This window comes from Nocardia sp. CY41 (genome assembly GCF_009829325.1).
Lineage (GTDB): Bacteria > Actinomycetota > Actinomycetes > Mycobacteriales > Mycobacteriaceae > Nocardia.
In genome coordinates this window covers 114,804-171,038 of sequence record NZ_VUOS01000023.1, presented here as the reverse complement: position 1 = coordinate 171,038, position 56,235 = coordinate 114,804, and the positions used below count along the sequence as shown (strand labels likewise).

At 68.9% G+C, this 56,235-nt stretch carries 54 protein-coding genes and 1 pseudogene (1 of these 55 cut by a window edge); 30 read left to right on the top strand and 25 right to left on the bottom strand.

Going from position 1 to position 56,235, the window contains the following annotated elements; genetic code table 11:
- Positions 1–253: 253 nt before the first annotated feature.
- Positions 254–901: a hypothetical protein gene (locus GVY64_RS25695; RefSeq protein WP_159846455.1), complete on the bottom strand. Its 648-nt coding sequence runs from the start codon at positions 899–901 to the stop codon at positions 254–256.
- 231 nt (positions 902–1,132) lie between these two features.
- On the opposite strand from GVY64_RS25695, the gene GVY64_RS25690 reads away from it, so the two are divergent.
- From GVY64_RS25690 to GVY64_RS25655, 8 genes and pseudogenes are all read left to right on the top strand, one after another.
- Positions 1,133–1,939, top strand: a complete 807-nt coding sequence (locus GVY64_RS25690) for an LLM class flavin-dependent oxidoreductase (protein ID WP_159846452.1) — start codon at positions 1,133–1,135, stop codon at positions 1,937–1,939.
- Between the two features lie 24 nt (positions 1,940–1,963).
- Positions 1,964–2,491, top strand: a complete 528-nt coding sequence (locus GVY64_RS25685) for a nuclear transport factor 2 family protein (protein ID WP_236567170.1) — start codon at positions 1,964–1,966, stop codon at positions 2,489–2,491.
- Between the two features lie 173 nt (positions 2,492–2,664).
- On the top strand, positions 2,665–2,871 hold the full coding sequence (locus GVY64_RS25680; RefSeq protein ID WP_159846449.1) for a DUF397 domain-containing protein: 207 nt from the start codon (positions 2,665–2,667) through the stop codon (positions 2,869–2,871).
- A 366-nt stretch (positions 2,872–3,237) separates the two neighbouring features.
- Positions 3,238–3,768, top strand: a complete 531-nt coding sequence (locus tag GVY64_RS25675; RefSeq protein WP_159846446.1) for a lipoprotein LpqH — start codon at positions 3,238–3,240, stop codon at positions 3,766–3,768.
- A 99-nt stretch (positions 3,769–3,867) separates the two neighbouring features.
- The gene (locus GVY64_RS25670) at positions 3,868–4,668 is read left to right on the top strand and encodes a hypothetical protein (RefSeq protein WP_159846443.1); all 801 of its coding nucleotides are present in this window, start codon (positions 3,868–3,870) and stop codon (positions 4,666–4,668) included.
- Between the two features lie 233 nt (positions 4,669–4,901).
- Positions 4,902–6,965, top strand: coding sequence for a PhoX family protein (locus GVY64_RS25665; RefSeq protein ID WP_159846440.1), 2,064 nt, complete (start codon positions 4,902–4,904; stop codon positions 6,963–6,965).
- A 132-nt stretch (positions 6,966–7,097) separates the two neighbouring features.
- A pseudogene (locus GVY64_RS25660) lies at positions 7,098–7,377 on the top strand (IS256 family transposase); the annotation flags it as partial.
- 55 nt (positions 7,378–7,432) lie between these two features.
- Positions 7,433–7,993: an Imm21 family immunity protein gene (locus GVY64_RS25655; RefSeq protein WP_159846437.1), complete on the top strand. Its 561-nt coding sequence runs from the start codon at positions 7,433–7,435 to the stop codon at positions 7,991–7,993.
- Positions 7,994–8,012: 19 nt separating this feature from the next.
- On the opposite strand, the gene GVY64_RS25650 is transcribed toward GVY64_RS25655, so the two are convergent.
- Positions 8,013–8,753: a glycoside hydrolase family 25 protein gene (locus GVY64_RS25650; protein WP_159846434.1), complete on the bottom strand. Its 741-nt coding sequence runs from the start codon at positions 8,751–8,753 to the stop codon at positions 8,013–8,015.
- A gap of 66 nt (positions 8,754–8,819) precedes the next feature.
- Positions 8,820–10,157 carry a glucosylglycerate hydrolase gene (gene ggh / locus GVY64_RS25645; RefSeq protein ID WP_159846431.1) on the bottom strand — a complete coding sequence of 446 codons (1,338 nt, stop codon included), beginning with the start codon at positions 10,155–10,157 and terminating at the stop codon, positions 8,820–8,822.
- Positions 10,158–10,385: 228 nt separating this feature from the next.
- On the opposite strand from ggh, the gene GVY64_RS25640 reads away from it, so the two are divergent.
- Entirely contained in the window at positions 10,386–11,075 is a 690-nt protein-coding gene (locus GVY64_RS25640; protein ID WP_159846428.1) for an SDR family oxidoreductase, read from the top strand.
- A gap of 255 nt (positions 11,076–11,330) precedes the next feature.
- Here the strand turns inward: GVY64_RS25640 and leuS are convergent, their stop codons facing one another.
- Complete coding sequence (leuS, locus tag GVY64_RS25635; RefSeq protein WP_159846425.1) at positions 11,331–14,177, bottom strand: leucine--tRNA ligase; 2,847 nt, start codon at positions 14,175–14,177, stop codon at positions 11,331–11,333.
- 166 nt (positions 14,178–14,343) lie between these two features.
- On the opposite strand from leuS, the gene GVY64_RS25630 reads away from it, so the two are divergent.
- Entirely contained in the window at positions 14,344–14,751 is a 408-nt protein-coding gene (locus GVY64_RS25630) for an SdpI family protein (RefSeq protein ID WP_159846422.1), read from the top strand.
- Positions 14,752–14,851: 100 nt separating this feature from the next.
- Here the strand turns inward: GVY64_RS25630 and GVY64_RS25625 are convergent, their stop codons facing one another.
- From GVY64_RS25625 to GVY64_RS25605, 5 genes are read right to left on the bottom strand one after another with little or no spacing between them, the layout of a single operon-like run.
- Positions 14,852–15,235: a hypothetical protein gene (locus GVY64_RS25625; RefSeq protein WP_159846419.1), complete on the bottom strand. Its 384-nt coding sequence runs from the start codon at positions 15,233–15,235 to the stop codon at positions 14,852–14,854.
- A gap of 48 nt (positions 15,236–15,283) precedes the next feature.
- Entirely contained in the window at positions 15,284–16,321 is a 1,038-nt protein-coding gene (locus GVY64_RS25620) for an aminotransferase class I/II-fold pyridoxal phosphate-dependent enzyme (RefSeq protein ID WP_159846416.1), read from the bottom strand.
- Positions 16,318–17,352 carry a 3-oxoacyl-ACP synthase III family protein gene (locus GVY64_RS25615; RefSeq protein ID WP_159846413.1) on the bottom strand — a complete coding sequence of 345 codons (1,035 nt, stop codon included), beginning with the start codon at positions 17,350–17,352 and terminating at the stop codon, positions 16,318–16,320. Before GVY64_RS25615 ends, GVY64_RS25620 begins: the two co-directional genes overlap by 4 nt.
- Position 17,353: 1 nt before the next feature.
- The gene (locus GVY64_RS25610) at positions 17,354–18,013 is read right to left on the bottom strand and encodes an SRPBCC family protein (RefSeq protein WP_159846410.1); all 660 of its coding nucleotides are present in this window, start codon (positions 18,011–18,013) and stop codon (positions 17,354–17,356) included.
- Between the two features lie 33 nt (positions 18,014–18,046).
- Positions 18,047–19,726: a thiamine pyrophosphate-binding protein gene (locus GVY64_RS25605; RefSeq protein ID WP_159846407.1), complete on the bottom strand. Its 1,680-nt coding sequence runs from the start codon at positions 19,724–19,726 to the stop codon at positions 18,047–18,049.
- 136 nt (positions 19,727–19,862) lie between these two features.
- Here GVY64_RS25605 and GVY64_RS25600 point away from each other — a divergent pair, with 136 nt between their 5' ends.
- The 3 genes from GVY64_RS25600 to GVY64_RS25590 all read left to right on the top strand — a co-directional run bounded on the left by GVY64_RS25600 (position 19,863) and on the right by GVY64_RS25590 (position 22,230).
- Complete coding sequence (locus GVY64_RS25600; protein WP_159846404.1) at positions 19,863–20,393, top strand: EXLDI protein; 531 nt, start codon at positions 19,863–19,865, stop codon at positions 20,391–20,393.
- 101 nt (positions 20,394–20,494) lie between these two features.
- Positions 20,495–21,466 (top strand): ATP-binding cassette domain-containing protein, encoded by a 972-nt coding sequence (locus tag GVY64_RS25595; RefSeq protein ID WP_159846401.1) that lies wholly within the window; start codon positions 20,495–20,497, stop codon positions 21,464–21,466.
- The gene (locus tag GVY64_RS25590; RefSeq protein WP_159846398.1) at positions 21,463–22,230 is read left to right on the top strand and encodes an ABC transporter permease; all 768 of its coding nucleotides are present in this window, start codon (positions 21,463–21,465) and stop codon (positions 22,228–22,230) included. The genes GVY64_RS25595 and GVY64_RS25590 overlap by 4 nt, the downstream gene beginning before the upstream one ends.
- A gap of 58 nt (positions 22,231–22,288) precedes the next feature.
- Here GVY64_RS25590 and GVY64_RS25585 read toward each other — a convergent pair whose 3' ends face one another.
- From GVY64_RS25585 to GVY64_RS25575, 3 genes are all read right to left on the bottom strand, one after another.
- Positions 22,289–23,035 (bottom strand): anti-sigma factor family protein, encoded by a 747-nt coding sequence (locus GVY64_RS25585; protein WP_159846395.1) that lies wholly within the window; start codon positions 23,033–23,035, stop codon positions 22,289–22,291.
- The gene (locus GVY64_RS25580) at positions 23,032–23,568 is read right to left on the bottom strand and encodes a sigma-70 family RNA polymerase sigma factor (RefSeq protein WP_159846392.1); all 537 of its coding nucleotides are present in this window, start codon (positions 23,566–23,568) and stop codon (positions 23,032–23,034) included. Before GVY64_RS25580 ends, GVY64_RS25585 begins: the two co-directional genes overlap by 4 nt.
- A gap of 132 nt (positions 23,569–23,700) precedes the next feature.
- Positions 23,701–24,345, bottom strand: coding sequence for a YqgE/AlgH family protein (locus GVY64_RS25575; RefSeq protein ID WP_159846389.1), 645 nt, complete (start codon positions 24,343–24,345; stop codon positions 23,701–23,703).
- A gap of 125 nt (positions 24,346–24,470) precedes the next feature.
- On the opposite strand from GVY64_RS25575, the gene GVY64_RS25570 reads away from it, so the two are divergent.
- Entirely contained in the window at positions 24,471–25,232 is a 762-nt protein-coding gene (locus GVY64_RS25570) for a lysophospholipid acyltransferase family protein (protein WP_159846386.1), read from the top strand.
- Between the two features lie 4 nt (positions 25,233–25,236).
- On the opposite strand, the gene GVY64_RS25565 is transcribed toward GVY64_RS25570, so the two are convergent.
- On the bottom strand, positions 25,237–25,548 hold the full coding sequence (locus tag GVY64_RS25565; RefSeq protein ID WP_159846383.1) for a GNAT family N-acetyltransferase: 312 nt from the start codon (positions 25,546–25,548) through the stop codon (positions 25,237–25,239).
- Positions 25,549–25,705: 157 nt separating this feature from the next.
- Between GVY64_RS25565 and GVY64_RS25560 the strand changes: the two genes are divergently transcribed.
- Together GVY64_RS25560 and GVY64_RS25555 are read left to right on the top strand one after the other, a co-directional pair.
- The gene (locus GVY64_RS25560; RefSeq protein ID WP_159846380.1) at positions 25,706–27,295 is read left to right on the top strand and encodes an alpha/beta hydrolase; all 1,590 of its coding nucleotides are present in this window, start codon (positions 25,706–25,708) and stop codon (positions 27,293–27,295) included.
- A 169-nt stretch (positions 27,296–27,464) separates the two neighbouring features.
- Positions 27,465–28,583, top strand: a complete 1,119-nt coding sequence (locus GVY64_RS25555) for a glycerate kinase (RefSeq protein ID WP_201298145.1) — start codon at positions 27,465–27,467, stop codon at positions 28,581–28,583.
- Here GVY64_RS25555 and GVY64_RS25550 read toward each other — a convergent pair.
- Positions 28,580–28,930 carry a winged helix-turn-helix transcriptional regulator gene (locus tag GVY64_RS25550; RefSeq protein WP_442939629.1) on the bottom strand — a complete coding sequence of 117 codons (351 nt, stop codon included), beginning with the start codon at positions 28,928–28,930 and terminating at the stop codon, positions 28,580–28,582. The two genes, GVY64_RS25555 and GVY64_RS25550, sit on opposite strands and share 4 nt — an antisense overlap.
- 144 nt (positions 28,931–29,074) lie before the next feature.
- Between GVY64_RS25550 and GVY64_RS25545 the strand changes: the two genes are divergently transcribed.
- The 3 genes from GVY64_RS25545 (at position 29,075) to GVY64_RS25535 (ending at position 31,516) form a co-directional block, all read left to right on the top strand.
- The gene (locus GVY64_RS25545) at positions 29,075–29,950 is read left to right on the top strand and encodes an NAD(P)-dependent oxidoreductase (RefSeq protein WP_159846377.1); all 876 of its coding nucleotides are present in this window, start codon (positions 29,075–29,077) and stop codon (positions 29,948–29,950) included.
- Positions 29,951–30,111: 161 nt separating this feature from the next.
- Complete coding sequence (locus GVY64_RS25540; protein ID WP_159846374.1) at positions 30,112–30,900, top strand: ArsR/SmtB family transcription factor; 789 nt, start codon at positions 30,112–30,114, stop codon at positions 30,898–30,900.
- A 169-nt stretch (positions 30,901–31,069) separates the two neighbouring features.
- Positions 31,070–31,516, top strand: coding sequence for a nitroreductase family deazaflavin-dependent oxidoreductase (locus GVY64_RS25535; RefSeq protein WP_159846371.1), 447 nt, complete (start codon positions 31,070–31,072; stop codon positions 31,514–31,516).
- Here GVY64_RS25535 and aroQ read toward each other — a convergent pair.
- Together aroQ and GVY64_RS25525 are read right to left on the bottom strand one after the other, a co-directional pair.
- Entirely contained in the window at positions 31,513–31,962 is a 450-nt protein-coding gene (gene aroQ / locus GVY64_RS25530) for a type II 3-dehydroquinate dehydratase (protein ID WP_159846368.1), read from the bottom strand. The two genes, GVY64_RS25535 and aroQ, sit on opposite strands and share 4 nt — an antisense overlap.
- Before the next feature lie 38 nt (positions 31,963–32,000).
- Positions 32,001–32,594, bottom strand: a complete 594-nt coding sequence (locus tag GVY64_RS25525; RefSeq protein WP_159846366.1) for a hypothetical protein — start codon at positions 32,592–32,594, stop codon at positions 32,001–32,003.
- A gap of 420 nt (positions 32,595–33,014) precedes the next feature.
- On the opposite strand from GVY64_RS25525, the gene GVY64_RS25520 reads away from it, so the two are divergent.
- Positions 33,015–34,652, top strand: a complete 1,638-nt coding sequence (locus GVY64_RS25520) for an NTF2-like N-terminal transpeptidase domain-containing protein (protein WP_159846363.1) — start codon at positions 33,015–33,017, stop codon at positions 34,650–34,652.
- On the opposite strand, the gene GVY64_RS25515 is transcribed toward GVY64_RS25520, so the two are convergent.
- From GVY64_RS25515 to GVY64_RS25505, 3 genes are read right to left on the bottom strand one after another with little or no spacing between them, the layout of a single operon-like run.
- Entirely contained in the window at positions 34,623–35,021 is a 399-nt protein-coding gene (locus GVY64_RS25515) for a DUF3054 domain-containing protein (protein ID WP_159846360.1), read from the bottom strand. The two genes, GVY64_RS25520 and GVY64_RS25515, sit on opposite strands and share 30 nt — an antisense overlap.
- Before the next feature lie 38 nt (positions 35,022–35,059).
- Positions 35,060–36,148, bottom strand: a complete 1,089-nt coding sequence (locus GVY64_RS25510; protein WP_159846357.1) for a lysylphosphatidylglycerol synthase transmembrane domain-containing protein — start codon at positions 36,146–36,148, stop codon at positions 35,060–35,062.
- Between the two features lie 4 nt (positions 36,149–36,152).
- Positions 36,153–37,673: an adenylate/guanylate cyclase domain-containing protein gene (locus GVY64_RS25505; protein WP_201298149.1), complete on the bottom strand. Its 1,521-nt coding sequence runs from the start codon at positions 37,671–37,673 to the stop codon at positions 36,153–36,155.
- A 143-nt stretch (positions 37,674–37,816) separates the two neighbouring features.
- On the opposite strand from GVY64_RS25505, the gene GVY64_RS25500 reads away from it, so the two are divergent.
- The 4 genes from GVY64_RS25500 to GVY64_RS25485 all read left to right on the top strand — a co-directional run bounded on the left by GVY64_RS25500 (position 37,817) and on the right by GVY64_RS25485 (position 41,691).
- Positions 37,817–39,097: an AI-2E family transporter gene (locus GVY64_RS25500; protein ID WP_442939628.1), complete on the top strand. Its 1,281-nt coding sequence runs from the start codon at positions 37,817–37,819 to the stop codon at positions 39,095–39,097.
- Positions 39,057–40,250 carry a MacS family sensor histidine kinase gene (gene macS, locus GVY64_RS25495; RefSeq protein WP_159846351.1) on the top strand — a complete coding sequence of 398 codons (1,194 nt, stop codon included), beginning with the start codon at positions 39,057–39,059 and terminating at the stop codon, positions 40,248–40,250. Before GVY64_RS25500 ends, macS begins: the two co-directional genes overlap by 41 nt.
- A 19-nt stretch (positions 40,251–40,269) precedes the next feature.
- A complete protein-coding gene (locus GVY64_RS25490; protein WP_159846348.1) occupies positions 40,270–40,935 on the top strand; it encodes a response regulator in 666 nt (221 codons plus the stop codon).
- Between the two features lie 120 nt (positions 40,936–41,055).
- Positions 41,056–41,691 carry a DUF1707 SHOCT-like domain-containing protein gene (locus GVY64_RS25485; protein WP_159846566.1) on the top strand — a complete coding sequence of 212 codons (636 nt, stop codon included), beginning with the start codon at positions 41,056–41,058 and terminating at the stop codon, positions 41,689–41,691.
- A gap of 9 nt (positions 41,692–41,700) precedes the next feature.
- Here GVY64_RS25485 and GVY64_RS25480 read toward each other — a convergent pair whose 3' ends face one another.
- Positions 41,701–42,813: an alkene reductase gene (locus tag GVY64_RS25480; protein ID WP_159846345.1), complete on the bottom strand. Its 1,113-nt coding sequence runs from the start codon at positions 42,811–42,813 to the stop codon at positions 41,701–41,703.
- 65 nt (positions 42,814–42,878) lie between these two features.
- Here GVY64_RS25480 and GVY64_RS25475 point away from each other — a divergent pair, with 65 nt between their 5' ends.
- Entirely contained in the window at positions 42,879–43,247 is a 369-nt protein-coding gene (locus GVY64_RS25475; protein WP_159846342.1) for a MerR family transcriptional regulator, read from the top strand.
- Here GVY64_RS25475 and GVY64_RS25470 read toward each other — a convergent pair.
- Positions 43,244–44,434, bottom strand: coding sequence for a helix-turn-helix domain-containing protein (locus GVY64_RS25470; RefSeq protein ID WP_159846340.1), 1,191 nt, complete (start codon positions 44,432–44,434; stop codon positions 43,244–43,246). The genes GVY64_RS25475 and GVY64_RS25470 overlap by 4 nt on opposite strands.
- Before the next feature lie 372 nt (positions 44,435–44,806).
- On the opposite strand from GVY64_RS25470, the gene GVY64_RS25465 reads away from it, so the two are divergent.
- Together GVY64_RS25465 and GVY64_RS25460 are read left to right on the top strand one after the other, a co-directional pair.
- Entirely contained in the window at positions 44,807–45,259 is a 453-nt protein-coding gene (locus GVY64_RS25465; RefSeq protein ID WP_159846337.1) for a hypothetical protein, read from the top strand.
- A 1,008-nt stretch (positions 45,260–46,267) separates the two neighbouring features.
- On the top strand, positions 46,268–47,911 hold the full coding sequence (locus GVY64_RS25460; protein ID WP_236567168.1) for a DUF2339 domain-containing protein: 1,644 nt from the start codon (positions 46,268–46,270) through the stop codon (positions 47,909–47,911).
- A gap of 146 nt (positions 47,912–48,057) precedes the next feature.
- On the opposite strand, the gene GVY64_RS25455 is transcribed toward GVY64_RS25460, so the two are convergent.
- From GVY64_RS25455 to GVY64_RS25440, 4 genes are read right to left on the bottom strand one after another with little or no spacing between them, the layout of a single operon-like run.
- Positions 48,058–51,066 carry an MMPL family transporter gene (locus GVY64_RS25455; protein WP_159846334.1) on the bottom strand — a complete coding sequence of 1,003 codons (3,009 nt, stop codon included), beginning with the start codon at positions 51,064–51,066 and terminating at the stop codon, positions 48,058–48,060.
- Positions 51,066–51,794 (bottom strand): NYN domain-containing protein, encoded by a 729-nt coding sequence (locus GVY64_RS25450; RefSeq protein WP_084488352.1) that lies wholly within the window; start codon positions 51,792–51,794, stop codon positions 51,066–51,068. Before GVY64_RS25450 ends, GVY64_RS25455 begins: the two co-directional genes overlap by 1 nt.
- Positions 51,791–52,603, bottom strand: a complete 813-nt coding sequence (gene trmB, locus GVY64_RS25445; RefSeq protein ID WP_159846331.1) for a tRNA (guanosine(46)-N7)-methyltransferase TrmB — start codon at positions 52,601–52,603, stop codon at positions 51,791–51,793. The genes GVY64_RS25450 and trmB overlap by 4 nt, the downstream gene beginning before the upstream one ends.
- A gap of 59 nt (positions 52,604–52,662) precedes the next feature.
- Positions 52,663–54,009: a lipase family protein gene (locus tag GVY64_RS25440; RefSeq protein ID WP_159846328.1), complete on the bottom strand. Its 1,347-nt coding sequence runs from the start codon at positions 54,007–54,009 to the stop codon at positions 52,663–52,665.
- A 151-nt stretch (positions 54,010–54,160) separates the two neighbouring features.
- Here GVY64_RS25440 and GVY64_RS25435 point away from each other — a divergent pair, with 151 nt between their 5' ends.
- The 3 genes from GVY64_RS25435 to GVY64_RS25425 all read left to right on the top strand — a co-directional run.
- The gene (locus GVY64_RS25435; RefSeq protein WP_159846325.1) at positions 54,161–54,943 is read left to right on the top strand and encodes an SDR family oxidoreductase; all 783 of its coding nucleotides are present in this window, start codon (positions 54,161–54,163) and stop codon (positions 54,941–54,943) included.
- Between the two features lie 66 nt (positions 54,944–55,009).
- Positions 55,010–56,143 (top strand): hypothetical protein, encoded by a 1,134-nt coding sequence (locus GVY64_RS25430; RefSeq protein ID WP_159846322.1) that lies wholly within the window; start codon positions 55,010–55,012, stop codon positions 56,141–56,143.
- Positions 56,130–56,235 carry the 5' portion of a hypothetical protein gene (locus tag GVY64_RS25425; protein WP_236567166.1) on the top strand. The gene runs 1,502 nt beyond the window's last position, so 106 of the gene's 1,608 nt are visible here — the first part of the coding sequence; it begins with the start codon at positions 56,130–56,132; its stop codon lies off the right edge, out of view. Before GVY64_RS25430 ends, GVY64_RS25425 begins: the two co-directional genes overlap by 14 nt.

Genomic DNA, 56,235 nt, shown 5'->3' with positions numbered 1-56,235 from the left:
ATGAACAGGTCGGGGAACCGCAGAAATTTCGATCTCGGAAGGAGATGAGATCGATGGGCGCCTTCGGCCTCGATCTCGGCGCCGGCCTCCACGGGGTCCTCAGATGGCTGGCCGTCACGTTCGGAATCGGATACGGCCTCAGCTGACCAATGCGCCGCACCCTCGCCGGAGCCCGGCTCGCGCTGATCGAGCGGGGCTCCGGCCGTTCAACGAGCGATCGTCCAGAGCGGACACGACGAGATGGCCCGCTGGGTCAAAGTCGAAATGCCCGGCCGACCGCGTCGGTCAGATCAGTCTCGATCATCGCGGTGTCTATCTCGATAGCGGGCAAGTGCAGGCGTGTGGTCTCGTTGCGAATGCGGTCGGTGAACAACCGGGCGCGGTCGAGCAGGTTCTGTGCGGCACGCTCCGGGTGACGTGTCCTGGCGGGGATGTCCCAGCCGCGCCGGTCGAATGCGGCCCGGCGGAACTCGGGTGTCGGAAGCAGCCACACGCCGTGCGAAACGGTCGGGAGCAGGGGCGCGACCAATCGCGGCAGCAGGCGGAACCCCTCGGCGATGACACCGGTTTCGGCAGACATACCCAGCAGGTCCTCGACTATGAAACCGAAACCCTCACCGTGGAACCAGTGAAACGTCTCCAGCATCGTCTCAGGTGATCGGTTCACCCAGCGTTCGTCCATATCCATCGCTCGGAAGCGGCTGAGCAACGGCGCGTCATCGGACGTGCTGCGGGCAGCGTGGTCGCGCATCGCCTCATCGGTCGAATACACCCGCAGCCCGTGCCGCGTCGCGAGATTCCGTGCGATCGTCGTCTTCCCCGCGCCGCTGCCCCCACCGATCCAACGGACGTGTCGAAGCCGCTCACGCAATACAGTCGCGGGGACAGATCGGATGTCCATCAGATCGAGTATTACAACCGAACCGGCTCCTACCGGCATCCGCACAACTATCCGTCCAGGTGATCCCCCGCAGTCGCCCCGTATCGCCGCGTTCAGGGCCCGTCCACGCTCTCGGCTGCACCGATGATTTTCGGAGCGATCCGCCGTCGATGTCTCTGTAAGGACATGATCATGGACCTTCCCGAGGGGTGGTCGGCAGATGATCTCGCAGACAGGGAGAGGAATCCAGGCATGACGAGACCGTTCCGGTTCGGGGTCGTCGCCCCGCTCAGGACTGACGTGCCGACGTGGCGAGACCGCGTGCGCCGCATCGCCGACTGCGGCTACTCGACGCTGCTGGTGCCCGACTTCCCGCAGACGCAACCGGCGCCGGGCCCGATGCTGGCCACCGCCGCGGCCCTGACCGATCTGCGCGTGGGCACGTGGGTGTACGCCTCTCCGCTTCGCCCGGCCTGGCTGACGGCATGGGAAGCGCATTCGCTGTCGCTACTGACCGACGGTCGCTTCGAGATGGGCATCGGCACCGGCAGGCCGGGAATCGAGGACGAGCTCCGCGACAAGGGACAGCCCGCCGTACCGCCGCCGAACCAGCGGCTGGCGCAGGTACGCGAGACCGTCAGGGCGCTGCGAGATCTCGACGGCCCGGACCGTCACACGCCGGTGGCGATGGCGGTATACGGTCCGAAGGCCCGGGCGTTGGCGGCCGAGGTCGCGGACACGGTCACCTTCGTGCTGGGGGATCAGCCTCGGGGCGCGGTCGAGCGGCTGGTAGGTGAGTTCCGCACCATCGGGGATGCCGAACTGGCGCTCGCGGTTCCGGTTGTCGGCGACACTGTCGCGCCGCACATGGCGCCCCCCGACACCGACCCTGCCGCGTGGCGCGCGGCGGACGCACTGACCGTACTTCCGGACGACCCGGCGGCCGCCGTCGAGGAAATTCAGCGCCGACGGGAGGAGATCGGCTTCTCGTATTTCGTCTTCGGCGCCGACTTCGCCGAAAGGTTCGCCCCGGTCGTCGCCGAGCTCACCGGACGTTAGCCGGACGGCCCGTCGAGGATGATCGTGTCGTTTTCCCGCCAGCTTGTCGCTGTTCGCGGCTATACCCTGCGGTCCATGACACTCGACAGCAGGACCGTTGTCCAGGCCGCGTGGCGTGCGTTCGCCAGCCATGATGCCGAGCAGATCGCGGCATTCTTCACCACCGACGCGGAGTGGCTGGCGCCGTCCGGCAACGCGACCGCGGTCGCGCTGAACGGACCCAGTCACATGGTCGGCCGCGCGGCCATCACGCAGTTTCTCGCGAACGACTTCCCGCGCTTGTTCGTCGCCGATGTGGTGGTGGACTTCCACGGCTTCTATGCCGACGGTAATCGGGTGATTGTGGAGGAGACGATGAGTGCCACGCTGGCGAACGGAAATCGATACGTCAACGACTATTGTTTGGTATTCGAGTTGCGCGACGGTTTGATCCACCGGGTTCGGGAATACCTGGATACCGCACGGGGCCATCGGGATTTCTTCGGTGATTCGGCTACCACTACCAGCGGCGATCCCAACTCGCGTCCTGATCACGAAGTCCGGTCGGCGTAGTAGTTGTCGCGGGCCGAGACATCGACGGCTCTCGCCGCCGCGGATCGTCCCGATTCGAAGTCATGGAATGTAATTTTTGGTCGGCGGGCGAGATGGCGGCCGCGTTGCAGCGCTGCGTTGGACGCCGTGACTAGCCGGAACATGCTACGGCAGGTAGCAAGGGAGTTTTCGTCGTGACCGTTGATCTGTCCGGGGCGCGTTGGTTCAAGAGCAGCCGCAGCTCGGGAGGCAAGGAATGCGTAGAGGTGGCGTTTCTTGACGGTGGTCAGGTCGGCGTCCGTGACTCGAAGAACCCGACCGGACCGGCGCTGGTGTTCACCCCCGGCGAGTGGGACGCGTTCACCTCTGGCGTGAGCGACGGCGAGTTCATGCGCCCGTAGCAGTAGCGATCCCTGCGGCCCGGCCCCCTGTCCTCGAAAGGACAGGGGGCCGGGCCGTTTTCGTTGTGTCTGTCGATCGAGAAGTCACAACCCACCAGCCGACATCCACCGCACGCATCAAGATCAACGGCACATGGTCGAGAGCTCTTCTCGCGAAATGCCACAGCCATGTGCCACTCGACGGCACCGCCGCGTTGGGGAACGGTGGTCGGTTGGGATTGAGGTTGGGTCCTCTACCTGCGGAAATGCGGAAAACCTGGGATCGGTAGGGCGCGAATCGTTCCTACCTTTTTCTCATCGGCCCCACACAAGGGGCCGGGGAAACGGAACCAGGGGCCTCCGCCCCGCAAACGACAAGGACAGACCATGAACACCACTTCGCTCCGCATCGCCGCCGCCGCTTTCGCCGCCACCGCCGCGGTCGCCGTGCTCACCGGCTGCGGTGACAGCAAGGGCAGCTCGCCCGCCGCGCCCGCTCCGTCCTCGGCGCAGCCGGCCGCTCCGGCGGGGAAGTCGGTCGCTTCGGTCGACGGCAAGGCCTTCGACGCGAAGTTCGACACCACTTGCGCGAAGCAGGGCGGCACCCTGGCGCTCGCGCTGACCGACACCGCGAACTCCGCCTACGGCAACCTCACGGTGAGCGCGACCATCACCGACGCGAACACCGTGCAGGCCGTCGGGATCGCGGGCAGCAAGGGCGGCGACAACGGCCTGCCCTACGCGGTCGGCTTCGGCAACGGCATGCCGGGCGGCTCCGCCACGGTCGTCAAAGACGGCAACACCTTCAAGGTCACCGGCGAGGGCGTGGGCGCTCCCGACCTGACCAACCCGCTGGCCGGCCCGAAGACGTCGAAGTTCGACATCACCTTCGCCTGCTCGTCCATCGTCGGCGCCTGATCGCCGCATGTTCTCCCGGTCCGCCCCGTCATCCCGCTCGAACCACCGGGATGACGGGGCGCGGCGAACCCCGAAACCGCACACCGAAAAGGAAAAGTCATGAAAAAGATCCGTCTGCTCGCCCTCGCCCTCGGGGCCGCCGCGATCGGCTACTACGTCTACCACGCCGTCACCTACGTCCCCACCAGTGACTGGGAGCCCTCCGGAATGGGCTGGCTCGGCTTCGAGATGGCGCTGCCGATCCTCGCGTTCACCCTGGTCCCCATGGTCTTCGCCTTCACCGGCGAAGGGATCATGATCGCCTTGACCGGACGCAACAGCGCGGAGTTCCGCGAGGGGCTCACCGGCCTGGGCACCGTCCGGTCGGTGCGGCAGACCGGGGTCACCGTCAACGACCAGCCGCAGGTCCACGTCGAGTTCAGCGTCGAAGGCGCGGACGGCAAGATCTTCCACTCCTCCGCGAAGATGATCGTGCCGTTCACCGAACTGGCTCTGCTGCGGGCCGGGGTGGTGCTTCCGGTGCGTTACCTGCCCGGCCGCACCGACCGGGTCGAGGTGGACCTGTCCGGCGACGCGTCCGCCGCGCAGCACGCGATGAACGAGTCGCTGATCCGCAAGGGCATGACCACCCGGCGCAAGCTCGACATCGCCGAGCGGGGCATCGCTACCCAGGCGGTGGTGCAGTCGCTGTCGGTCACCGGCACGATCCGCGATGGACACACCGAGGTCGAGCTCGGCTTGGTGGTCACCCGGCCGGACGGCTCCACCTTCACCACCCGGGTGACGAAGTTCCTCGCCCCGGCCGGTGTCGCCCAGGTGCAGGTGGGTCGCATCCTGCGGGCGCACTACTTGCCCGAGGACGAGAGCGAGGTCGTCATCGCCCTTCCGGTGAACGCCTGATGGGTGGGCCGGACGAAATCCGAGCCGGTCCCACCGAGAACGAGGCAGCCGTTTTCCGACACCCATGCCGCGCCGATTCGAGATCATCGAACCGGCGCGGCTTTCGTTTGTTCCCAGGTCTGGTGGTCCGGCAATTTGAGGGTTACCTAATTGGGCGGTTGTTCACTTTGCCGTCCCTTCCGGATTGTCCGGATGGTTTACCGTGCGGCCATCGGCCCAACCCAGGAGTCACCGTGAGTCTGCAGCCACTCGCCCTTTTCGTGAAGCACGACGGACAGTCGTCGCGCGCCGCCGTGACATGTGAGTACAAGTGCGCGAACGCGTGCTTCCACGAGACGCCGAACACCTCCTCGGGCGCCTACTTCGGCGACATCGTCAGCTCGCTGAACCGGCGCGGGCTGATCAAGGGCGGCGCGGCCGCCGTGCTCGCGGTCGGCGCGGGCAGCGTGCTCGCCGCCTGCGGTGACGACGAGCCGAAGCCCGTGGTGTCGGCCTCACCCGCGGGCCCGCCCGGAACCGGCACCGATTTCGCCGCCGTCGCGCCGAACAAGGAAGACGCCGTGGTGATCCCGGACGGCTACGAGCAGTCCGTCGTGATCCGCTGGGGCGATCCGCTGTTCCCGGACGCGCCCGCCTTCGACTTCGACAAGCAGACCGCCGCCGCGCAGGCCAAGCAATTCGGCTACAACAACGACTTCGCCGCCCTGCTGCCGATCGAGGGCCAGGCCAACGGCTACCTGCTGGTGGTCAATCACGAGTACACCACCAGCCCGCACATGTTCCGTGGCTACAACAAGGACGCGCCGACCGACGAGCAAATCGCGGTCACCATGGCCGCCCACGGGTTGACCGTGGTGGAGGTCAAGGGTGAATCCGGTTCCGGCAAGCTCGTTCCCGCCTTCGGCAAGTACAACCGCAGGATCACCGCGACGACCGAGTTCAAGTTGACCGGTCCCGCCGCGGGCAGCGAGTTCGTGAAGACCTCGGCCGATCCGACCGGCACCACGGTGCTCGGCACCTTCGCCAACTGCTCCGGCGGCCTGACGCCGTGGGGCACCGTGCTGTCCGGCGAGGAGAACTTCAACGGCTACTTCGCCAACGGCGACAAGGTGACCGAGTCCGCCGCCGCGGCCCGGCTCAAGCGCTACGGCTTCGCCGCGGGCAAGACCGCCAACCAATGGGAGCGCGCCGACAAGCGTTTCGATCTGGCGCAGGAACCCAACGAGGCCAACCGTTTCGGTTACGTGATCGAGGTGGACCCGTGGGACCCGAACTCGAGGCCGATCAAGCACACCGCGATGGGCCGGCTCAAGCACGAGGGCGCCACCATCTACGTCACGAAGGACGGCGACGTCGTCTCCTACACCGGTGACGACGAGAAGTTCGACTACATGTACAAGTTCGTGTCCTCGCGCAAGATCCAGTCGGGCACGGGCGCGGCCAGCATGCGGCACAACCTGACCATCCTGGACGCGGGCACCCTCTACGTCGCCAAGCTCACCGGTGATCACGCGGACAAGATCGACGGCACCGGCGCGAAGCCGTCGGACAAAGGTTTCACCGGCACCGGCCAGTGGATCCCGCTGCTGGAGACCGGCGCGGACGGCAAGGGCAAGTCGCTGGTCGACGGCATGAGCGCGGAAGAGGTGGCGGTGTTCACCCGTCTGGCCGCCGACAAAGTGGGCGCCACCAAGATGGACCGCCCGGAGGACTTCGAGGCCAACCCGTACACCGGCAAGGTGTACGTGGCGCTGACCAACAACGACAACCGCGGCGCGGAGGGCAAGCAGGGCCCCGACGAGGCGAACCCGCGCAAGCTGAACAAGAACGGCCAGGTCCTGGAGATCGACGACAACCACACCGGCACCACGTTCACTTGGTCGCTGCTGCTGGTCTGCGGTGATCCCGCGGCGGCCGACACCTATTTCGCCGGATACGACAAGTCGAAGGTCAGCCCGATCTCCTGCCCGGACAACCTGGCCTTCGACCCGTACGGCAACCTGTGGATCTCTACCGACGGCAATGCCCTGAAGTCGAACGACGGCTTGTTCTCGGTGGTGCTCGACGGCCCGAATCGCGGCCAGACCAAGCAGTTCCTCACCGTCCCGCGCGGTGCGGAGACCTGCGGCCCGGTGGTGAGCGAGGCGCGGGTCATGGTCTGCGTGCAGCATCCCGGCGAGGCCGACGACGCCACCCCCGAGAACCCGTTGTCGCACTGGCCCGACGGCGGCACGGCCCAGCCGCGCCCCTCGGTCGTGGCGGTCTGGAAGAAGGCAGGCGGCCGCATCGGGGTCTGACGACCACAGCCGCGGCGCCCCACCGGCCCCTGCAACCACGGCCGACCACCCTCCGCGGCTTTTCCCACGGGTGGAGCCGCTACTCGACTGGGCGAGTAGCGGCTCCACTCTCATCCCCGGCGACTCCCGTGATCGCCGATCGTATCCACCTTCGCCACAGCGCGATTGCGCGCCAAGGTCACCCAGGGGCCGGGCCCCGCGCGGCCGGAATCGCCATGGACTCCAAGCTGGTCGACGCGGCCCAGGCCGCTGGCGCAAGGTCAACGCACCCGAGTTGGTCGCCCTCGTCCGCAACGGCACACTGTTCCACAAGGGCAAGCTCCTCGAACGCCCCCGCGAAATCATCCGCGCGTCATCTACCGACCCGGCCGAAACCGGAACAGAGGTCGCCGGAAACTCAGGATCCGAGTAGTTGACAATTACGGGCACAAGAAACCGACAGACAAACGAACAAAGAGCGAGCCGTCATGCTTTACACCTGGGTCGAGTCCGCCGGAGGGCCCCTGCTGATCGCCCCCGAATCAGAACTTGGTCACTGGGGCGGCGTATCCGGCATGGACGGTTCGGTAGAAACATGGGGCGACTACGGCCGAGCCTGCTCGGTCGAGGGATACATCGGCCTGGTCGAGATCGGCTCTCAGCAGGCATTGGTCCTTGGAGACGAGCCCGCTCGCACGACCTATCTCCCAGCCGAGCGGGTGTTCCTGCGATGGGCAGCGGCCGACTCCGAACAAGAACTCGTCGCCGCAGCGCGGCAAACATTACAAGAACACATCACATGGGATCGAGACGAAGACCTCGTGTGGGAAGTACGAGAGCCCGTCATGCTTTTCGAGGCGGCCTGTCCGGGAGCTGAGATCGAACTCGGCAACCAGCTCCGCATCGCGCTGGATCCAGGGCGTTACCGAGTCCGAGCAACCTACATCAAGGACCCGGACAACTGGATGATCCTCGTTCAGCTCCAGCCAACCGTCGACAAACACCTCAACGGCACCACTCCGACGGAGGCGCCTGATCAGAGCAGCTGAGCACACCGTTTACCTGCGGTTATCCGCTGCCGGTGGCGCCGCTCATGTTCGCGAACCGGGCGAAATCGCCTTGGGCGCCGCTGTAGACGTTGAGGTCGACGCGGCCCGCTATGCCGGGGATGCTGCCGCTGTCTGTGGTCTGCCAGAACGTCCACGTGGACCAGCCGCCGGGGACTTCCGGTTGGGCGTTGCCGCGATAGTCGGCGATCCACAGCGGGTAGTCGGCGAACTCGGTGGTGTCGGCCATCGCGGTATGCCAGAAGTTCGGATAGGTGTAGAGGATCGGGACGCGGCCGGTGAGTGCTTCCACAGTGTTCAGGTAGCGGCGAGTCCAGTCGATCAGGGCCGCCGGGCCGAGACCGCCGGTGTTCTCCAAGTCCAGCACCGGCGGCAGGTCGAGCGGTCCGTTCTGTCCCAGCGCCACCGCCGCGTACATCGCGGCCTGCGGTTCGGGCGGCAGATTGGGCCGGGCGTAGTGGTAGGTGCCGCGAGCCAGGCCGGCCGCGCGCATCAGCAGGCTGTCGGGCACGAAGTACGGATTGATGTAGTTGAGCCCCTCGGTGGCCTTGACCATGGCGAAGTTGTGGCCGGCGCGCTTGACCGCGAACCAGTCGATCAGACTGCCGTCGGTGTGCTGCCAGGAGGAGACGTCCGGACCGGTCGGCGCGGCGGTCGCGGGCAGCGCGGTGGCGAGGATGCCGGACAGTGCGATCAGGGACAGCGCCGCGGCGCGGCGAGTGGTCGACCTCCAGGTGTCCATGCCGCACGACGATAGCCATTCGCTTTGGCTGTTACCAGTGTGACGGATGGGATGTCCGACGTGTCCTCAGCCGAGCCAATCCAACACCGAGGCCGCCGTCCACGACTGCTGCATACTGCCGAGCGGTTCGCCGGTGAACGGCTCGTAGTACTCGGCGAAACTGCCGTCGCTGGCCTGCCGCAACCCCTCGGCGCGCAGCATGAACGAGCGCTCGGCCCAGCCGCGCCGCGCGAAGACCCAGGAGAACAGCCAGCTCATCACCGGCCACACGGGGCCGCGCCAGTACTCGCGGGAACGGAAATCCTTGGACACCGGCGACGTCGAGGGCGGCAGCGCGTAGCGCAGATCCGGATGCCCGCAGAAGCGCGGGCCCTCGAACAGGCGCAGCAGAGCGCGCTCGCTGTCGCGGGGAAGACCGCCGCACAGCAGCGGCGCGAACATCGAGAGCGTCTCGGTGTTGATCCACCGCTGCAACCGCACGTCGAAGTCGCGGGCAGCGCCGGTGCGCGCATCGGTCGTCGCGACGACGCCGGCGCGAAACCGGTCGGCCCAGGCGTAGAGATCGCGCACGTCCGCGTGCGGCTGCTTGTACTCCTCGCCGATATTGGCCAGCACCTCGCAGGCCAGCGAGAAGATGCCGGTGACGAACACGTCCTCGACGGCGAAGCTCATGGTGGAGGCGAGCTGGTAATCGTCGTAGCCCGCGCGGCGCATCTGCTCGACCAGCCACAGATAGCGGTCGTACTCGCGGTCGGTGGGGCGCTGGGTCGGATCGGACACCACCAGCACGTCCTCGCGCCGGTAGGGCGGCAGGTCGCCGGGGACTACGTGCTCATAGGCGCGATCCCAGCGCGGCGAGTTGTCCATCCCGGACTCCCAGCCGTGATACAGCGTGATGCGGCCGGTCTCCTTGGGATCGCGGGCATGCGCCAGCCAGCGGTGCCAGCGCACCAGGTCCGGCCAGCGCCGGTTGAGGAACTCCTCGGCCACGGCCCTGGTACTGCGGCCGTGCCGTCGCGAATGATCCAGGATCCGCTGCACCGCGATGGCATGCACGGGCGGTTGGGTGATCCCCGAGGTGTCTGGGCCGTCCGGCGCGTTGGCCGCCAGTTTGCGGCACTCCCAGCGGGCCGGGCCGGGGAAGTAACCGTCCACGCCGTTGGCGAAGACGATGTGCGGGATCATGCCGTTCTTCCACTGCGCCGAGAGCAAGGTGTCCAACTCGACCACCGCCCGCTCCACGCTCAGCGGCGCGAGCCCGACCGCGACGAACGCCGCGTCCCAGCTCCACATGTGCGGGTACAGCCGGGGCGCCGCGCTGGTCATCGTGCCCAGATCGTTGCCGCGCAGCAGGTAGGCAGCGCGGGCCGCGAGCTGGGTGGGGGTGAAGCCCGGATGTGCCATCCCCCTATTCTGCGATGTCACCCGCAGATATGCCCGCTCAGCGGTGCCCGTTTCGTCCCCATCCGATCGGCCCGCGGCCGGTTCTTGTTCGGCGGTTCTCACTTTCGCACGCCCCGTCCGTGATTCGCTGCTCGAGATTCTCACCTCGATTCAGCCTGCATCGCTAGTCGTTCGTCCAGTGCTACCGCTTTTTACGCCTTCTTTCCCCCGCCGGTTACGGTGGGGCCCATGACTTCCGCCGCGAGCCCGAAACCGACCGCGTTGATCACCGGTGCCAGCCGCGGCCTCGGCGCCGCGATCGCCCGCGCGCTCGCGCCCACGCACGACTTGCTGCTCGGCGCGCGATCGGTGGAGTCGCTGCGCGGGATCCTGGCGGAACTGCCCACCGCGCAGGGCTGGCCGGTGGAGTTGACCGACTACGCCGCCGTCGCCGAAGCGGCCGCGCCGATCCGGAGCCTGAACGTGCTGGTGCACAACGCGGGCATCGCCGATCTCGGCACGATCGCGGGATCCACCGTCGAGCAGTGGCGGAATACGTTGGAAGCCAACCTCATCGCGGTCGCCGAACTCACCCGCCTGCTGCTGCCCGCGCTGCGGGCGGGCCGGGGTCACGTGGTGCTGATCAACTCGGGCGCGGGGCTGCGCGCCAACGCGGGCTGGGCCTCCTACGCGGCGAGCAAGTTCGGGCTGCGCGCCTTCGGCGACGCGTTGCGGCAGGAGGAGCCGGATTTGCGGGTGACCTCGATCCATCCGGGGCGCATCGACACCGATATGCAGCGCGAGATCATCGCGGGCGAGGGACGCGAATACCGGGCTGAGGACTTCCTCACGCCGGAGACGGTGGCCTACGCGGTGCGCTCGGCCATCGATACCCCCCGTGACGCGCACCCCACCGAGGTCGTGCTCCGACCGTACTGAATCGTGGACGCCCCTGCCGTCACCAGCGTTCGCTCGGCTGTCGACGCGCACCCCACCGAGGTCGTGCTCCGACCGTACTGAATCGCAGACGCCCACGGCGTCACTCGCTCGGCTGTCGACGCGTAGCCCACCGAAGTCGTGCTCCGGCCGTGCGAATGCCGTACGCCCCCCGGCGGCGGAAGCGGTTCGCTCGGCTGTCGACGCGTGACCCGGTCACGCTCGACGACGTGCTGCTCCCGCCGCGCTGATCAGCCGTCAGGCGACGATGTTCACCAGGCGGCCCGGCACCACGATCAGTTTGCGCGGCGGCGCTCCGTTCAGCAGCGCGGCGATCTTCTCGTCGGCCAGCGCGGCCGCCTCGATCGCCGCGTTGTCCGCGTCGGCCGCCACCTGAACCCGGCTGCGTACCTTCCCGTTCACCTGGATCGGGTACTCCACCGATTCCTCCACCAGCAGAGCCGGATCGGCGACCGGGAAGGGGCCGTGCGCCAGCGAGGCGGTGTGGCCGAGGCGCTCCCACAGCTCCTCGGCGATGTGTGGGGCCAGCGGCGCCAACATCAGCACCAGCGGCTCCACCACCGAGCGCGGCGCGCCGTCCGGGTAGCTCTTGGTCAGGTGGTTGGTCAGCTCGATCAGCTTGGCGCCCGCGGTGTTGTCGCGCAGCGCGGCGAAATCCTCGTCCACGCCGGCGATCGTCTTGTGCAGCAGGCGCAGCGTCTCGCCGGTCGGCTCGGCGTCGGTCACCCGCAGGGCGCCGGACTCCTCGTCGACCACCAGACGCCAGGCGCGCTGCAGGAAGCGGTGCGCGCCGACGACGTCCTTGGTCGCCCACGGCCGGGAGGTGTCCAGCGGACCCATGGACATCTCGTAGAAGCGGAAGGTGTCCGCGCCGTACAGGTCGCACATCTCGTCCGGCGAGATGGCGTTCTTCAGCGACTTGCCGATCTTGCCGTATTCCTGGCGCACCGGGATCTCCGCGCCGGTGGCGTCGGTCCAGAAGAATTTGCCGTCGCGCTCGACGACCTCGGCGGCGGGCACGTACGCGCCGCGCTCGTCGGTGTAGGCGTGCGCCTGGATGTAGCCCTGGTTGAACAGTCGCCGGTACGGCTCGCTCGCGGACACGTCACCCAGGTCGTAGAGCACCTTCTGCCAGAACCGGGCGTACAGCAGGTGCAGCACCGCGTGCTCGACGCCGCCGACGTACAGGTCGACGCCGCCCGGATCGTCCGGTCCGCCGACGTCGGTGCGCGGGCCGAGCCAGTACGCCTCGTTCTCCTTCGCGCAGAACGTTTCCGCGTTCGTCGGGTCGGCGTAGCGGATCTCGTACCAGGAACTGCCCGCCCACTGCGGCATGACGTTGGTGTCGCGGCGGTAGCGCTTCGGCCCGTCGCCCAGGTCCAGTTCGACTTCCACCCAGTCGGTCGCCTTGGCCAGCGGCGGGGACGGCTCGGAATCCGCGTCGTCCGGATCGAACGTCACCGGGGCGAAATCGTCCAGCTCCGGCAGCAATACCGGCAGCATCGATTCCGGCAGCGCGTGCGGAGCGCCGTGCTCGTCGTACACGATCGGGAAGGGCTCACCCCAGTAGCGCTGACGGGCGAACAACCAGTCGCGCAGTTTGTACTGGATGGTGCCCTTGCCGTGGCCGTCGGCCTCCAGCCGGGCGATCATCGCCGCTTTGGCCTCCTCGACGGACATGCCGTCGAGATAGCCGGAGTTCACCAGCACGCCCTCGCCCGCGTGCGCGCCCTTCGCCAGGTCGCCGCCGCTGATCACCTCGATGATCGGCAGCCCGAGGACGGACGCGAACTCCCAGTCGCGGTGGTCGTGCCCGGGGACGGCCATGATCGCGCCGGTGCCGTAGCTGCTCAGCACGTAATCGGCGATGAAGATCGGCACGGCCTTGCCGTCGGCCGGGTTGATCGCGTAGTTGCCCAGGAAGACGCCGGTCTTCTCCTTGTTCTCCTGGCGCTCCAGATCGGACTTGGCCGCGATCGACTTGCGGTAGGCCGCGACGGCGTCGGCCGGGGTGGCGGCGCCGCCGTTGGTCCAGCGCGAGTCGGTGTTCGCCGGCCACGCGGGCGCGGTGAGCTTGTCGACCAGCTCGTGTTCCGGCGCGAGCACGACGTAGGTGGCGCCGAACAGGGTGTCGGGCCGGGTGGTGAAGACCTCGATCTGCTCGCCGTCGGCGTCGAACTTCACCTGCGCGCCGCGGGATCGTCCGATCCAGTTGCGCTGCATCGACTTCACGTTCTCCGGCCAGTCCAGCCGGTCCAGGTCGTCGACCAGCCGATCGGAATAGGCGGTGATGCGCATCATCCACTGCCGCAGCCGCTTCCGGAACACCGGGAAGTTGCCGCGCTCACTGCGGCCGTCGGCGGTGACTTCCTCGTTGGCCAGCACGGTGCCCAGACCGGGGCACCAATTGACCACCGACTCGGTCTGATACACCAGCCGGTGCGAGTCCAGCAGCGCGCCGCGCTCGGCCGCCGACATAGTGTCCCAGGACCGGCCGTCCGGCACGGCGCGCACGCCGGAGGCGAACTCGGCCGCCAGCTCGGCGATCGGGCGGGCGCGGTTCAGTTCGGTGTCGAACCACGCGTTGTAGATCCGCAGGAAGATCCACTGCGTCCAGCGGTAGTACTCGGGATCGGTGGTCGCGAACGAGCGGCGCCGGTCGTGGCCGAGGCCGAGACGGTCCAGCTGGCGCTGCATCGTGGCGATGTTCGACTCGGTGGTGTCGCGCGGGTGCGCGCCGGTCTGCACCGCGTACTGCTCGGCAGGCAGGCCGAAGGCGTCGTAGCCCAGGGCGTGCAGCACGTTGCGGCCGTGCATCCGGTGGTAGCGCGCGAAGACGTCGGTGGCGATGTAGCCGAGCGGATGCCCGACGTGCAGGCCCGCGCCGGACGGGTACGGGAACATGTCCTGGATGAACAGCTTGTCGGCCGGGGTGGGGCCGGCCAGCGGCCCCACCGGGTTCGGCGCGTGGAAGGTTCCGCGTTCGTCCCACGTCCGCTGCCACCGGCGCTCGATGCGGCCGGCAAGCTCCGCGTTGTACCGGTGCTCTGGTACATCGCTTTCGGTTGCACGTGTGTCTTGCACGGTCCTGCCTTCTTGTGGTCTCGCCGATCCCCGACAAACTTCGTCTATCAGGGTAGAACGTCCCCTCCGATGGACCGAAAATCGGGCTGGCCTGGACTTTGCGGACGTGTTCGCCGTCGCACCGCCCGTCGGCGGCGCGGCGGCGCCGATGCGCTAGCCTGCATAGGTGTTCGTCGTCGCTCTCGTCCTGTTCGTGCCTGCCGTCGTGGCCGTCACAACCGGCGCCCTCGGACTGACCGGCCGGTTGCCCCGCAATCGTTTCTTCGGCGTCCACACCGAGGCCGCGCTGTCCACGGACGAGACCTTCCGCGTCGCCAACCGGGTCGCCGCGCCCACCTCCATCGCGGCCGGAGCGCTGCTGTTCGCCGGTGGTCTGGTCGGGCTCGCCGCGGGTGGCGTCGTCGCGCTCGCGGTCGCGGGTGTCGCCGCCCTGGTCGCCCTGTTCACGCTCGGCGCGGGCGCCAATGCCGCAGCGCAGGCGGCCGCCGCCATCGCGCCGCCGCCGGAGACCGGTGACTGCGGCAACTCCTGCGGCGCCTGCTCGCTCCGCGACGCCTGCCAACCGGCAGGCTGACGTCGGCCGCTCGCGCCGGGCCGCGGTCAGCCGGGCCGACAGATCGTCATTCCTGAACAGCCCATAGCCGCGCGCATTCGCAGCGTGCCGAGTAAGAGGCTCACGCCCTGCCTTCCGCACACGGCGGCGGTGCGACACTGCGCGACAGCGGGCTGCCGACCGGAGTGATGTAGAGCACGCACAGCAGTACCGGCGCGGTCCCGGCGTTGCGAGCCAAGTGCGGGTAGCGCGGTCCGCTCGGTTCCCGGAAGACCCGCCACCGCCGATAGGCGACCGGCGCGCAGTCCGCGCCGGGGTGATCCAGGGTTCCCCGCGCTACCAGCACGAACAGTGTCCCGTCGTGGTAATGCCACCCGCTGCTGCCGCCGGGCTCGATGAGCGTCTGGCGCAGGATGAACGCCCATCGCCCCACGGCGAGCCGGAACAGCACACGACTCGCGGTCCCGTGCGCGGGCGCCGCGTTGACCTCGAATTCGCCCCACATCCCTCGATCGAATCACCTCGGACAGGCCGCTCCAAAGTTGCAGCGAGCTCACCGGGCGTGCGTCGAAAGCGCTTGGAGAACCGCCTGATCTGCGGCGGGATCGCCGACCGCGATCCGCGCGCTGCCGTCCGGATAGGACTTCGCGGCGATCCCCGCGCGGCGCAGCGCGGTGACGGTGCCGGGACCGGGGATGTACAGAAAGTTGGCGCGACTTTCCGGTATCGCGAATCCGCGAGCCATCAGTGCGGCCCGGAGCGCGTCCCGCTCCTCGGTGATGCGGAGGGTGCGCGCGGCGAGCTCGGGTTCGGCGGCGTAGGAGGCGGTGACCGCGGCCACCGCTGCCGCGCTCATCCCGAAGGGGAGTTGCAGCTTGCTCACGCGCGCGATCAGCTCGGACCTGCCGAAGGCGTAACCGATCCGCAGCCCGGCCAACCCGTACGCCTTCGAGAAAGTCCGCAGGACGAGCAGGTTGGGATGCTTCGCGATCAATGCCAGCGGATCGATGTACTCCGCCGCACCGAGGAATTCGACGTACGCCTCGTCGAGAAGCACCGGGATACGGGCAGGCACGTCGGAGAGGAACGCCTTCAACTCGTCCGCCGGAAGCACCGTTCCGGTGGGATTGTGCGGACGGCACACCACGACCAGTGCGGTGCGCCGGTCGACGGCATGCCGCATCGCCCGCAGGTCCTGATCGCCCGCCGCGTCCAGCGGCACCGGCACCGCCTCGAGTCCGGCCATCTCGGCCATGATCGGATACCCGTCGAACGTCGGCGCGCTGTAGACGATTTCTTTTCCCGGCGTGGTGAGCGTCTGCAGGATCTGCAGGGCCACGCCGGTCGCCCCCGAGCCGACCACCACCTGATCCGCCCGAACACCCACATGCCCGGCGATCAGCGACGGCAGCCGACGCGGCAGGAACTCCGGGTATCGGTTGGCCTGAGCCAGCGTCATGTGCACCGCCCGCAGCACCGAAGGCAGCGGTGGGAACGGATTCTCGCTGAGGGTGAGGTCGAAGCGGGGCGGCAGCCGGGATACCTGGTGCCGGCGAGAGGGCCGGGTGCCGTCGACAACGCGCACGCTCATCGCGCGGCTCCCCAGCGGACGGCGGCCGCGCCCGCGAAATCGCCCGCGTGCGCGAAGCCGGCCAGCAGCACCAGCGATCCGTTGGCCAGCCGTCCCGCCCGGTTCTCCACATCCAGCGTCACCGGGATGCCCGCGGCGAACAGGTTGCCGCAGGAGTCGAAGGTGTCGGGATGCCGCTGCGCGGGCAACTCCAGCGCATCGTGCCAGTTACGCAGGAACAGCCGGTTCGGCTGATTGGTGACGAACGTGTCGACGTCGCGTCCCCGCACCCCGATCCGATCGCACACCGCCAGCGCCACTTCCGGAACCAGCCGGTTGCCCCGGGCGAACACCTTGGTCACCTTGGACTCGGTGAAGCTGACGCACCCTTGGCCCTCGCCCGGCTCCCAATACTTGCGCTCGCCGTTGGTGGAGAACTCCATGTCTCCGGCGAACTCGGGATAGGTGCGGCATTCGATGTCGAGAATCGGCGCGCTGTCGTCCTTGCGCAGCAGCCCCACTCCGCAGCCGTCGCCGGGCACCGGGGCCTGGGCCAGCTTGCGGATCTCGGTCTGGGTGAACACCGGTCCCGCGCAGTTCTGCGACGCCGCGATCAGCGCGGTGCGGGCCGGGGTGGTCTGCAAGATCATGCGGGCCATCGCCATCATGTGCACGAACGCGGCGCATCCGCCGTTGTGCAGGTCGTAGACGTAGGAGGGGCGGATGCCGAGCCTGCGCGCCACCTCGGGTCCACAGCCGAGCACCGGGTTGTCCGGCAGCTGGGTGTGCGTGATCAGCACATCGATATCGGCGATCGCGTCCGCGCCGTTGCGCTCGATCAGCGGTGCGACGGCGCGCTCGACCATGTCCACCGCGGTCTCGTCCCGAGCCACGTGGTGGCGGCCCTTGGGCGCGCGGAACATGACGTTCTTCGCCATCCGGTCCGAGCGTGCGAATTGCGTGAAGTACTCGGTGCCGACCGGCTCGCCGGGTAGGTACGAGGCCACGTCGACGAGACTGACCTGCGGCAAGTTCTGGGTGATCAATGCCATCTCATTTCATCCAGTCGGGCTTGATGGGCAGGCCGTGCGCGGCCCGGTACTCGCAGATGGCCTTGAGGTTGTCCATCTCCAGCTGATGACCCGCCGAGAACATGTCCCAGAAGTCGCCGACCCACACCGGCCGCTCGGGCGGCGCTGTCTCGGGGTAGGGGTTCGCGTCGTAGAAGGGGTGTTTGCAGTTCACCCACAGGACCACCGACCCCGGCTTGTCGAACACCACTTGGGCGTCGACCACGCGCAGAAGGTAGATCATCCACAGGTGCCGGGACTGGTCCCAGGCGCAGTGGTAGTCGACGGTCATGGCGTCCGGGTTCGCGACGGTACGGGTGAAGATCTCGGTCTCGTCGCCCAGTCGGTCGTAGGCCAGCCACAGCCCGGGTTCGTCGGTCTCGACGAACCCGCGCATGCTGTAGGTCCACTCCTCCAGCGACCTGGTGTCGGCGAGGTATTCGTACACCTCTCGCGGCGGTGCGGCGATGTAACCCTGCACCGGACAGTAATCGCCGTAGATCTGGTCGTGCGGATACACCGACCGCAGCATGTCCATGATGATCGGCGTGGTCGCGTCCTTGTCGGAGTTCTCGATGCGGAGCACGCCCGGCACGGCCTGCTCCGGGATGTCACTGAGGGCAGGGAGGGAACTCGTCGTCACGGGGTACTCCTTGGGTTGTGCGGGCGCGGACGTTCAGTGGTGGCCGCGGGTTTGCTCCACGGTGGTCAGGAACGGCAGGAACGGTGGGATCTCGTCGGGATCGCACTCGATCGAGAGGAACGACGGTCCCTCGACAGCCAGGCAGTGCCGCAGCGCGGCGGCGAGATCGTCGACGGTGTGTACCGAGAACGCGGGCAGGCCGGGGAACATCGCGGCGATGCCCGCGCCCAGATAGGCCGGACGGAATCGGTTGAAGCTGTAGCGATCCCGGTAGTACAGCTGCTCCCTGGTCACGCACATGGCGTGCGCGTTGTTGTTCAGCACGACGAAGGTGACCGGCAAGGCGTGCTCGATCGCGGTGTGCAACTCCATGCCGTGCATGTAGAACGACCCGTCACCGGCGATGACCACCGTCCGGCGGACGCCATCCGCTCGCGCGAACGCGGACCCGATGCCCGCGCCGAACGCGTACCCCATTCCGCCCATGCCGAGGGCGACCACGAACCGCCCGTCGCGCGGGACCCGGAGATGGTGCACGACGGCCGCGCCGGTGTTGCCCGCGTCCGCGAACACATCGGTGCCGTCCGGCAATACGGCGTCGATCGTCTCGACTGCTTCCCGATAGCGCAGGCCGGGACCGGCGGAGGCGGGTACGCGCAGCGAGGTCAGCGGTTGCGCCGCGCGCACGCGTTCGGCTCCGGTGCTGCCGTCGTCCAGTTCATCGGCGAGCCCGGCGAGCGTTCGCGAGAGATCGGTGCTGGTCGCGTGGATCGCGGGCAGGAAAGGCGGCGCCACACCGATGCTCGCGACCATGCGTTCGGCGAGCGCGGTCTCCGAACCGGCGCGGGCCGGAACCGGCATCCGGGTGCCGACCAGCAGGCACAGGGCCGAGGACCGGATGGCCGCCGCCAGTTCGGGATGACCCATGCTGCCCGTGACACCGCAGAAGGCGGGATCGGTGTTGTCGTAGGTGTCCTTCGCGTCCGGCGCGACGCCCACCGCGGCGTCCAGCGCGGTGGCCAGGCGCGCGAGTTCGGCGCGCGCGTCGTCGCGCGCGACCTGATCGCCGGCGATGATGACGATCTTGCCGGTGTGCCGGGCCGAGTCGAGCGCGGCGCGGACGCGGGCGATCCCGGCCTCGTCGGACCGATGCGTCCGCGGCGCGGGGCGCCACGGCGCCAGGTCGCCCGCGTCCGCCTGCTGCACGTCTTTGGGCAGCAGCAACACCGCCGGGCCGCCGCGCCGGGCGGCCCGCACCGCCCGGTCCAGCCGATCCGGCAGGTCGGCGGCGGCCTCCACGCGGGCGCAATAGGTGCTGACCGCGCCGAACAAGCGGACGGCGTCGATCGCGCCCGCGCGTCCGCTGGTGTCCTGGAACGCGCCGTTGCCTTCCAGGACGGTTGGAGGCTGGCCGACCAGGGCGAGCACCGGCACCCGCGAGGCGAACGATTCGGCGAGTCCGGCGACGAGATTCATCGCGCCGCCGCCCGAGGTCGCCGCGACCACACCTAATCCGCCCGTGCTGCGGGCGTACCCGTCCGCCATGGTGGTCGCCGAGAACTCGTGTTTGGCAACCACTCCGGTGACGTGCTCCGGCGCGTCGAAGATCGCGTCGTACAGGTCCTCGATATTGGCGCCGTCCACCCCGAAGATGTGGCGCACGCCCAACGCCGAGACCGCTCGCACCAGATGGTCCACCACCCGAGTCCGCATCCGCGCTCCTTTCCGCTGACGAAATATCGACTGCGTACAGGAGTGATACGGACCCGGCCGCCGGACGGTTCAACGACGGCTCGAAAGATATGACGCCCTGCTTGCGTGTACGTATACATCTACGTATAGTCAGAGCATGCCCAACAAGACGATCTACGTTGCCGACGACGACCTCCCGCTCTTCCAGCGCGCGCAGGAACTGGTCGGCGGCAACCTCTCGGGGGCGGTGGTCACGGCGCTGCGCCGGTTCATCGAACTCGAGGAGGGCCGGCTGGAGGGTTACGACGAAATCGTGCTCAAAGTCGGTCGAGACGGTGTGCGTCAGGTCCGCTTCTCCGGCACCCTGCTAGGGGAGTGGCACGAGGTCAACGATACGCGGATCGAGCACGTCCAGGTGTATCGCAGCCGCAAGGGCAAATTCGTGATGCACGCCCAGTATTCGAACTGGGACGAATATCCCGCCGACGTGGGTGCGAAGTGGCTCAAGGACTGGCGGGACCCGAAGAGTTGGCGTCGCTTGCTCGGCGTCGGCCAGCAGGACTGGGGTGATTTCGTCTTCGTCGTCGTCGATTCCCTCGACGAACTGAAGGGTCAAGTGCCCGACAAGCTCTACCGGCGGGTGGTCGACGTGGCCGAGGGGCCGAAGATCGAAGACCTGGACATCTAACCGCCGCAACCGAAACGATCAGCACCGCGTCCCCAAGGGGGCGGTGTGGACAACACATGCCCGAATTCGCATAGTCGCATGTATCTCAGAAGGGAAAGACCATGGTGAACGGCCATCGCACGGCCGCCGTCTCGGCGCGGGGCCTGCGGAAATCGTTCGGCGAGCAGGTGGTGCTCGACGGGATTGATCTGACCGTCCCCGAAGGCACGGTTTTCTCGCTGCTCGGACCGAACGGTGCCGGCAAGACCACCACCGTGCAGATCCTGACCACGCTGATCACCCCGGACGCGGGCGACATCCGCATCGGCGGCCACGATCTCGCCGCCGAGCGCAAGCAGGTGCGCGCGCAGATCGGGGTGACCGGCCAGTTCTCGGCGGTCGACGAACTGCTCACCGGCCGGGAGAACCTGCTGCTGATGGGCGATCTGCACCATCTGCAGCGGCGCGATGCCCGCAGGCTGGCGCAGAGCCTGCTGGAGCGCTTCGACCTGGTCGACGCGGCGGACAAGACGGTGGCCACCTACTCCGGCGGCATGACCAGGCGCCTGGACCTGGCCATGACACTGGTCGGCGATCCGCGCATCATCTTCCTCGACGAGCCGACCACGGGGCTCGATCCGCGCAGCAGGCGGGCGATCTGGGACATCATCCGCGGGTTGGTGGACGACTACCGCGTCACGGTCTTCCTCACCACCCAGTACCTGGAGGAGGCCGACCAGCTCGCCGATCGGATCGCGGTGCTCGACCACGGCAGGATCGTCGCCGAAGGAACCGCGGCGGAACTGAAGCGTCTGGTGCCGGGCGGACACATCCGCCTCGAGTTCGCCGATCGTCCGGCCCTGGCGGCGGCGGCCGACGCGCTCGGCGTCGCCGCCCCGGCACCGGACGACGACGAGAACCTCACCCTCGCGGTGCCCAGCGACGGCGGCGTGAAATCGCTGCGCTCCGTACTGGATCGGCTCGACTACGAGCAGATCGAGCTCGAGGGCCTCGCCGTGCACACCCCCAACCTCGACGACGTCTTCCTCACCTTGACCGGCCACCCCACCACCGAGAAGGAAACCGTGCGATGAGCATGTCCTACGCGCTCGCCGATTCGGCGACCATGCTGCGGCGCAATCTGCTGCACGCCAAGCGTTATCCGAGCCTGAGCTTCGGCGTCATCGTGATGCCCACCGTGCTGCTGCTGGTGTTCAACTTCGTCTTCGGCGGCGCGCTGGAGAAGTCCTCCGGCGGTAACTACATCGACTATCTCGCGCCGGGCATGCTGTTGATGATTCCGGCGTACATGACCGTCTCGGTCGCCGTGTCGGTCGCCACCGACACGACCAAAGGCATCGTGAACCGGTTCCGCACGATGGACATCGCGCAGTCGGCCATGCTGACCGGTCACGTGGTCGGCGCGTTGATCCAAGCGCTGGTCGGCATCGCCGCGATGGCGGGCGTCGCACTGCTGATCGGCTTCCGCCCGAACGCGGACCCGGTCGAGTGGCTCGCCGTGTTCGGGCTGCTCGCCTCGGTGATGTTCGCGCTCACCTGGCTGTCGGTGGCGCTGGGCCTGCTCGCGCCGAACCCGGAGAGCGCGAGCAACACCCCCTTCCCGCTGGTGATGCTGCCGTTCCTCGGCAGCGGCCTGGTCGGCACCGACACCATGCCCGCCGGATTGCGTCAGTTCGCCGAGTACCAGCCCTTCACCCCGTTCACCGAGACCGTCCGCGGTCTGCTGATGGGCACCGAGATCGGCGACAACGCGCTCATCTCGATCGCCTGGTGCGTCGGTCTGACCGCGGTCGGTTACCTGTGGTCGTCCTCGATCTTCCGGCGTCGGACGCGCTGAGCGAATCGTGCGCAGGCGATCCCCCGCGAGCAGTGCCCGCGGGGGATCGTCCTATCGCTCACACCGTGCCGGTGAGCAGCACCTTCCCGGAGTTGGTCGCGCGGATCTCGACCGCGCGGACCTGCTCGGGAGCACCGTCGATGGTCCGGTCGATGGTCAGCTCGGTCCCGGGGCCCGCGGGCCAGGCGTCGAGTTTCTCCTGTTGACCAGTGGTGCGGGTGACGTACAACGCGAGCTCGGTGCTGTAGCGCTGCTGTTCGCCGGGCGGGTAGCTGCACGTCATCACCACTCGCGTCCGGTCGCCCGCCGGGACGAGCTTGAAGCTCGCCGAGACCGGCGTCGGCTCCACCGGAGTCATCTGGCGTTCGACGAACGCCTGCTCGCTGGTGCCCGGCTCGGTCGACTGGTTCGATCCGGACACCGAGACGGCGATCGGGACCGCGATCGCCACCGCCGCCGCGGCCGAGGCCACCGCGATGCCGACCGACGTCCACCCGCTGCGCCCGCGGCGGCGTTCGGCCGCGTCGGCGATTCGCGCGGGTGGTGGGAGGGAGGGCATCGGCGGTGGTGGAGGCAACTCCGGCGCAGGCTCGGCGGGGTGGGCGGGCGGCTCGATCATCGCGTTCGCGATGTCGCTCTCCACGAGAGCGAGCATTCCCGGTAGCCCGGCCAGTTCGGCCACGGCCGCCCGGCAGTCGGGACAGTCGGCGAGATGGCTCTCGTACTGCAGGCGCTCTTCGCGGGTGAGGGAGCCGAGCACGTACGGGGCGTCCCACGTGCTGTAGTCGTCGGTGATCTCCGTCACTGGTTCGTCACCCCCATCTCCTGTAGTGCCAGGCGCAATGCGCGCATACCGTAGTGCATCCGGGACTTCACCGTGCCCGGCGGAACGCCGAGTTCCTCGGCGATCTGGTGGGTGGACAGTCCGCGATAGTAGGCCCGCACGATCACCTCGCGGTGATCGGCGCTGAGCCTGCCGAGCGCGTCGGCGACCAGCCAGCTGTCCAGCGCGCGGTCGGACTGGTCGGGGGCCGGTTGTTCGGGCGGACTGTCGGTGCGGACCTCGCGCCTGCTGCGGGCGCTGCGATGCTCATCCACGGCGAGATTGCGCGCGACGGTGAACAGCCACGCTCGCGCCGACGCGGTGGACTGATCCAAGACGTTCGGCCGTTGCCAGGCCCGCAGCAAAGTCTCCTGCACGATGTCCTCCGCCCGTCCGGAATCCCGTACCAAGCCGAGCGTGTACCGCCACAGCGCGGTGGCGTGTTCGCGATAGAGAGCCCGCAGCAATTCGGACTGATCGTCGGGTCGACCCGTCTGGCCGCCTAGGTTGCGCACAACTGGGTACCTCTCCGCTCGAGTTGCGGGGCCGGTCGGTGGGCGCGGTCGACAAGTCACCCATGCTCTTGCCGGTTCAGTTGTCGTGTCTCATATCGTGTCTCCTTCGGTCCCTTCGAGGAGTACACGTTCTCAGTTGCGTTCGAGTTCAATCGGGTGTGTCGCCAGCAGGGACAGCGGCAGCGGCTGGCGGCGCAGCACATGCGCCCACAGGTCCGCACGGCCGCTGCTGATGGGGTCGGACGGCAGCGCGGACAGCACCATCCAGTCGTTGTTCTCCAGTTCGCCTTCCAACTGGCCGAAGGTCCAGCCCGCGTAGCCCGCGAAGATCCGGATGCCCTCGACGAGCGGGGCCACCCGCTCGGGATCGGCGTCCAGGTCGACCAGGACGACGCGTCCGTCGATGCGGCGCAGGCCGGGGACGCCCTCGATCCGCGCGCCCACCCGGACGGTGCCGAGGCACAGCGCGGCGTCCCGTTTCACCGGGCCGCCGATGAACAGCGTGCGTGGCGCCGCGACCGCCTCCGTCCAGCGCGGCAGCACCTCGTGCACCGCGGTATCGCTCGGGCGGTTGAGCACGACGCCGAGACTGCCCGCCTCGTTGTGCTCGATGATGTAGACCACGGTGCGCCGGAAGGTCGGTTCGACCAGTTCGGTGGCCGACACCAGCAGCGTCCCGGCACGAACCACCTGGTCACCGTGCCGGTACTCGCGTCGCCTGCGGCCACTGTGCCCGCCGCGAGTCTTCCGATCGTCCGGGTCTTCTGCGCGTGCCACTCCGACATCATCGCAGCTGTTCGCTCAGATTGCGCCTTCTGCGGCCGACTTCTGCCTTCCGGATTTGCCGAGCGGACGGCGGACGCCCCGCCGCGCCGTCGCCGCGACATCGTAGAGTCCAGGTCATGGAACCGCCCGAGGTGCGCCTCGAGAACAGCGACACCGTGTACGACTTCTATCGCGATCACCGCCAGAACCGCCTACAGGCTTGGGGGGCTTACGCCATTCTCGGCCGCCGCTACCATCCCCGCGTCACCTACGCGGAGGGCGCGCGCGCCGCGCTCCGAACGGCCATCAGGCAGAACCGGCCGCTGCTCATCGCGATCAACCATCTCTCCGAGAGCGATCCCTACACCGTGGCCGCGGCCGCCTGGCGCAGCGGACTACGGCGGGTGATCGGCCGGGTGCGGGTGCTGGCCAAGGACGAGTTGTTCGCCGATCCCGATCAGCGGCGCAAGATCGACATGATGGGCGGCATCCCGGTGTTCCGCGGCAAGGACCACGGCATCCGCGCGGTGAACGCCGCGGGCCAGCGCATGATGGACGTCTGCGCGGAGCGGATGGCCCGGGGCGACGGCATCGCGGTCTTCCCCGAGGGGACCTGCAACGACGTGGATCCGGCCCGCGTGCAAGCGGTGGGCAGCGGCATCGGGCACATCGCGTTCCGGGCGATGAAGCTCGGCGCCGAGCCCGTGCTGGTGTCCATGGCGCTGAGCTACGGGCCGCGCCGCGATCCCTCGGTGCCGCCGACGAAGGAGGAGGCCAAAGGAGCCAGCTTCCACTTCGGCGTCCCGGTGCTCGAGCTGCCGCCCCGGCCCGGTGACATCGCCCGGCTGGTGCGCGCGGATCTGCAGAAGGCGCTCGACAGCGCCGTCGCCGCGTACTGACGGCTTACTGCGGCAGATTCAGCCGGTCGCGCGCCCAGTGCGGCACCATCCCGAGGTATTCGGGACGGGTCTCGATGAAGTGGTGGACGGTCCGGCACATGGGCAGCGCGCCGAGCTTGTCGTCGCGCGTGCTGTTCAAGGCCGTCTCGACCAACAGTCGCGCGTAGCCCTGGCCCTCGTAGCGGGGGTAGATCTCGGTGTGCACGAACGCGCGCTCGGAAGCCGTGTCCTGGTATTCGGCGTAGCCGGCGATCGCACCGTCGACGTAGATCTCGAAACGGTCCAGTGCGGTGTTGTTGTTGACCTCGGTCGACATGGCTCGACGCTACTCTGTGCCCCGGTTTCGGGGTAAATCACGCTCCGGACCGGGCGGAATCCCGCCACCGACTTGTCCGACCCGGCGGCCCTGCGCAGAATGCTCTTGGTCGGGTCCGTCGTCACGCGCGAGCGGGCAGGCTCGGGGAGGTACGAACATGATGAGGACACCGCGGATTTCGCGGGTCGCGGCCGCCGTCGTCGCCGCGGGCCTGCTCGGTGGATCGATCGCCACCGGCGGCGCGGACGCCGCGCCCGCAGTGGCGTTCGGCCGGTGTCCCGCGGGGGCCGTGACCGCCGATCGGGGCGTGCAGTGCGCCGTGGTCTCCGTCCCGATGAATCACGCCGACCCGGACGGCCCCCGGATCGAGTTAACCGTCAGCCGGATCGCGGCCACGGGCGAGCGGCAGGGTGTCCTGTTCGCCAATCCCGGCGGCCCCGGCGCGGACGCGCTGGATTTCTGGGCGCGCAGGCTCGAGGTGTTTCCCGCCGCGCTCGCCGAGCACTACGACCGGATCGCCGTGCAACCGCGCGGATTGCGCTGGGCGACGCCGCTGGAATGCGGCACGAGCTCGAAGGACGGGCCGGGTCAACAGGTCTCGCTCGGCGGCGGTAATCGCGACGAGATCAAGAAGGCTTGCGATGCGGCGCAGCCCGGGTACCTGGCCACCATCACCACCGAGAACACCGCGCGTGACATGGACGTCGTGCGCGCCGCGCTCGGGTTGGAGCGGATCGGCTACCTCGGCACCTCCTACGGCACCTATCTCGGTGCGGTCTACGCGGCGCTGTTCGGCGACCGGGTGGAACGGATGATCCTGGATTCCAACGTCAACCCGGACTGGGTGTGGACCGAGGAATTCGCCCAGCAGCAGGTCGCGGGCAAACAACGCCTCGATGATCTGTTCGCCTGGATCGCCGAACACGACGGCGACTACCACCTCGGCGACACCGCTCTGCAGGTCTACCGCACCTGGGTGCGGTTGGCGGCCGCCCAGGGCGGCGGCTGGTACGCCAATCTGACCCCGCCGCCCGCGAGCATCGCCGACCTGCCCGGCGCGCTGCCCGAACCGCTGGCCGAGATCGCCAGGGACGGCTACACCGGGAGCGTCGAGCAGCTCGGCAAAGTGCAGAACCTGTTGCGCACCTTGGTGAGCGGCGGTGTCTCCGCGCAGGTGCCGTTGCTCGGCGCGACCACCGTGGCCACCTACACCCGCACCTTCTGGCCGACCTTCGCCCGCGCGATGGCCGACGCCGCGGCCGACCCGGCGAACGTGCAGCGTCTGCGGGCCATCGAGGGCGCCACCTCGACGGACCCCACCGGGCGGTTCGTGTTCAGCGCGATCACCTGCAACGAGAACGCCGTGCGCGGCAGGCCGGAACTGCTCGGCGCCGCGGCGGGCACCATCGTCTCCGGCGGCAACGCCATGGACGCGCGCGCCGACCTGGTGCGCTCGGGAATGGCCTGCGGTTCCTGGAAACCCGTGACGAAGCCGGTGCCGATCACCGGCGCGGGGCTGCGCACCCCGCCGCTGGTGCTGCAGAGCAAGCACGACGCGCTGACCAAGTACGAAGGCGGCCCGGCGATGGCCGCGGCGCTGGGCGGCAGGCTGGTCGTCGTGGACGGCGGCGACCACGGCACTTTCGGTCGCGGCAACCCGGCGGTGGACGAGGCGGTGCTCACCTACCTGCGCACCGGAAAGGTGGACATCACCCGCGCCGACCAGGCCCCGCTGCCCGCGAGCTGATCTGGCCGTGCGCGAGATCCGGTGGCCTGCGGTGGCCCTTGGGCGCGCTGAATTAGACGGCGCGCGGGCCGGGCTGTCAGGCGTCGGCGGTGGTTCCCGCCCGGTCGGCGAACGCCCGTGGCGCAGGTGTCGTGGTGCGCCTCGTCCGGTCGCGCCCGAGAATGTGGGGATGACATCCGCTGCGCGAGTGATCCTCGCTCCGGACAAGTTCAAGGGATCGCTCGCGGCTCCGGAGGTGGCGGCGGCGCTGGCTTCCGGACTGCGGAAGCGGGCGCCGGATGTCGAGATCCGCCAGGTTCCGGTGGCCGACGGGGGTGACGGCACGGTCGAGGCGTTCGTCGCGGCGGGTTGGACACGGGTGGAGGTGACGGCGCCGGGACCGACCGGGGTACCGCGCCCGACGGCCTATGCCCGGCAGGGGGCGAGGGCTGTCGTCGAATTGGCGGCCGTTGTCGGGCTGGCGCGCTTACCCGAAGGACAGCCCGACCCGTTGGGGGCGAGCACATATGGGCTGGGCCTGGTCTTGGCGCACGCTATGGAGCACGGCGCGAGTGAGATCGTGCTCGGTCTGGGCGGCAGCGCCTCCACCGACGGCGGCGCGGGCATGCTGCAGGCGCTCGGTGTTCGCATCCTGGACGACGACGGACGCGAACTGCCGCGCGGCGGAGCGGCTTTGGCCCGCTCGGCGCGGCTGGACCGCTCCGGGCTGCACCCCGGTGTCGCCGGCACCGCGATCACGCTGGCCTGCGACGTCGACAATCCGCTGCTCGGCCCGACCGGCGCGACGGCGGTGTACGCGCCCCAGAAGGGGGCCGGGCCCGCCGACCTCGACGTTCTCGAGAATGCCCTCGCCACTTGGGCGCGGATCGTCGGCCCCGAGTTCGCGCGGCTCCCCGGTTCGGGCGCGGCGGGCGGTACGGGTTTCGGCGCGCTCGCCGTGCTGGGTGCACGAGTGCGCAGCGGTATCGAGGTGGTGCTCGAATCGCTCGATTTTCCCGCGTTGCTCACCACCGCGACGCTCGTGGTCACCGGTGAAGGATCGCTCGATCGGCAGAGCCTGCACGGCAAGGCGCCGATCGGCGTGTGCGCGGCCGCTCGGAAGGCGGACGTCCCGGTGCTCGCCGTGGCGGGCCGTACGCTGCTCACGCCCGAGGAGATCCGGTCCGCGGGTTTCGCTGATTGCTATGCGCTCGCCGATCTGACCCCCGACCCCGAGCGCTCGATGTCCGAGGCGGCGGCGCTGCTCGAACGCGTCGGCAGGAGGATCGCCGAGGAGTGGCTGGGTTAGCTCGCCGACGCCAGCAGGTTCGCGGCCAGCTCGGTCTTGTGCCGGTCGCCCCACTCCTCGAGCGGACGCAGCGCGACCGCCAGCTCCACGCCGAGCGGGGTGAGCGAGTATTCGACCCGGGGCGGTACCTCGGGATAGACCTCGCGGTGCACCACGCCGCTGGCCTCCAGCTGGCGCAGGTTCTCGGCGAGCACCTTCTCGCTGACCCCCTCGAGCAGCCTGCGGATGCGGCCGAAGCGCTGCGGGCCTGCGCCGAGCACCCACATCAGGTGCATCTTCCACTTGCCGCCGACGACATCGATCGCGACCGTCATGCCGCACACTTCGTGATCCGCGTCACTGCTCATGCCCACCGCGCTCCTCTGACCTCGTTTCGGACCTCGAGGTAAGCAACCGCACCTCGACGTTCGGTCTTCCCGACCCTACCTGCGGGAACGACGATGAACACCGGCGCCGATCCAGACAACCGACGAGAACCGAAGGGACACATCATGTCCGAGCAGACCACCGCCCGCACTGTCTCCGTCGTCGGCCTCGGGCCGATGGGGCAGGCGATGGTCCGGGCCTTCCTGGCCGCGGGCGTCGAGGTGACGGTGTGGAACCGTAGCCCCGAGAAGGTCGACGCCATGGTCGAAATCGGCGCGAAGCGCGCCGCTACCGTCGCCGACGCGCTCGACGCCAACGAGGTCACCGTGCTCAGCCTCACCCACTACGCGGCGATGTACGACGTGCTCGGCCCGGCAGCCGACCACCTGAAGGGCAAGGTGATCGCGAACCTGTCCTCCGATTCACCGGAGAAGGCTCGCAAAGGGGCGCAGTGGGTTCGCTCGCACGGCGCGCAGTTCCTCTCCGGCGGCGTCATGTCGGCCGGGGACAACATCACGCATCCGGCGTCGTACATCTTCTACAGCGGCCCGCGCGCGGTGTTCGACGCGCACGCGGAGCTCCTGCGGCCGTTGAGCCCGCAGGAGTACCTCGGCGACGACGACGGCTTGGCGCAGATCTTCTACCAGGGGCTGCTGACCATCTTCCATCCCTGGTTGCTCGCCTTCGACCAGGCCACGGCGATGATCGACCGCTCCGGTCACGACATCGCCGCTTTCGTCCCGTTCGCGATCCGCTCCGCCGCCGCCTTCCCCTATTTCATGGAGGAGTTCTCGGTCGCCAATCAGAACGGCGGCTGGGCGTCGCCGGCGAGTTTGAAGATGATGGACGCGGGCGCGCAGCACGTCATCGACGCGAGCGAAGAAGTCGGCGTGGACGCCGTGCTCTCGCACACCGCCCAGGCGTTGTGGCGCAAGGCTGTCGCTGCCAGCGAGGAGGCCGGGAAGCCCATCTCCACGTACGCCCTGCTCCGCAACCCCTGACCGATTCCGTTGCCCGGCCTCGCCGAGCCGGCGGTTCCCTCGTTCGTGCGAGGAGCCGACCGGCTGCGCGAGGCCGGTTTGCTTTCCAGGGTTGATATGCAGCCATTAAGCTGCCTATTGTGTATAGGCAGCCAAATGGCTGCATGTTGGAAAGGTAGGCGATGGACGAGGTCTTCCGGGCACTGGCCGACCCGAACAGGCGGCGACTACTGGACAGCCTGAACGCCCGCAACGGGCAGACGCTGCGCGAGTTGTGCGCCGGGCTGGCGATGGCCCGCCAGTCGGTGAGCAAGCATCTCGCGGTGCTGGAGGAGGCCAACCTCATCACGACCAGGCGCAGCGGCCGGGAGAAGCTGCACTACCTCAACGCGGAGCCCATCAACGCCATCGCCGACCGCTGGATCAACCGGTACGACCGCGAGCGCGTGAACGCCCTCGCCGACCTGAAAAGAGCACTGGAGGAACAATCCATGGGCGACAACGCTTTCGTCTACACCACCTACATCAGGACGACCGCCGAGAAGCTGTGGCAGGCGCTGACCGATCCGGCGTTCACCAACCGCTACTGGGGTGCGAGCTTCGACACGGACTGGGGTCCCGGCTCGGAAATGACGTGGCATCAGCAGGGTTGGACCAGCAAGGACCCCGAGCAGGTAGTGCTCGAAGCCGAGCCCTACCGCCGTCTCTCGTATACCTGGCACACCTTCGACCCGGCCTTCGCCGCCGCGTTCGACATGAACCCGGACGACGTCGCCGCCTGGGCGCGCGAGCCGCGATCGAAGGTCACCTTCGACATCGAAACCCAAGGGGAGATCGTCAAGCTGACGGTCGTGCACGACGGCTTCGCGCCCCGCAGCCAGGTGCTGGAAATGATCACCACCGGATGGCCCGGCATCTTGTCCGGCCTCAAGACCCTGCTGGAGACGGGCGATCCGCTCCGCTCCGCATAACTTCGAGGTCAACGGCGCATGGTGGACGGCCTACTCGCGAAATGCCGCAGACATGTGCCGTCGATCGTGCCCATGCGGTTCATAAAAAGAGAGCGGTGCTCTTGCGTTGTCGTGCCTTGTGTGGAACACTTCTCTCTATAGAGAGCAGTGCTCACAACGAGGAGTAGTCATGGACCTCAGCACCCGCTACATCGGCCCCGCCGGATTCGACGCGATCTTCAACCGGATCGCCAACCTGTTGCCCAAGCTCGGCATCAGCGTGATGGGGTCGCGCCTGCTGGCGGTGCGCGGGCGCAAGAGCGGCGAGTGGCGCACCACGATGGTCAACCTGATGGTGCGCGAAGACGGCGAGCGCTTCCTCGTCGCGCCGCGTGGGCACACGCAGTGGGTGCGTAACCTGCGCGTGGCGGGCGGCGGCGAGCTCCGGCTCGGCCGCAAGGTCGAGGCGTTCACCGCCACTGAGGTTGCCGACGCCGACAAGGTGCCGTTGCTGCGCCTCTACCTGCAGAAATGGGGCTGGGAGGTCGGCAGGTTCTTCGAGGGCGTGACCAAGGACGCCACCGACGAGGAACTCGCCGCCATCGCGCCGGGGTTCCCGGTCTTCCAGCTGAACTAACTCCGGCGGGCGAGGAATTCGATGGCGGCGGCGTAACCCTGGATGCCCATGCCCGCGACCACCGCGGTCGCGATCGGGGAGATGTAGGAGTGGTGCCGAAACTCCTCGCGCGCGTGCACATTGCTGATGTGCACCTCGACGATCGGCAGTTCCGGGATCACCAGCGCGTCCCGCAGCGCCACCGAGGTGTGGGTGAGTCCGCCGGGATTGATCACGATGCCCGACTCGACGCCTCGCGCCTGGTGGACGCGGTCGATGAGCGCGCCTTCGGAATTGGACTGGAAAGCGACGACCTCCCGGTCGAACCTCGCCGCCGTCCGCCGGCACAACTCCACCACGTCGTCCAGCGTCGCCGACCCGTACACCTCCGGTTGCCTGGTGCCGAGCATGTTGAGATTCGGGCCGTTCAGAACCAGGATCGGGCCCGGCGTCGCGGTCGCAGCCATGCACGGCAAGATACCGCGCCGCCGCCGGGCCCGACCGGCTACAGCCCCTGCGGACCTTCCGAGCGCAGGTCATCGACCTTGCGCATGGCCTCGCGCAGTTCCTCCAGCCACGTCTCCGCGTGCTTGCCCGCCAGCTTCACGGTCCAGGCCAGCGCATCGGCGCGGGACCGGGCGACGCCCGCGTCGACCAAGGTGTCGAGCACCTTGCGCTCCGGCTGGCGCAGCCGGGTCATGACCGGGACGGCGAGATGGGTGAACATGATCCGTTCCCCGTCCACCGAGACGCCCCAGGCCACATTGCGCCGGTAGCGGTGCTGTGCTTCGTTCGCGATCTGCATGCGGGCCGGCCGGGTCGACTCGCGGAACCGGGCGACCGCGCCCTCCTTCGTCGCGCGCGGCACTTCTTCGGTCGGAGCGTCGTCGGCGACCGGCTTCGTCTCCGGCTGCGGAATCGGCAGTTCCCCGATGACGACGATCTCGTCCCGGTCCACCTCGATCACCGGAGGGCCGGTGAACCAGTCATCTGGCAATCTTCCGGCGAACCAGTCGGGCACGTCCGACGGGTCCGGCAGATCGGCCTGCTGCCAGCCGCCTGTGCGGCCGAAGCCCCGGCCACGGTGTGCGTTTCTCATTGGCGGGTCACCTACTTACTGTGCTGCGATGCTTTCAGTGATTACAAGATTACTTCTCGAGGCGCCGCTCGGGGTTCCGCTGTGTGCGAACAGGGGTCCGAGTGCTTCGCTCCGCACGCTTCGGGGTATTTATTGATTCGAAAACGTCGAGGGCGGCGGTAACCGCGCGACTTTTCGAGAAGGCCGGTACGGTTGCGGCGCCGGTTGCCGCCGACCGGCTGGGCGATGATCATGAAAGGCCCCCCGAGATGCGAGATCCCGGGGCAGAATTGGGATGCTGAGCATGGGTAACGTCCGCGCTACGGAGGCATCGCGGTCTGGTCTTTTTCGGGTACGGTGGTCTTGTTACTGGAGTGACAAGAGTGAAGAGTGGGCGACATGGACGTGTGGGGATCCCGCCGCTTTCGTGTTCGCGGCGCAATGGCACTCATGGGGGTGGCGGCGCTCGCGCTCGGGATCGGGTCGTGCGGGATACATGAGAAGCAGAACGAAGCCGAAGCGGTCGTGGAGCGCTTCACCGATCTGCTCGACGATCAGGACTACACCAAGGCGGCAGACCTGACGTCGTACCCCACGGCAGCCACGGCAACCCTCAAGCAAATGTTTACCGGGCTGCAGGGCGCCGAGGTCGACTACCGCAAGACCCAGTTCATCGGTCTCGATGCCGAGTCGGCGATCTTCAGCATGGACGTCGAATGGAGTTTCGGGGAGAAGAAGACCTGGAACTACAGCCTGGAAGGCAATGTGCGCAAGCTGGCCATCGGCTGGCGGATCTCCTGGGAGCCCGCGGTCGTGATGCCCCAGCTCACGCACAACCGGACCGTGCAACTGGTGCGCACCTATCCGACGCCCGCCCCGCGAGTCAACGACATCGCCGGTGCGCCGTTGATGACCGAGCAGGTCATCAACGTCGTCAAACTCGATCCGGCCAAGATGCCCGATCCGGTCGCGTCCACCGACGCGCTGGCCAAGGCCATCGAGCCGGTCGCTCCGTTGATCACCGGGCCTGCGCTGATGCAGCAGCTGGCCACCTCGCAGGGCAAGCCGATCGTCGCGGTGAACCTGCGCGAGGGTGACTTCGCGATCCTGGAACCGCGAATGGCACCGATTCCCGGCGTGGTGATGGAGAAGCAGCCCCGGCTGATCTCCGCCGACCGCCGCGTCTGGTCGCCGATGCTCGACGCGCTGCGCAAGGTGCAGCAGGAGAGCCAGGAGGCGCACTCCGGATGGGGCGTCCAACTGTTCGAGCAGGACGGACGGTTCATCACTCAGCTCGCGGGCCAGCAGGGTCCGCCGGGACCGGATATCGCGGGCACGATGGACCAGCGCTTGCAGCGTGCCGCCGAGGACGCGGTGGTCAGCGTGCCCACCCAGGCTTCGATCGTGGCGATCCAGCCGTCCACCGGCGCGGTCGTGGCGGTCGCGCAGAACAGCCAGGCCAGTGAGCACGGGTCGGTGGCGTTCACCGGACTGTATCCGGTGGGCGGCGCCATGGAGCTGTTCCGCGCGGTCGCGGCGTCGGCCAAAGGCAAGGCGCCGCAGGAGGTGTCCGTGCAGGACGCGGCCGAGGCGGCGACGGCGCTCGGCGTCGGCATCGACTTCAAGGTGCCCGGCCTCGACGAGGTCACCGGCCGCCTGGCCACCGCGGGGCGCAGCGCCGAGCAGGTATCGCAAGGCGGCGGTTCGGACGCCGTGCTGGCCAGCCCGTTCGGCATGGCCATCGCCGCGGCCACGATCGTGCGCGGGTCGGTGCCGCCACCGATGATCGAGGCGGGTCGCCCCAGCGCCACCGACGCCCGACTCGACCCGCTCCCGCCGCAGACCGCCGACCGGCTGCGCGGCATGCTGCGCGACGCCTCGAACGCGCCGGAACTGGCGAGTGTGCGCCGCTACCGCGACGTCGACGCGTTCGCCGCGACCGCGGGCCCGGACGGGTGGCTGATCGGGGCGATGGGCGATCTGGTCTTCGCGATCCACATCAACGACGTGGACAGCAAGGACGCGACCGCGCGGATGGCGGCCAGAATGCTACAGGCGCTCGCCACTCCGGAGCCGTGATCGCCGGACGGCTTTTGACACCGCGCGCCAGCCGAGCAGGAAGACCGCGAGCACGACGCCGGCCACCAGGACGAAGCTCACCGCCGTGCCCTGACCGCTGACCACGCGCAGCAGCATGCCCCCGACCAGGGTGCAGGCCCAGATCACGACTCCGGCGGGCCACAGGGCGATGATGTCGAACCGCGCGTCAGCGGCGGCGCGCCACCGCGGCGCCGCCACGACGAGCCAGCCGACGACCAATCCCGTCGCGAACGGCCATACGGTGCGCAGCAGCCCGGCGAGCACCGCCTCGTCGTGGCTGCGCCTACCGATCGCGCAGAAGACGACGACGAGCAGCGCATCGAGCACGAACGGCAGCGATTTCCTCACGCGGGCCAGCGTAACGCCGGACCCCGGTGCGGTCGCGGTCACAGCCGCCGCTGCTCGAACTCCCGCTCGAACTCGGCGTCGTCGGCCTGCCGCCTGCGGAACAGGAACAGGAAGACGATCCACCCTGCGATCGCGACCAGGATGAAACTCACCATCCGATAGACGAACGCCGCGGCGACCGCCTGCGCGGCGGGCAGACCCGCCGCGGCGGTGAGGCCGTAGATCAGCGTGGCGTCGACGTAGACGATGCCGCCGGGCGCGAAGGGGATGGACCCGACCGCCTTGCCCACCGCGAAGGCGAGCAGCAGACCGGCGATGCGGGGATCGGCGCCCACCGCGTAACAGGCCGCGCCGAGGCAGGCCACGTCGGCGAAACGATGCATCAGCGCCCAGAGCGCCACCAATATGCCGTCACGCTTGCCGAGCTTCACCGATTCGAGCTGGTCGAGCACGTCCTCGATCTTGGCGGCGCCGGACTCCTGCGGGCGCTTGCGCAGCCGGTTGACCAGCGCGAGCAGCTTGCGCAGCAGTGCCTCGAGCGAGCCGGGATGGCGCGAGACGTGATTGCCCGCCCACACCAGCGCGACGACGGCGGCCACCGAGAGGATCAACTTGAACGGGCCGACGCGCCCGCCCGCCAGCAGCGTGCCGCCGACGCCGAGCAAGGCCAGGCCCACGGCCGCGACCACGCCGGAGAAGACCAGCTGCCAGGAGGCGACGATCGGACTGGCGCCCCAGCGCCTGGTCTGCCGGTAGGTGAACGCGGTGGAGAACACCTGGCCCGCGGGCAAGGTGACCGACATCGCCGTCGCACCGTAGACCACCGCGACGGATTTCCGCTGACTCACCGCGACGCCCCCCGCGTTGAGCAGCTGCTTCTGCACCCTGCCGAACCCGCTCATCGACAGCGCTTGCAGCCAGATCGAGGCCGCCAGCCACCCCCAGTGGATCTCGGTGAGCTTCTGCCAGGACTCGTGCAGGCGTGGCCAGAGGTACACGCCCTCGGCGATCAAGAGGGCCAGCAGCGCGGCGCCGAGCACCCATTTCAGCCAGCGGAATCTGCCACGGCGGGAACCCGCCGTGGGCGGCGGCGCAGGATCCCCTGCCAGTTCCCCGTCGGCCGTCACGCGGTCAGCCTAACGAACGCACCGTTTCGACCTCGGTATCGTCGGGCGCGTCGGCCCGTTCGCGGGGCCAGGCCAGGAGCGTTTTCCTGCGTCTGCCGCGCAGCTGCACCTCGTCGCCGGTTTCCCACTGGTCCTGCTCGCTTTCCTCGGCGAAATACAGCGCACTGCCCGAGGCCAGCGTCCGGCCGGGACGTTCTTTGGCCAGCTCGGTGAGCCGGGATGCCTCGTTGACCGGGTCTCCGATCACCGTGTATTCGAAGCGGTTGGCCGCGCCGATGTTGCCCGCGACGGCCAGACCGGCCGAGACGCCGATGCCGATGTCGAGGCCGGGCACTTCCCGCAGGGTTTCGCGCAGTTCGCGCGCGGCGGCGAGCGCGGCGGTCGGTGCGTCCGGGCGATCCAGCGGCGCGCCGAAGATGGCCAGCGCCGCGTCGCCGACGAACTTGTTGACGAAGCCGTGGTGGCGGTCGATCACGTCGACCACGATGCGGAAGAACTCGTTGAGCAGGCTGACCACCTCGGTGGGCGGGCGCTCGGCCGCGGCGGCGGTGGAGCCGACCATGTCGACGAACAGCACCGCGACGAACCGGGTCTCGCCGCCGAGTTCGGTGCCGTAGTCCAGCGCCCGCTGCGCCACCTCCTCGCCGACGTGCTGACCGAACAGTTCCTGGAGCTGGCGGCGTTTGGCGGCCTCCTCCATCATCCGGTTGAAGCCGACCTGCAGCAGGCCGATCTCGCTGCCGTCGAAGACCTCGACCTGCACGTCGCGCGCCCCGGCCTGGACCCGATCGATGGCCTGGCTGAGCTGGCGCACCGGGTCGGAGATGCTCGAACCGGTGAGCATCGACAGCGCGAGGGCCTGCATGATCACCACGCCGCACAGCAGCAGGATGGAGATGGCCAGCGATTGCGCGGAGAACTTCACGTCCGAGGAGATCTGGGTGACGCACAGCAGCACGATGGCGATGGTGGGGGCGAAGGTGCCCATGCCCCAGGTCATCGCCATCCTGGTGCCGACGCCCGGGGTGAGGGTGTGGTCGAAGGTGCCCTCGGTCAGCGCCTGGGCCGCGACCGGGCGCAGGATACGTTCGCCCAGCATGTAGGTGAAGCCGAACACGATGGTCGCGGCCATGCACTCGGTGACGATGACCGCTCCGGCCAGCGCGGGAGTGTCCCGGATGATCAGCGTGGCCAGCACGGCGCCGCCGATCAGCCACAGCGCGAGATGCAGGATCGCCTGGCGCAGCGGTGCGTGCAGCGCGGCCATCTGCTCTTGGCGGCTCGGCGGGCCGCCGCGCATCTGCCAGCGCATCACCGGACGCAGCATCAGCGCGGACGCGGCCATGCTGAGCAGGCCGCCCGCCACGAAGACGACGGCAGGGACCAGCAGGCCGGTGCGCCTGGCACCGGAGGCCTCACCCTCGGGAACGGGTAGCCCGTACTGGATGAACGCCCACACCAGAACCGCGCCGAAAGCGTTCGCCAGCAGCATCGATGTCAGGTACAGCGGCCAGCGCGTTCGCATGGTCTGTTTGACCGCTTCCAAGGGCGCCGACACGGGATCCAATCTAGCGTTCCGCTCATGTCGGCATGTCCGCGGCGCTGGCCGCCGGTCGCGCCGCCGCTGATGGCGGACCGGGTTCGGCCGAGCCGGTTAGGCTCACGGAGGTGACCGACGCGAAGTCAAGTCCACAGCGGAAAATCGCCCTGTCCCGGCCTGCCGCGGAGACGGTGCATCCGATCGTCCGGGTGTCGGCGGAATGGGGCTGGCGGCTGCTGGTGCTGTTCGCGCTGGCGATCGCGGTCATGGCGATCGTGCAGAAATTGGCGACCGTGGTCATTCCGCTCGCCATCGCCCTGCTGGCGGCGGCCCTGCTCGCACCGCTGGTGGACTGGATGCAGCGATTGGGCGTGCCGCGGGCGGTGGGGGTGTTCGTCGCGCTGGTCGGCTCGATCGGTGTGGTCGCGGGCATCATGACCTTCGTCGTGGAACAGTTCGTCGCCGGTGTGCCGCAGCTGTCGAACAAGTTCACCGACAGCATCCATCAGATCCAGGACTGGCTGATCAACGGCAGGCTGCATCTGAGCAACGAGCAGATCCGCAACGTGGGCGACGCCGTCGTCAAGGCGATCCAGTCCAATCAGGACAGCCTGACCAGCGGGGCGCTCACTACCGCCACCGTGATCGGCGAATTGCTGACCGGCACTTTCCTGACGCTGTTCATCCTCATCTTCTTCCTGTACGGCGGCGACCAGATCTGGGAGTTCGTCACCAGGATCGTGCCCACCGACCATCGGGAGCGGGTCCGCACCGCCGGGCGGCTCGGGTTCGGCACGCTGGTCGGCTTCGTCCGCGCGACCGTCGTGGTCGCCGCGGTCGACGCCATCGGCATCGGCGCCGGGCTGGCCATTCTCGGGGTGCCCTTGGCGTTGCCGCTGGCCTCGCTGGTGTTCATCGGCGCGTTCATCCCGATCATCGGCGCGTTCCTGGCCGGGTTCATCGCGGTGTTCATCGCGCTGGTGACCAAGGGCCTGGTCACCGCGTTGATCGTGCTCGGCATCATCATCGCGGTGATGCAGCTGGAGGGACATGTGCTGCAACCGCTGCTGCTCGGGCGCGCCGTCAGCATCCATCCGCTGGCCGTGGTGCTGGCGATCACGGCGGGCGTGGTGATCGGCGGGATCGCGGGCGGTCTGTTGGCCGTGCCGTTCGTCGCGGTGATGAACACGGCGATCCGGTCGCTGCTCGACGGACCGGAGGAGTTGTACGAGGAGCTGCAGACCGGCGACGATCATCGGGGGCTGTACGCGGCCGACGCCGATCGACCCGATCCCGGCCGGTTCGACCTGGCCGCGACGCTGACGGAGGCGGCCGCGAAGCGGGCGGCGGAGCGGAAGGCGGGATCCGATGACGACGCGCAAGCAGGCGAAGGCAGCGCGCGGGACTGAGGTGGGCTCGGCCGACGTGGCGACCACCCCGCTGTGGCGGGCCGCGCAGGCGCTGCGGCTGGTCACGCTCCTGTACGCGGTCGGCCAGCAGATCGCCTCGGTGCCGTACTACACGAACCAGCGGTTGAGCTGGGTGCTCGTCGCGCTGATGGCGGTGTGGTCGGGCGCGTCGGCGATCATGTTGTCGCAGTGGCACTTTCCCGAGGTGGCCCGGCTGCGCACCTGGGTGGTGATCGGTGACCACGTGGTCGTGATCGGGCTGATGGCCGCCACCCGCCTGGTCGCCGACTACGGCTGGTACCACGGCCACCAGACGCTGCCGACCACGCTGTGGGCCACCAACGCGGTGATCGGGGCGGCGATTCTGCGCGGACCGTTCGCGGGCGTGCTGTCGGGAGCCTTGATCGCCGCGGTGTCGCTGACCGTGCGCGATCAGTGGGGCGAGGACGTGTGGACGGACGCGACGGTGCCGGTGCTCGTCTCGGTGGGCCTCGCGCTCGGGTTGGCCGCCAACACCGCCCGCCGCGCCCAGGACCAGTTGGAGCAAGCGGTGCGCCTGACCGCGGCGGCCGAGGAGCGCGAGCGGCTGTCCCGCGAGGTGCACGACGGGGTGCTGCAAGTGCTCAGCTACATCAAGCGCCGCGGCAGCGAGATCGGCGGTCCCACCGAGGAATTGGCGCTGCGGGCCGGTGAGCAGGAGGTGGCGCTGCGCGTGCTGATCACCGAGCAGGCCGATCACCGCGACGCGGGCGGAGCCGAGGTGGACCTGCGTCCGCTGCTGACGGCGCAATCCACCCCCACGGTGTCGGTGTCCACGCCCGGCGATCCGGTGCGGGTGGGCCGCTGGATGGCGAACGAGATCGCCTCGGCCGTGGCCACCGCCCTGTCCAATGTCGAACTGCACGCCGGGCCGGATGCTCGCGCATATGTGTTGCTGGAGGACACCGGCGACGAACTGGTGATCAGTGTGCGCGACGATGGTGTCGGCATCCCGCCGGGCCGGCTGGCCGAGGCGGAAGCCGAAGGGCGAATGGGGGTTTCCCGATCGATCGTCGGGCGGATCGCCGCACTCGGCGGCAGCGCGGACCTGCTCACCGAGATCGACGGCGGAGTCGGGTTCGGCACCGAATGGGAATTCCGGGTGCCCAGATGACCGGGAGCGGGAGGCGCGGATGACAGACCAGGCGGACGGATCCATCTCGGTGATGGTGGTGGACGACCACCCGATGTGGCGGGACGGCGTCTCCCGCGACCTCACCGAGGCCGGATTCCGGGTGACGGCCACGGCCGACGGTGTCGCGGCGGCGGGCAGGCGCGCGGCGGCGGTGCGCCCGGACGTGGTGCTCATGGACATGCAGCTGCCCGACGGCAACGGCGCGCAGGCCACCGCCGAGGTGCTGCGGGTGTCTCCGCAGAGCCGGGTGCTGGTGCTCTCCGCCTCGGCCGAGCGCGACGACGTGCTCGACGCGATCAAAGCCGGCGCCACGGGCTACCTGGTCAAGAGCGCGTCGGCGGCCGAACTGGTCGACGCCGTGCGCGCCACCGCCGCCGGTCAAGCGGTGTTCACTCCCGGCCTGGCCGGCCTCGTGCTCGGCGAGTACCGGCGGATGGCGACCGCCCCCGCGCAGCCGGACGAGCCGCACCGGCCCGCGCTCACCGAGCGCGAGACCGAGGTCCTGCGGATGGTGGCGAAAGGCCTGTCCGCCAAGCAGATCGCGACACGGCTGGGACTGAGCCATCGCACCGTGGAGAACCATGTGCAGGCGACACTGCGCAAACTGCAACTGGCGAACCGGGTCGAGCTGACCCGCTACGCCATCGAGCAGGGGCTCGAGTGATCCGGGTGGGCGCCCCCGAATCAGGGATCGCCCTGATGCGGTCGTAGCCCCCGGCTCGGTAACCTCGATCGCATGGGCGGGCCCGAATCGGTATCGAACGCGGTCGGCTCCGGCGGCGCGGTGGGCGATCGGGAACTGCGCGTGTCGGACGCCGAACGCGAACACGTCGGTCAGCTGTTGCAGCGCGCGGTCGGCCTCGGCATGCTCTCGCTCGGCGAGTTCACCGAGCGGATGGACACCGCACTGGCCGCCAAGACGCGTGGCGAACTGAACGCCGTCCTCATCGACCTGCCCGGCGTCCGCCTGGTCGGGCAGCCCGCCGCGCCGCCGTCGGCGTTCGTGAACTCCTCGCCCGCTTACGCAAGGCAGGCTCCCGGCTCGAACGCCACGGGCGCCGTGATCCGTTCCCGCATGTCCGGGTTGAACCGCCGGGGCTCGTGGCAGGTGCCGCCCACGCTGCATCTGAACAACTGGCTGTCCGGGATCACCTTGGACTTCACCGAGGCGATCATGTCGACCCAAGTGGTGGAGCTGCGGGTCGACGACTTCTTCGGTTCGATCACCCTGGTCGTGCCCGCGGAGGCCACCGTCGACCTGAACGGGCTGGAGCTGATCGGTTCCAGCGTGAACAACAAGGTGCGCACCGGGCCGCCGTTGGGCCCTCTGCATCTGGTGGTGCACGGCAAGATGCGATTCGGATCGGTCACCGCGAAACATCCGCTCATCGCGCAGTGGCGCCGGTTGATCGGTCGCTGAGCGGCCGGGTCAGGCGGCGGTCGGCACCGTGGCCAGCGTCGGGTAGTCGGTGTAGCCCTCCGCGCCGCCCACGTACATGAGGTGCGCGTCGCGAACCGGGTTCAGCGGCGCGCCCGTGCGCAACCGCTCGACCAAGTCGGGGTTGGCCAGAAAGGAACGGCCCAGCGAGATCATGTCCGCGCCACCGGCGAGCAGGCGCTGAGCGGCATGCCCGCCGCCGTCCTCGGGCAGCGGAACACCCCAGCCCAGATTCGGGTTGGCGATCAGGACGCCCGGCCACAGCGCCCGAATCCGCCGGAACAGCGGCTGATCCGGATCGGCGAAGACGTAGTGCAGGTAGGCGAGGCCCCTGTCCGCCAGCGCCGAGACGAGTGCGGGATAGATGTCCTCGGTGTCGCCCTCGTCGACGCCGTTGACGGAAACTCCGGGGGAGATGCGCACCCCGACGCGCTCGGCGCCGATCGCGTCGGCGATCGCCTCGACCACTTCCACGGTGAAGCGGATGCGGTTGGTCACGGTCCCGCCGTAGGAATCGGTGCGGTGATTGGTGTTCTGCGCGAGGAATTGATGCAGCAGATAACCGTTCGCGCTGTGCACCTCCACCCCGGCGAATCCGGCCGCGATGGCGTTTCGGGCGGCGGAGACGAAACCGGCGACGGTGGCTTCGATATCGGCGGTGGACATCTCCAGCGGCACAACGGCATCCTGCGCGCCGCTGGGAGTGTGGACGGGTTCCGGTAGCGGAATCGGCGAGGGCGCCATCGGGGTCAGGCCGCTGTTGTCCGGATGGCCGACCCGGCCACCGTGCTGGAGTTGCAGGAACATACGCCCGCCCGCCGCCGAGACGGCGTCGGTCACCGCACGCCACCCCGCGATGTGCGCGTCGGTGTAGATGCCGGGGATGTTCGCGTAGGTCTGGCCCACCCGGTTCGGCGTCGTCGCCTCGGCGATGATCAAGCCCGCGCTCGCGCGCTGGGCGTAGTAGGTCGCCATGAGCGGCGACGGCGTGCCGTCGGCCGCGGCGCGATTGCGGGTCATCGGCGCCATCACGAGACGGTGCGGCAGCACCAGGGAGCCGAGGGCCACGGGCTGGAAGAGGGCGGAATCCGCTGCGTTCGTCATGTTGATACGGTAAAACTTGACACCGATGTGAGATTCAAGCCGGAACGGGAAAGGCCAGGTGGCGGATGCGAATCGGGGAGCTCGCCGAGCGCACCGGCGTGAGTGAACGGTCGCTGCGGTACTACGAGCAGCAAGGCATGCTGGCCTCCGATCGCACGCCCGGAGGTCATCGAGACTATCCGGAACGGGCGGTGGACCGGGTCATCCACATCCAGGAGTTGCTCGCGGCGGGACTCACCAGCAAGAAGATCGCGCGCATCCTGCCCTGCATGCGCGACGCGGATGGCGGTCCCAACGAGTACGCCACCCCGGCGCTGGTCGCCGAGCTGCAGACCGAGCGGGAGCGGATCACCCGGACCATCGATGATCTCGTGCGCTCGCGGGAAGTGCTGGACGAGGTGATCGAACGAGCCGACGAACGGTCGTCGGCCTAGGTGTTGACCCCGAGCCGGCGGGCGAACGCACGCAGCGGCACCTTCCGATCGTGGTCGAGCAGTTCGGACACGATATGCCGGGGCAGCGTCTGGTATTTCAACCAGTCCGCGCCGCCCACCCGTTCCGCGGTGAGCAAGGCGTCCAGCGCTCGCTGATGCCTGCCGGTGCGGGTCAGCGCGACCGCCGTGTCGGCGAGGTGCCGGGCCCGGGAGGCCTGCGGGAGACTGCCGTTGGCAGGCATGTCCTTGGCGGCGGCCAGCGCCTCCGGGTAACGCTCCGAGGAGACGTTGACGTCGACCGTCTGCATGACGACCTGCGACGGGCCGAAATACGTCTCGTAGTCCTGCCGATCCGCGCCGATCCGCAGGGCGATCTCACTCGCGGTCTCCACCAGCGACAACGCGTCGGGCACGTCCTGCGCCCGGCCCGCCGCGGTCGCGCCCTGCAACACCAGTGAGCCGTAGGCGGACAGGTGCATCGGTGTGACGTCGCCGGAGGGCTCCACAGCCGCGGCCGCGTTCAGCGCGACGCCGCGGGACTCGTCGTAGCGGCCTTGCACCAGCAACTGCCAGGCCACCGATCCGCGGATGGTGGCCAGCAGCAGGGGATCGTTGCCGAGCTCGGCGGCGGCGAGCGCCTGCCGGATCGCCAGGAACGCCGGATCGGTCTGACCGAGATGCACCAGCGTGCATCCGGTCACCCAGTACATCCGGGCCAGCAACTCGTTGGCGGGCGCGACCGAACCGTTGTGCGCGGCGTGCACGGTGGCGCGGAGCTGGGTCAATCCGGGCGGCAGGATCGAGGTCAGCAGTTCGTAGCGACCGGACCAATAGGCGCCCCAGGCGTATTCGACCGAGCGACGGCCATCGTCGAGACTGACCGCCGCCTCCTCCTTGGTTTCGCCCAGCAGGTCATCGACCGGCGTCAAAGCGCGGCGGATGGCCACGATGCCCGCGTCCGGATCGGCGGACGGCACGCCCTGGCGCTTGCCGATCAGGTCGGCGATGTCCACGTCCAGGGCCCGGGCGATCTTCTGCAAGCTGGCGATGGATGCGGTCTGACGGCCGCCCTGCTCGAGCTTGCGCACCAGATCCACACTGACACCCGCCTGATCGGCGAGCTGGCGCTGCGTGAGCGCCTTCCCGCGGAACTGGCGGATCCGAACTCCGATCGACGCGTCGTCCATACCCAAGTCCTTTTGTTAAATCTGGGTTTCAGAGTACGACGCTATGTTATCCGCGACTACCGGAGTGGGACATTGCGTACGACTCGTTCGCTGCTGGTTGGAATACCGTTGCCTTTCTGCAACTTTGACTGCAAAGGGCGGCGGCAATGAAAATCATGCCGAATACCACCGTGCAGGCCGGGCGCGCCGATCGCGCGCGGCGGCCTGGTGCACAGATCACGCGACCGGGGCGCCACAGCGCAATTCGATCGGAACACCGCGTCAGCGCACGGTCCGCGAACACCGGAACACCGATGCGCGACCGGCGCGAGTTGCTATGCCGAAAGTCTGCCGTTATGACCGGATTCGGCTCCCATGATGCGGAGTAGAGCGATGTTCGAGGGCTGTCATACACCCCATGAAGTCGCACATCTGCTGCGGCATACCTACGGGCTTCCGGTCCAGGTTCTCGCCGGACGCCCGATCATCACCACCGGATCCATCATCGGGGCGATCGTCATGCCGCCGGAACTGGGCAGGAAGGTTCTGGCTCCGTTGAACCGCCAGCACACCGCCCCCGTGATCGCCGACCCGGGCGAACGCTCCTGGACCTTTCTCGTCACGCCCCCGAGCCCGGCTCGGCCGGTGGAGGTCCCGGTCCGACGCTGCCTCGCCGGTCACGGGGTCACCGTGGTCCCCGGCGGTCGCATCGTCGTGCTCCCCAGCTCCGATTCGTCGCTGGGCTGGCACTGGGCGGGTGAACCGGCGCCGGGCGTCCTGCGCATGCCGCCGCGCGGCGCGGTGATCGACGCCGTGCACGAGGTGGTCGGACTCCGCGCGCACTGACCACCTGGCGCGACCGGTCCGCATCCGACTGCCCCGGGTGCGGGCCGGTCGGGCCGGCTGGTCGGAAGCAGGGTAGAACCCGTCCGTCTACCAGGGGTAACTACTCATGCCCGCGCGCGGCGCGGAAACCAGCATGAAGTCATGACTACCTCCATCGATCCGGCGCTGCTCGCGCGGCTCTCCGGCGAGTTCACCACCTTGGGAACGCGGCTGGGCGTGCTCGGACGGGATCTGGATCTGCTGCGTGAGCAGGTCACCGCGGAAACGACCGGCCTTCAGGGGGATTCCGGCGCATGGACATCGAATGCGCCCGTGCCAGGGCGAGCGGGTGGGCCGGTATCCGGTTGGCCGGGTGCGTACGGGGCTGACGTAACTGGCGGGCGGTTATCGGGTGCGCCTGGCGCAGAGGAAACGCAACGGTCGGACTCCGGTACGCCGGGTGTGCCCGAGAGGGATGCTGCTCGTGCGTGGCGACTCGGTGCGCCGGGTGTGCCAGGGGCCGGGTCGGTATCCGGCGCGCAGGATGTGCCCGGGAGGGACGCGGCTCGCGGGTGGGCGTCCGGTACGCCGGGTGTGCCCGGGACCGGGGCAGCGCGCGAGCCGGCGTCGGGAGAGGCGATCGGTTCCGTACCTGGCGGAACCGGCGGCCCGGCGCTCGAAGTTCCCGGTGAAGCGGCAGCCGATGCGCCCGTTGTTCCGGTCGCGGTGCCGTCGGATACGGACGATGCGTCCGTGGGTGGCCGTTCCGGTAGGAGTGCGTCGTCCGGTGCGGCCCAGGGGACCACCAGCGGCGTAAACACGGGATCGTCCGATTCGGTCCCACCGGTGATGCCGCCCTGGCCGGGTTACGCGCCGACGACCGGTATGCCGGTTCCCCCTCCGCAGCCCGCGTACGTTCCGCGTTTCGCCCCGCCGCCCGGCGGCGCGTGGGGTGGCGCTCCGTGGCCGCCGAACGCGCAGGGGCCGATTCCGCCTCGTCCTCCCGTACCACCGCGCGTGAGGCCACCGGTGCCGCACACGCCGTGGTGGCAGCGCGACGGCGTGATCAGCCGGATCCTGGCGCTGGCCGGTGTCGCGGTGACGTTGATCGGCGTCGCGATGCTGCTGGTCCTGGCCGCGCAGGCGGGTTTCTTCGGACCGGTACCGAGAGTGGTTGCCGGTGCGGTTTTCTCGGTCGCGCTCGTGGGCGCGGGCGTGCGGGTCTTCCAGCGGACCGGCGGGCGGGTCGGTGGTATCGCGCTGGCCGTCACCGGTATCGCGGGCGCTTACCTCGACGTCGTCGCGGTGACGGCCGTCTACCACTGGCTGCACCCGGTGTTCGGGCTCGCCGTCGCCTTCGGTGTCGCCGCCGCGGGCGTCGGGCTGGCGATGCAATGGCGTGCACAGCCTTTGGCGGTGCTGGTCGTGCTCGCCGCGGCGGCGCTGTCTCCGGTGCTGACCACGCGGCCGGTGCTCCTCGCGTTCTTGATCGTGTTGCAGTGCGCCTGCGTACCGGTGCAATTGGCCAGGAACTGGCCGTATCTGCACGTGGCACGGACATTGCCGGCCGTACTGGCGACGCTCGCGTTCGTCACGGGGGCGGCCCTCGGTACGCCCGCGGCCGCGGAGCGCGCCTGGGTTCTCGCGGCCGCGGCGGCGGTCGCACTGGTCGGAGTCACCGGGACGATCGTCGTCGTCCGGCGCCGGGCCGCCGATCTCACCGCCTCGTCGACGATGGCGGCGGCGCTCGTGCCGATCCTCGTCGCTCCGGGGATGTACGAGCAACGAGTCGTCACCGTGTCGGTGGCGTCGATCATCGCGACGGTGCTCTTGCTCCTCGCTGCGGTGACTCTGGTGCCGAAACTGCATGCGCTTCTGCGAATTCCGGGGCATACCGCGCTCGTGGCGGCCCTCGCCGGCTCGATCGCGCTGCTCGAGGCGTGCGTCGGCGCGACCGAGACGCGGACGCTGCCCACGGCCTTGCTCCTGGTGGCGTCGGCCTTCCTCGGCGTGGCGGGCCAGCGGAGGTCGCGTCCGGCGGCGGGCCTCGGCACGGCCTTCGCGGTGCTCGGCGGCTTCGCGTTGCTGAACGTCGCGAGCCCCGAAGTCCTCGCTTCGCAGCATCGCTCGGAGGCGAGCCTCGGTGTGGCGAGCGTGCTCGGGGCGGTACTGGCCCTCGGTGTGGTGGCCGCGGCGCTCTGGTGCGCGCGGCGGCTGCCCGGCCTTGCCCGGGGCAGTGCGTGGCCGTGGATCGCCGCGAGCGTCGCGGGACTCTACGCGGTGACCACGGTGACGGTCTCGATCGGCGTCGCGACCGGCACGCCGAACGGGTTCCTCCTCGGCCACAGCGCCGCGACCATCCTCTGGATGGCGGCCGCGACCGGCGCACTCCTGTTCGGACTTCGCGAACTCGCCGACGCACCTGCGGTCGCCAAACTCGCGCTGGGCTCCGGTCTCCTGGTCACCGCAGCCGCATTGGCGAAACTGTTCCTCTTCGACCTGGCCACCCTGGACGGCTTGGTCCGCGTCGCGGCGTTCCTGATCGTCGGCATCCTGCTGCTCTTGGCCGGAACCCGCTATGCCCGGGCCTTCGCCGACGCGGGCACCGGCTCTGACGGAAACCGCGATGACGCTGGGGAAGCGGCTGAGCGAAAGATCGACGCCGACGGCTGAGCTGGTACTCACCAGGGGGGTGCTGCCCGGCCGATCAGGCTTGCTTTCGCAGACCTGGTCAGCGGTACTGCACAGCGCGTCCTGAGTAGGAGAAAGCCGCTGTGCCCGACGGGCGCAGCGGCTTTTCCATGGTCAGCGACTACGGCTCATTCGCGTTCGCGGCGGCGCAGCAGTTCGTTGACGCTCACCGTGCGGCCGTCGCCGCCGTGGTGCCTGCCCTCCTCGGGGACCCTGCCGATGTGGCGGCGGGAGGAGCGCAGTTCGGCCATCCAACTCTCGATGCTGCTGCGGTTGGTGGTGTCGGGACCGTTGTACGGCTCCGCGGGAGCCTCGGGTTCGGGTGCGCGATGCGCGGGACCTTCGGATGCGTCCGGAACCTCGGGCGGCAGGTGCCGCGCAGCATGAGGCTGTTGTACGAGGTCGACGGTCGGGTCCTGAGTGATGCCGGAGAGCGGGCGAGGTTCCGGTGCCCGCGTCGGGCGCGGAGCGGGGGGCGTGATCGGCGAGACGGCGGGCCGCGGGCTCGGCTCGGGAAGGATCACCGACGGCACACCGGCATACGGCGCGTTCAGGTCCTGGGACAGACCGGTGGGCGGCGCCGGTCGCGGCCCCGGGTTCGCGGGCGGCGCCGGCGGCCGCTGTTCCGCCTGATCGGGTGCCGAGCGAGGATCGTTCGGGACCTGGGAGATCCGCCGCGGGCGAATCGGTTCGCCCTGCGGGGGTGTGGAATTGCGCGGCGGTTCCGGTCGCTGCCTGCCCGGATCGAGCGGCGGCGGCGCGGGCGTCGCCTGCGGTGCGGATGACGGCGGGACCCGGTCCAGCCGCCTGGTCGGCGCTTCTGCCTCGATCTCGGCGACCGTGCGCGGCTTGCGCCTGCGCGGCACCTTGTTGGCGTCGGCCACCGCGGGGATCTGCATGGTCACCGGGTCGGTGATCGGCGTGGTCTTGACCAGGTCGACGACATCGCTCCCGCCGACCCGCTCGTCGTCGAGGATCGGCTCGCCGAGCCCGACCTTCTCCTGCACCTTCTTCATCCAGGCCGGGGCCCACCAGCAGTCGTCGCCGAGGAGTTTCATGGTGGCCGGGACGAGCAGCATGCGCAGCACGGTGGCGTCGATGAACAGCGCCGCGATCATGCCGTAGGCGATGTACTGCATCATCACCAGGTCGGAGAAGGCGAACGCTCCGGTGACGACGAGCAGGATCAGCGCGGCGGCGGTGATGATCCGGCCGGTCTGCGCGGTGCCGATCCGGACGGCCTCGGTGGTGCTCGCGCCCTGGGCACGCGCCTCGACCATGCGCGACATCAGGAAGACTTCGTAGTCGGTCGACAGACCGTAGATGATCGCGATGATCAGCACCAAGACCGGCGACATGATCGGCTGCGGAGTGAAATTCAACAGCCCGGCCCCGTGGCCATCGATGAAGATCCAGGTGAGGATGCCGAGCGTGGACCCGAGACCGAGGGCGCTCATCAGCGCGGCCTTGATCGGCAGCACCAGCGAGCCGAAGGTCAGGAACATCAGCAGCGTCGTCACGAACAACACGAGCGCGATCATCAGGGGCATCCGGGCCAGCAGCGCGTCGATGCTGTCCTTCTGGATGGTCGGCTGACCGCCTACGAGCATGGTGACGCCGTCGGGTAATTCCAGCGATCGGAGATAATCGATGGTCGGTTCGGCGTCCTCCGAATTGATCAACGTGACGGAGGTGTTGTAGATGGTCTTGTCTTTAGGGGCCGTGCGCGGAGGGTAATCGAATTCGCCCGCTAGGCCAGGAGCTTTGCTCGCCTCTTTGACCACCTTGCCCACCTGGGGGGCGAGGCTCGGATCATCGACCACGAAAACCAGCTCGATCGGGTCCGATTTGCGCAGCGGAAAGACCTTGTCGAATTCCTTCTGCGCCAGACGAGTCGGATTGTCCGGTGGCAGATACCGCTCGTTGATGCCGCCGAAACTGAGGTTCTTGACCGGGATGATCAGCAGCAGCAGAACGATGCACAGCGGAATCGCGATCTTGAGCGGATGCTTCATCACCCAGCGGGTGGACTGGCCCCAGAAGCCGCTTTCCACTTCGTCGGCGGTCTTCGTCTTGCGGAACCGCTTGAGCCCGAGCATGTCGACGCGCTTGCCGAGCACCGCCAGCATGGCGGGCAGGACGGTGATCGAGGTCAGCGCCGCCAGCGAGACCGTCGCGATGGCGCCGTAGGCGACCGATTTCAAGAAACCCTGTGGGAACAGCAGCATGCCGCCGAGGCTGGCGACGATCATCGTGGCGGAGAACACCACGGTGCGGCCCGCCGTCATCACCGATCTGCGGACGGCCGCTCTGGTGTTGTAACCCTCGGCGAGTTCCTCGCGGAATCGGCTCACGATGAACAGGCCGTAGTCGATGGCCAGGCCGAGGCCGATCATCGAGACGACCGGCGAGACGAACGAATTCACCTCGGTGAACTCGGTGATGAAGCGGACGATGCCCCACGCGCCGACCACGGTGAGGCCACCGACGATCAAGGGCAATCCGGCGGCGACGATACCGCCGAAGATGAAGAAGAGCAGCAGGGCCACCGCCGGAATGGCCAGGATCTCCATGCGCTTCTGGTCGTCGGCCATGGTGTCGTTCAGCGTGCCCGCCACCGCTTGCAGGCCGGTCACCTGCACATCCACACCGGGGATGAAGAAGACGTTCTTCACCTTCCGGTAGTTGCGCACCATGTCGGTGTCGTTGTCGCCCTTGATGGCGATGGACGCGAACGCGTACTTCTTGTCCTTGGAGCCGAAAACAGAGGCCTGAACCGGAATATTCGCGTCGTTGCGCCAGTAGATGCCGTTGACCTTGGTGATCTCGTCCGGATGCTCGCGAGGTAGACTCGCGAGATTCTCGACGATCTTGCCGCTGAATTCCGGATCATCGATGGTCTTGCCGTCCGGCGCCGTGTACAACACGATGACGTCGGAGTTGTGATCCCGTTCGAAGGCACCGTCTTTGATTCGCGCCGCGCGCGCCGACTCCGATGTCGGGTCATCCCACCCGCTGGAGCTGAGGTGGTCCTCCAACCCGAGGCCGTAGCCACCGAGAGCCAGAAGACCGGCCACGACCACGCCGATGACGGCGAAACGCAGCCGGTATACCAGATCGCCCCAGCGTGTGAACACTAAGCGACTCCTTGGGCGGGGCGAGAGGTGAGCAGTGCCGACAGCGGCCGGAACGGCTGCAGCCAGGCACCCTCGTCGGGCAACGAGTCGAGGCTCACCCGGGGCAGGGGTTCACGGAACACGCCCGGAATGTCCTCGAGGTCGATGAATTCGAGAGTATCGGATGTGACGGCCCAACTCGCGTGCTCGCGGAAGCCGAGTACCTGAACCGGCACTCCTTTGGCGGCGAGTTCCTCCAGCGGTTCGCGGAACGCCTGGCCGTCGGCCGAGGCGACCATGATGCCCGCCAGGCCGGCGCCGCGACTGCGCAGGGCGATGTGCGCGAGCATGTCGGCGTCGACGTCGGAGTCCTCGTCGATCTTGGGTTTGGCGAAGACCGCGTAGCCGACGTTGCGCAGCGCCTCCACCCAGGGCCGCACGACGTCGGCGGTGCCCGGCGCGATGTTGGTGAAGACGGTGGCCTCGGGCTCCACGCGATGCACCGCGCCCACCGACAGTTCGGCGGTCCGGGCCAGCAGCCAGCGGCCGAGCGCGTCGAAACGCGGGCGGTAGGCGGCGGTCGGACGACCGCCCAGGATGGCGCCGAGGCCCATGTCGAGGTTCGGGGCGTCCCACACCAACAGGACGCGGCGCACGTCCGGCCCAGCGCTGCCCAGGCCTTCCGCTCCGCTTCCGTGCACCTCCCCGGCAACATCGACCACTTCGTGGGCCATCTCACTGACGCTCATCGGTCGATCTTCCCCCATATGAGCTCGGTGATGGCGCTACCGGCGCGATGTGCCTTGCCTTCGAATTTCGTGACGGGACGCTCGAACCCGATCGGCGCGGTGGCGCGATGTTCCGCACTGACGCCGCCCGTGGCCTCGTTCAATCCTCTGAGCAGGGGCTCCGCCATACCGACCGCATGGATGTGCTCGGCATAGCCGGCATGGTCGGTGGCGACGTGCAGTACGCCGCCCGGCTTCAGGCGGCCGGCGATCAGCGCGACCGTCGCGGGCTGCAGCAGCCGCCGCTTGTGGTGGCGCGCTTTCGGCCACGGGTCCGGAAAGAACACGCGGACACCGGTTAGCGACTCTTCGGCAATCATGTTCTCCAGCACGTCCACCGCGTCGCCGCGCAGCAGCCGGATGTTCCCGATCGCCTCGCGCTCGATGCGCTGCACCAGCTGCGCGAGGCCGGGCTGATAGACCTCGATGCCGATCAGGTTCAGGTGCGGTTCGGCCTGCGCCATGGCGGCCGTCGCGGTGCCCGTGCCGCAGCCGATCTCGATCACCAGCGGCGCGTCGCGGCCGAACCAGGCGGCCGCGTCCAGCGGCTCGTCGGCGACCTCGCGGCCGATCGACGGCCACATCCGGTCCCAGGATTGCTGCTGGGTCGCGGTCAGCGCGCCCCTGCGCGACCGGAAGCTGGTGACTCGTGGGTACAGGCGGGAGCCGGTCTTGTGCCGGGGCCCGCCCTCGGCCGGAGCCGAAGCTGTGGACGGCGGGCCCGGAACTGACTCGGCAGTATGGTTCGCGGCGTCGTTCACGGCGTCCATTGTCCAGCATCCGGCGATCAGCGCGGCAAGCGGTTGTGCGCGCACCGCTGAGCAGGAGGTCAGGCGGCGCGCGCGGGCGCGACTGCGGCAACCGTGGGACGTTCCTGGCGCAGTGGTCTGCCCAGCGCGACCTTGGCCGCCGTCACCGCCATCTCCAGCAGGCCACGCACGCCCGAGGGCGAGGCCGCGACCGACCAGACGGTGCGGTCGCCGACGTCGCTCACCGGTTGCCCGGCGAACCGGTCGGCCAGCCAGTCCAGGCTGATCGGCGTGGACAGCGGCAGCAGGGAGAAGTGCTCGCTGAGCCGGTCGCGGACGTAGGTCACCGCGGCGCCGCCGCGGCGGTAGCGCGCCACCTGCCCGTCGATCCCCTCGATGTGGATGACCTGATCGTGGATCGGTTGCACCACGAGCAGCGGGCAGGCGGGCGTCGTGTTGCCCAGCCGCAGGTCATCGAACATCGCCCGCAACTCGGGGGTGTCGAGCACCTCCGCGAGCGGGCGGTCGAGGAAGTCGTCCACTTTCTTGCCGGCCAGCCCGAGGATGGCGCCCACGGGGGTCGCGTTCTCCGCGCGGACGACGAATCGGTGGCCTTCCGGACCCAGTTGGTCGTCGATCAGCGAGCTCAACGCGGGATACAGCCTTCGCAGGGCGGCGATGACGATGGCGGGCAGGCCGGCGTAGGGGGTGCCGTTGAGCCGGTCGAAGACCTGGCGCGGGTCGCCGACCGGGGCGCCGAGCACCGCGCCGACGATGTCGAGCTCCGGGGCATAGGTCGGCGCCATCTCGACCGTCCAGGAGCTGGCCATACCGCCGCCGGAGTAGCCCCATACCGCTACGCGGGTCTGCGGGCCGAGGCCGAGCGGGCCGAAGCGCAGGGCGGCGCGGATGCCGTCGAGCGCGCGGTAGCCGGGCTCACGCGGCGCGCCGAAGTTCCCGTGCGGGCCCTCGTGGTCGGCGATGGTCACCGCCCAGCCGCGCCGCAGCGCGTTCGCGACCAGCAGCCATTCGAGCTGGGTGATCGAGCCGAGGGCGCGCGCGCCGCGCCGCAGGGCGTAGGACGGGGAGCATTTCTCCGTGACCGCGTCCATCGCGGTCTGGAAGGCCAGCAGTGGGCGATCTTCGTCGGGTTCCGCGTCGACCGGCAGCAGGACCGTGGTGATCGCCGCTTCCGGCGCCCCGTGTAGATCGCAGCTGCGGTACAGTAGCTGCCAGGCCGAGACCTGTTGCGGCACAATTCCGAACAGCGCTACGTCGATTTTCCTGCTGCGCAGGATGGTGCCGGGCGCTTTGGCCGCGAACCCCTTGGGCGGTCGATGGAACGGGTCCGTGCTGGGCAGCAAAGGCTTGCGGTCCGCGGGACAGGCCGGTTCCGGGTCGACAGCGCCGATGACATTCGCGGTCATCGCAACCTCCTCATCGTCGAGGTCGGTTGCCGCATGCGAAAGTTCAAGTTGCGCACCGGGTATGGTGCCGACCACTCCAGCAGGGTAAGTGACCGGCGGGCGTCTGGGAACCCCGGAGTACACGGCATTCCCGGCACTAGACTTCCCGGGCATGAGCAGACCGACAGTATTCATCACCGGCGCGGCGGCTGGTATCGGCCGGGCCACGGCCTTGCTTTTCGCTGCGCAGGGGTACCAGGTCGGGGCTTACGACATCGACGAAGTCGGGCTGACCAGGCTTTCAGGTGATATCACAGCCAAGGGTGGCGTCGTTCACACCGGAGTGCTCGATGTGACGAACGCCACTCAATGGGCGGAGCGTCTCGCGGAGTTCCACGCCGCGACCGGACGGCTGGACATCCTGGTCAACAACGCGGGGATCCTGCGCGCCGGGCCGTTCGACGCGATCGAACTCGCCGCCCATCGGGCGATCGTCGAGGTCAACCTGGTCGGCGTGCTCACCGGAACGCACAGCGCCTTCCGCTACCTGCGCGACACCCCGGGTGCCCAGGTGGTCAACCTGTGCTCGGCATCGGCGATCTACGGCCAAGCCGAACTCGCGACTTACGGCGCCACCAAGGCGGCGGTGAAGAGCCTCACCGAGGCGCTGGACCTGGAATGGGAGCGCTACGACATCCGGGTGCTCGCGATCTGGCCGTTGTTCGTGGCCACGGCCATGGTGGACGGGGTGACGACCGGGACGACGAAGTCGCTGGGAGTGCGGCTGACCGCCGACGACGTCGCCGCCGGGATCTGGGAGGCCACCCGCAAGCGCGCGCGGCTGCCGAAGGTGCACTACGAGATCGGCGCGCAGGCGAAGGTGCTGGCGACGGTGGCGAAATACGCGCCGAACTGGGCCGTGCGCACCGCGAACAAATACTTCAGCGGCAGCTGAGCGGTCGAGTCTGTCCAGGGAGCGGACTTCTGACAGAATTGCGCACCGTAAAAGGGGGTGGGCAGCATGCCGACAGTCACTGATTCCGACGGGCCGGTGCGGGAGCGCGGCGTTCCCACATCCGCCCACGATCAGCTCGACAAGCTGCTCGCCGAGCTGCGCTTCGGCACGGGGCGTGACCCGCAGATCGGGTACGCCGCGGCCGCCGCCGTCACCGCTTGGCGCAAACCGCCGCGCATCCAGGTGACCGGGCGCGCGCACGCGGGCCGCTCCACGGTGCTGCACGCGCTCGCGCTCATGTCGGCGGTGGAGACCGATCCGGTGGACCGGCCCGGAGCGCCCGACCCCGACCTCGACGCCGACATCATCGTGTACGTGTTGTCGGCCGCGCCGACACCCGCCGACCGCAGGGTGTTGGCCACGCTGCCGCCGCAGCGCGCGATCGCGGTGCTGAACAAGGCCGACGCGATCGGCTCCCGCTGGGGTGATGCGGTGGCCGCGGCCCAGCAGTACGGCCGTGAGCTGCGGATACCGGTGGTTCCGGTGGTCGCGTCACTGGCCGTGCGCACCAGGTCGGGCGCGTTGACCGGTGCCGATCTGGAGCTGCTGCGCAAGCTCGCCGCCGACGCCGACCCAGCGCTGATCCTCGCGCCCGACCTGTTCCTCGCGCCGGGACCGGACGCCGCCGAGCGCGAACAGCTGCTGCGGCGCTGGGATCTCTACGGCGTGGCCTGCGCGTGCACGGCCCTGCGCCACGATCCGGACCTCGCTCCCCAGGCGCTGCTGCAGATCCTGCACGCGGCCAGCGGCATCGACGCGCTGCACCAGTTGTTGCACCGCCGCTACGAGCAGGTGTCCGCGTTGCGCGGCGGCGAACTGCTCGACGAGCTGGCTCGGCTGGCCGCTCGCGCGGTCCCGGAGGAGGGCGGCCGCGCGCGCGACCTGCTGGAGTCCTATCTCTACGGCGACGACGCCGTCTGGCTCGGCCTCTGCGCGGGTCTCGCGGGGCCGGAGGTGGCCCACCTCGCCGCGGGGTATGCCGCCCCGGCGCCCGCCGACGCCGACGACGCGCTCGCCCGCGCGACCCGCTGGCGCGCCGTCGTCGCCAGTGATATGCCTCCTGCCGCCCGCCGCGCCGCGTTGCGCGTGCACAACGGATACGTCCGACTATGGGAACGGATGAGCAGTGCCGGTCTCTGAACCTCCGGAATCGGCGACGGCGAGTAGGCCGCCCGAGGCGGATGCCCCGTCGCGCGCGGGGGACTCGTCCGCCGACGGGGCATCCGGACGGG

Coding starts and splice junctions, on each gene's coding strand:
- GVY64_RS25545 (WP_159846377.1), top strand. CDS start 29,075: ATGTCCGAGCAGACCACCGCCCGCACTGTCTCCGTCGTCGGCCTCGGG.
- trmB (WP_159846331.1), bottom strand. CDS start 52,603: ATGGACGCCGTGAACGACGCCGCGAACCATACTGCCGAGTCAGTTCCG.
- GVY64_RS25570 (WP_159846386.1), top strand. CDS start 24,471: ATGGAACCGCCCGAGGTGCGCCTCGAGAACAGCGACACCGTGTACGAC.
- GVY64_RS25555 (WP_201298145.1), top strand. CDS start 27,465: ATGACATCCGCTGCGCGAGTGATCCTCGCTCCGGACAAGTTCAAGGGA.
- GVY64_RS25605 (WP_159846407.1), bottom strand. CDS start 19,726: ATGCGGACTCGGGTGGTGGACCATCTGGTGCGAGCGGTCTCGGCGTTG.
- GVY64_RS25540 (WP_159846374.1), top strand. CDS start 30,112: ATGGACGAGGTCTTCCGGGCACTGGCCGACCCGAACAGGCGGCGACTA.
- GVY64_RS25470 (WP_159846340.1), bottom strand. CDS start 44,434: ATGGACGACGCGTCGATCGGAGTTCGGATCCGCCAGTTCCGCGGGAAG.
- ggh (WP_159846431.1), bottom strand. CDS start 10,157: ATGGCACATCCGGGCTTCACCCCCACCCAGCTCGCGGCCCGCGCTGCC.
- GVY64_RS25595 (WP_159846401.1), top strand. CDS start 20,495: ATGGTGAACGGCCATCGCACGGCCGCCGTCTCGGCGCGGGGCCTGCGG.
- GVY64_RS25535 (WP_159846371.1), top strand. CDS start 31,070: ATGGACCTCAGCACCCGCTACATCGGCCCCGCCGGATTCGACGCGATC.
- GVY64_RS25600 (WP_159846404.1), top strand. CDS start 19,863: ATGCCCAACAAGACGATCTACGTTGCCGACGACGACCTCCCGCTCTTC.
- GVY64_RS25490 (WP_159846348.1), top strand. CDS start 40,270: ATGACAGACCAGGCGGACGGATCCATCTCGGTGATGGTGGTGGACGAC.
- GVY64_RS25590 (WP_159846398.1), top strand. CDS start 21,463: ATGAGCATGTCCTACGCGCTCGCCGATTCGGCGACCATGCTGCGGCGC.
- GVY64_RS25550 (WP_442939629.1), bottom strand. CDS start 28,930: ATGAGCAGTGACGCGGATCACGAAGTGTGCGGCATGACGGTCGCGATC.
- aroQ (WP_159846368.1), bottom strand. CDS start 31,962: ATGGCTGCGACCGCGACGCCGGGCCCGATCCTGGTTCTGAACGGCCCG.
- GVY64_RS25565 (WP_159846383.1), bottom strand. CDS start 25,548: ATGTCGACCGAGGTCAACAACAACACCGCACTGGACCGTTTCGAGATC.
- GVY64_RS25615 (WP_159846413.1), bottom strand. CDS start 17,352: ATGGCATTGATCACCCAGAACTTGCCGCAGGTCAGTCTCGTCGACGTG.
- macS (WP_159846351.1), top strand. CDS start 39,057: ATGACGACGCGCAAGCAGGCGAAGGCAGCGCGCGGGACTGAGGTGGGC.
- GVY64_RS25640 (WP_159846428.1), top strand. CDS start 10,386: ATGACTTCCGCCGCGAGCCCGAAACCGACCGCGTTGATCACCGGTGCC.
- GVY64_RS25620 (WP_159846416.1), bottom strand. CDS start 16,321: ATGAGCGTGCGCGTTGTCGACGGCACCCGGCCCTCTCGCCGGCACCAG.
- GVY64_RS25440 (WP_159846328.1), bottom strand. CDS start 54,009: ATGACCGCGAATGTCATCGGCGCTGTCGACCCGGAACCGGCCTGTCCC.
- GVY64_RS25675 (WP_159846446.1), top strand. CDS start 3,238: ATGAACACCACTTCGCTCCGCATCGCCGCCGCCGCTTTCGCCGCCACC.
- GVY64_RS25505 (WP_201298149.1), bottom strand. CDS start 37,673: ATGCGAACGCGCTGGCCGCTGTACCTGACATCGATGCTGCTGGCGAAC.
- GVY64_RS25520 (WP_159846363.1), top strand. CDS start 33,015: ATGGCACTCATGGGGGTGGCGGCGCTCGCGCTCGGGATCGGGTCGTGC.
- GVY64_RS25430 (WP_159846322.1), top strand. CDS start 55,010: ATGCCGACAGTCACTGATTCCGACGGGCCGGTGCGGGAGCGCGGCGTT.
- GVY64_RS25670 (WP_159846443.1), top strand. CDS start 3,868: ATGAAAAAGATCCGTCTGCTCGCCCTCGCCCTCGGGGCCGCCGCGATC.
- GVY64_RS25450 (WP_084488352.1), bottom strand. CDS start 51,794: ATGAGCGTCAGTGAGATGGCCCACGAAGTGGTCGATGTTGCCGGGGAG.
- GVY64_RS25465 (WP_159846337.1), top strand. CDS start 44,807: ATGTTCGAGGGCTGTCATACACCCCATGAAGTCGCACATCTGCTGCGG.
- GVY64_RS25695 (WP_159846455.1), bottom strand. CDS start 901: ATGGACATCCGATCTGTCCCCGCGACTGTATTGCGTGAGCGGCTTCGA.
- GVY64_RS25480 (WP_159846345.1), bottom strand. CDS start 42,813: ATGACGAACGCAGCGGATTCCGCCCTCTTCCAGCCCGTGGCCCTCGGC.
- GVY64_RS25655 (WP_159846437.1), top strand. CDS start 7,433: ATGCTTTACACCTGGGTCGAGTCCGCCGGAGGGCCCCTGCTGATCGCC.
- GVY64_RS25650 (WP_159846434.1), bottom strand. CDS start 8,753: ATGGACACCTGGAGGTCGACCACTCGCCGCGCCGCGGCGCTGTCCCTG.
- GVY64_RS25560 (WP_159846380.1), top strand. CDS start 25,706: ATGATGAGGACACCGCGGATTTCGCGGGTCGCGGCCGCCGTCGTCGCC.
- GVY64_RS25625 (WP_159846419.1), bottom strand. CDS start 15,235: ATGTGGGGCGAATTCGAGGTCAACGCGGCGCCCGCGCACGGGACCGCG.
- GVY64_RS25435 (WP_159846325.1), top strand. CDS start 54,161: ATGAGCAGACCGACAGTATTCATCACCGGCGCGGCGGCTGGTATCGGC.
- GVY64_RS25690 (WP_159846452.1), top strand. CDS start 1,133: ATGACGAGACCGTTCCGGTTCGGGGTCGTCGCCCCGCTCAGGACTGAC.
- GVY64_RS25525 (WP_159846366.1), bottom strand. CDS start 32,594: ATGAGAAACGCACACCGTGGCCGGGGCTTCGGCCGCACAGGCGGCTGG.
- GVY64_RS25475 (WP_159846342.1), top strand. CDS start 42,879: ATGCGAATCGGGGAGCTCGCCGAGCGCACCGGCGTGAGTGAACGGTCG.